The following is a 42,589-nucleotide window of genomic DNA, read 5'->3' on the forward strand; positions in this document are numbered from 1 at the left end:
AAGTCGGGAACCAGCGTGGACAAGCGCGCCTGCATCTCCAAAGCCGGCAACTGCCATATCCGCCGTGCCCTCTATCTGCCAGCTCTGTCCGCCAAGAAACATGATCCATACGTGAAGGGCTTCTTCGAGCATCTGATCTGCAACGGCAAGACTCCTTTGCAAGGAGTATGCGCTGTCATGCGTAAATTGCTGCATGCCATCCACGGCATGCTCACTCATGACCAGCCCTTCGATAATCAACGCTTCTATGCCCTTCCCGCATGAGCAAAAACATGAATTAGTGTTGACTCTGAACAGAGTATCTACGGATGCTTTTGGGGAGTGAAGTGAAATTGTAGGGTGGGTGAAGCGGAGCGCAACCCACCGAATTCATGGAACCGATGGGTCAAGGTGGTTCATCCCGATGATGGGTTGCTACGGGGACTTTTCATAGGTTTTGATGGGTTGCGCTGCGCTCCACCCATCCTACGGATGCTGAAGGTGGGGCGAACCACCTTGTGGCGGGCGGGAATCAGGTAGATTCTCCGCATGGCTTACCGCTGATCGAATCTTGCCTGTGTCAGGGAAGGTGATGGGTTGCGCTGCGCTCTACCCATCTCGGGGGCTACGGGGGTTGTAACGGCAGCACGCGTAAGCGTGTGCGATTGGGTTCAATAGTAAGCAGCGCGCCGTCCTCTAACTCGGTTGCCATTTGCCGCAAGGCAGCGATTACTTGCTTGGCGATCATGTCCGGACTGACATCCTCTGCGCGGATTTGCACGACACTGGGCTTCTCACCCTGGGTGGCGGCGAGGATGGCGCCGAAATCCAGATCATGAGTGAGCACCACGTAGTCATGGGAATTGGCGTAGGCCATGATTTCCGAGTCCGCCGCATCGTTCGCGCCTAGGGTTGACCAGTGTGCTACCTCAATGCCCGCATCGGCCAGCACACCGATCCAGCGCGGCGATAAATTCATATCGACGAGTAGCTTCACATCGTAGCCAGCGTGACCTCTCGCTCTTCGGCCCGCCACGCGGCGTAGCGAAGCGCCTGCATAATATCCTCACGTTCGAGATAAGGATAATCAGCAAGAATTTCCTCGATGCTGTGTCCCGCACCGATTTGCCCAACGATCATGCCGACCGTGACACGCATGCCACGGATGCAGGCCTTGCCGCCCATCACGCCGGGCAGCTGGGTAATTCGATTCAGTTGTCCCATGCTCTGTTCCTTATCAAAACTCATTGCAATGGTAAGAGGTCGAGAATAGCATTTCAAGAGCTGCTTCCGAGAATCGATGGGTCGGGGTGGGTCATCCCTATGATGGGTTGTTACAGGGGCTTTCCACAGATTTTGATGGGTTGCGCTGCGCTCCACCCATCTTACCCCTACTGCTATGCAAACAACCGTGCGACCTGCGTCATGAGCAGAAACAGCCTCAGTGGCGTTTGCTGGAACGGCACGAAGTCGAAATGTCGATAGAAACTTTCGGCCTGTTCATCCTTCGCTTCCACGATCACCGCCATGGCGGCGATTTGCTGCGCCCCCTCCAAGCTGCGGCGCAGGGCGTCAGCAAGAAGAAATTCCCCGACACCCTGTCCACCGGCCGAACGATCCACCGCCAGCCGTCCCAGCAGCGTCACCGGCGGTTGGCCGTAGCGAGGCAATCGTTTCATCAGGTCATGCGGGCCGAACCGCAAGCTTCTAGAGGTCGATGACGCTTGCGTAGACCAGCCGTTCCTCGATCACGCGGCGCGAGTAGGTGGCGGCGCCGGCGCGCTCGGGAACGATGTGGTCGCTGTAGAAGCGCTCGAATTCCCGCAGCATCAGCCGGCGCGGGCGGCCGTCGCCCGCCGCGATCGTCACCGTCGTCTCCCAGAAGGGCGGGTCGAGCTGAAAGGGAGGGCGATCCCGGGCATCGACGATCGGTCCGCGATCGACGGCCGGGTCGAGGGATACGTTCGGGCCGGCCCGCGTCTCGACGGTGCGCGCCACCGCCGAGGTGGTGCGCAGGTTCGGAAAAATCTCGAAACCCGGGGAGGTCGAGGCCGCGCCCCCCAGTACTTCGCTCCTGAGGATGGCCGTGTCCGACCAGCCGAGGTCGCTGTCGATGGACGGATCCCGGGTTTGCAGCACCAGTTCGATGCGGTTGCGTCCGGTCTCGTGCACGCCCTGGGTGAAGGCGGCGTTCTGGAATTCGCTGTCCACGGGGAATTTCATCGGGCCGAAGGCGGCGACCGGGCCGTGCAGCGCCGCCTTCACCACGTTGCCTTGCAGGGTGACGACCGAGCGCCGCCGCGGCAGCACCTGGGTGAATTCCGCCAGGACGACCTTGGAGATCCTGGCCGAGGGCAGCGCGTTCGGCTGGTAGCGGACGAGCGCGAGGCGCGCGAAGGGCATGTAGGCGGCGCCCGGATCGAGCTCGATGTCGCAGTACCACAGGCTGCGCGCGCCATCCCAATGGACGCGGTGGCCGACGATCTGCACGAAGGGATCCGCCTGTCCCGGCCGCTCCTGCAGGCGAAGCTGCTCGGAAGCCACCCGTGCGGGGAAGTCCGTGAGGCGCGTCAGCGTCTTGGGCAGCGGGCTGTCCCAGAAGGGGTCGGTGCCCCACTGCGTGACCAGCGGCTGGAAGGCGGGCGGGATGTCCGTGAAGCGGGCGCCGTCGCCGTAGAGGACGACCCCCAGGAGTTCGCCGTCGCCCGACGAGAACCAGGGGCGGTCGAGCCACACGCGCAGGCCATTGCCGTGGCGGGTGACGTCGTGTCCGGCCCGCGACTGCGACGGCTGCCAGCGGAAGGTGGGCACCACGTAGAGGACGCGCGGATCCCTGGGCGGCGCGCTCGCATGGACGAGGGACTGCTGCTCCGTCCCCGATGCGCTCTGGAGCACGGGGGCGCCCGGGTCGTCCTCCGCCGGCAGCTGCATCGCAGGTCCGGTCGCGACGGGCCCCAGGCGCGTGACGGCGTCGGGGTCGGCGTAGACGGAGGGGGGCAGGTATTCGCGGAAGCGCGTGGTGGCGCGGGCGCGATAGCGGATGAGGCGGAAGCGCGTATCGCCCAGCGCATGCACGTCGCCGCGCGTGGCCTGCGGGTCGATGGTCTGGTCGTCCACGGCCTGCGAGAGGATGAATTCGTTCTCGTGATTCTCCGCGAGCTTGATCTCGCCGAGCTGTCCCCTGAAGGACACGCGCTCGGGCGCGGGCTTCGCCAGATCGTCGACCCACTCCTTCCACTCCGCCTCGATCTCGAACTTGCCGGTCGAAGGGCCGTGGAGCCGGACGGTGCGGCACAGCAGCCGGGTATCGTGCGAGCCGATCTGGCGGTTAGGGGTGAGGAACAGGAGCTCGGGCTCGCACACCGGCGCCTGGGTGGCGTGGACCAGCGTCAGTTCCCGGAACGGGGTGATCGTCCAGTTGGCGCCGACGGCGGCGGACTTCCTGACGAAGTCCGCCTCGGCCGCGCTGCCGGTCCAGCGCGGGATGCCGAAGCTGGGCAGGAATTCGGGATGCACGAAGCTGGAATAGACCAGCCGCACGATCCGCCCCTTGGCCACGAACAGGGTGAGCGTGCGCGCCTGCTCGTTCCACTGGGGCGCGCCGCTGTCGGCGAAGGACTCGGCGCAGGGAAGCGATGCGATCTGGGCCGCGCGCTCTGCGAGCACCAGGCGGAAGCCGGCGCTGTCGGGCCAGCCGCCGCCGTGGCGGATGAGGATCGCCAGGCCCTGCCCCGGCAGCTGGCGGATGACGCAGGACGCTCCGAGATCGGCTTCGCCGGTGACGCCCGGGAGGGCGTGCCCGGGCACCGGCCGTATCGCCGTGCCGCCCGACGCGCCATCCGGCAGCCACGGAGTGGCGAGCGCCGCCTCGCGGTGGATGACGTACTGGCCGCCGGCCAGCCGGTCCCCCGTGGGGTTGCCCGCGTCGGGCAGCGCTGGGGGCAGCGTCTGCGTGGTTGCGATGCCGTCCAGCGCGCGCGGAGTCACCAGCTCTATCTCGGCTCCAGCGCCGCCCTCGTAGAGGGTGCCCGCCTCGCGCGCGCCGATCTCGTAGCCTTTCCTGATGTCTTCCCAGCTGCCGAAGAACGGGTCGAACAGGCCATGCGTCTCGCATTGCTGCTGCGACGCCTTTGGCGGGACGAAGTGGCGTTCGTTCACCGCGCCGTACTCGAAGTCCTGCGAGGCGGGCGCGGCGATGGCGCTCGCGATCGGTTCGGTCGCGAGGTAGCTCCCGGCGGAGGCGTCGAAATTGGAGCGGATCACCATGCGTTCCAGCGATTCGCCCTCCGAGACGCGCGCGCGATGCACCGCGACCGGCGGGTCGACCGGCTCGAAGCGCCAGTAGCCGACGGCGTCGCTCGCCTGCTCGAGCTTGCCGAGCGTGGGATCGTCGTGCGCCAGGCTGTTGCCGGCGACGTCGACGACGCGGGCGCGGAAGCGATAGAGCTGCCCGTAGCGCAGCCGGGGCAGGGTGCCCTTGCGGGCCTTGAAGCTGGCCTTCACCCCGTTGCCGGCGTCGGCGACCTCGTCCACCTGCGCCGGAACCTCCGACTGGAGCTGGCTGTCGGCGGCCTGCTCCGCCTTGAGCGCCAGGCCGGCGCGCGGCGTGCACAGGCTCCAGCCGGTCCAGCGGAACAGCGATTCGTGCAGGTAGTGATCGTCCGGGTTCGAGCCTGCGTCCGTGCCGGACGTGGCCGAGGCGCCGGACACGTGGCCCTCGTCGGGAGGAAGGTCGATCGGGGCGCCCGACCTGGCGAGACTGTAGTCGCCGACGCGGGCGCACAGCGAGCGCCAGTCGCCCGGCGCCGTCTCGTCCGGCACCGCGGCGACGTCCACGCGATAGCCACGATGGACGTCTTCCGCGAACAGCGTCACGTCGTTCCCGCCGCCGCCCTCGACGGCCTGGTTCTTGAGCGCGGCCGCGGCAGCCGCCTGCGCGACCTCGCCGGCGCGGCCATGGCGTGCGATGCCGAGCCCGCCGCTGCGCAGCGCCGCTACCGCCTGGCGGTCGCCGGTGGTGTAGGTGACCTCGCCGTGCTTCTGGCGCAGGCTGAGATGCTTGCTCACGAGATTCTGCGCGGTGAGGGTGAAGTTGACGGTCTTGAGTGCCGCGCCGTCGGGGTCGACCTGGTAGACGTCGAACAGGCCGCGGCTCTTGCCCCAGCTGTCGTTGCTGCGCTCCAGCCGCAGCAGGCCGCGCGCCTGGTCGTTGCCCCTTGGCCGGGCGACGAAGCGCTCCTTGTCCGCGTGCCAGGCGGTATGGGGCGTCACGTCGCTGGCCGGGTCGTGGCCGCCGGACCAGCCGATCGCCAGCCGCAGCCGCCCCTGCGCAGTGCCGTTGCCGCTGGCGATGCGCGCGTCGAGCGGCGCGTCGTCCTCGAGCGCGAAGTCGAGCACGAGGCCGAGCCGGCGCAGGAGTCCGGGGTAGCCGCCGAACGAGGCGACGATGCGATGGAAGTCGTACGCCGGGGCTTGCGGCGGCAGCGCGAGATTCTGGTAGTCCGGGCGGCGCAGGCGGCGCTCGGCGTCGGTCGGCGGCCGGCGCCGGTAGAAGCGGTCGGCCTGGTAGAAGGCGTACTCGTCCGGCCCGCTGAACAGCTCCATCAAGGCGGCGTCCGGCTCGGGCAGCAGCGGCGTGCCCGGCCCGCCCGGGCGGGGATTGTACCAGTCGGAACGCAGGGTGCGCCGGGTGCGCTGCCCCGTGGCCGGCGGGGGGCCTTCCTCCTTCGCGCCGGGGCCGGGGACGGGCATCGAATAGATTCCCCGGGGCTGGAACACCGAGCCGTTCAGGCGCTTCTCGACGTCTTCGCCGAAGAAGCGGGAGAAGCCGGGCAGGGCCACCTCGACCTGGCCGTGCCCGAAGTTGATCGCCTGCGTGCGCGTGCCGAGATCGGTCAGCATGCCCTTGAGATCTGGATGGGCCTCGCGCCAGGGCAGCAGCGTGGGATGGTTCGACGCCGACTGCACGGCGAGCCGGCCGTAGTGCCGGCGCAGGAAGCCCAGCACGCTGCGCACCGGGAAGGAGCGCAGGTTGACCTGGCTCATGTCCTTGAACTCGAAGCCCGCCACCGGCGTGGCGTCGTCGAAGAGCTGCCGCCACAGGTCGCCGTCGGGCTCGGTGAGTGCGACGAGGCCGACTTCGTCCGCGCCGATGCGGACGCTGAATCTGGCGCCGGCGAGCGTGCCCGGCCAGTCCAGGAATTCGGGAAACGCCGCGAGGCGCTGCTCGGCCGCCGTCTGCGGGGTGAGCCGCGGCGACACCACCGCGCTCAGGCGCCAGCGGCCCCGGCCGATGCCGTCCGCCGGCGCGCGCCCGTAGGGCAGGAGGGTCCAGAGGAGCTGCGTTTTGGCCATGGATTCTCCGGCGGTCAGGCAAAGGCTTCGATGTGATCGCGCCACGCGTATTCGGTGGCTGCGCCGATCTGGGCGAGCTCGTCGGCCAGCGGGAGCGTGGCGTCGAGACCGAGCATCTGGCGCAGCGTCGGATCGCCGTTCGCGCCGGAGAACTTGCGCTCGCAGGTGATGGTGACGCTGCCCGAAAAGATGAAGAGCGAGATCTCGATCGTGAGCTCGGCCTTGCCCACGCACTTGCCCGACTGGAATTCGTATCGGAGCTCCAGGTAGAGTTCGAGCGAGGCGGTGATGATGCCCAGCACGTTCACGTGGCCGCCGAGCCGGAAATAGCCGGTCAGCGAGGCGGCATCCTGCTCCATGCGGAAGTAGATGCCGGCCATCACGTGCACGCCGCCGGAGGCCACGCCGAAGTCGATCGAGATGCCGGCGCCGAACTCGAACGCGGCCTCGAGTATCTGCACGCCGTGCGGATCGATGGTGACGCCGAAGAAACCGCCGCCGCCGAAGATCCAGACGGTGAGGAGGAACGGCTGCTCGCGCCGGCAGAAGTTGAAGCGCACGCTGAGCGGCTGGCCGATGAAGGGCACGGTGAATCCCGCGCCGAGGCTGAGGTTCGAGAGATTGAGCACCCCCACCGTGATGGAGGGGAGCGCGATGTCGAAGCCGGCGTCGATGCCCTGCGGCGTGATGTCCAGGTAGGGCGGGTCGGAGAAGCCGTCGAGCGGGATCAGGTCGCGCAGCGTCTCGACGAAGCTCAGCGGCCCGACGAACTTAATGTCGGACAGCAGGACGTCGACGTTCATCTTGGCCGCGCTGTCGATCGAGAACTCGATCTTCTCGAAGTTGAGCTCGAGGAAGCTGGCCGGCGCGATCAGCACCAGGTCGAAGTGCTTGAGGCCGCACACGACGCCGATCTTCGGCCCTTCCGAGCCGTTCTTCTTCACCTTGGCCTCGACCGCGACGATCAGGCCCTTCTTGTCGTGGGCGCGGAAGATCGGATCCTCGCTGTGGGAGACGCCGGGCAGCCACCAGCTGTCGATCTTCGGATTCCAGTCGAAGCGGATGGTCAGCTCGTCGCCCGTCAGTCCTTCGATCAGCTGCAGGAGGTCGCCCACGCCGCCCAGCAGCTCCTCGACCAGGGTGAGCGCGTCGAGGATCGCCTTCCTGGGGGCGCCGTCGAGCAGATTGAATCCGCCCAGCGCCGTCCGGAAAGTGCCGATCTCGCCGGCGAGCACGGTCACCTTCGCCTCCAGCGCGCCGGGATCGCCGAGCAGGTTCGACAGCGTCTGCGGATTGCCGACGATGCCGTCCAGCGCATCCCACAACGCCTTGCCCGCGGTGATGAGCGCCTGGAGCTTCTCGAGATCGGCCAGGAACGCGTCGAGCCTGGCCGCGGCGTTCAGCACGCCCTGGCGCAGGCCGGCGGGCAGGGAGACGCCGCCGGGCGACGCGTTGGCCGCCGCCTTGACATCGGCGACGCGCGCGCGCGCCTGGGCGATGCTCGCGGGAAGCGAGGCCAGCTCCGGTGCGGCGACCGCACTGTCCAGCGTCAGGGTGGCCAGCTGGGCAACGCGGGATGCGAGGTCGTCCAGGGCCTGCACGAGCGCGTCGATCGCGGCGCGCACGGGTTGAACCTGCGCAGCGGCGCAGGCCTGGCTCTGGTCGACCAGATCCGCCAGCGTCGCCTTGAAGGCAGCCACGGCGGCGTCGGCGATGCTGCCCGGCTGGGAGGCGAGATCCGTGACGAAACCGTAGAGGCGCACCAGGTCGTTCACGAAGCTTTCCACCTTGGTGCTCGTCTCGCTGGCGAACTTCGGTACCTTTTCCGGCTCGGTGGTCAGGTTCGCGACCGCCTCGATGATGTCTCCCAGCGGAATGCAGCCGAAGAGCAGCGGCAGCGGCAGGTCGGAGATGGAGGTCGGGAATCCCGCGCCCTTCGGCATTTCCCCCTTGATGAACTTGGCGGGATCGCTCATGACGGGCCCGGCGAGGCGGGAAAGCGCGGCGGGCTTGAGATTGGGCTGCATGAAGCCGCCCGAGCGGTCGCCCTGTTCCGAGAAATCGAGGTTGGGGCCGGAGCCCGGCTTCACGTCGAGGAACACTTCTCCCCGGTTGCCGGTCGCGCCGGGATCGAAGCCGACGCGCAGGAACTCGGCGTTGTAGGTGAGCACGGTCGATTGCTGGCGTCCCGAGAGGTGCGCGATCGGGCCGATGCGCGCAGCCGTCTCGACCATCCTGGGCACCCAGAGCGGCCGGTTGAGCTGGTCGCTCACGTTGCGCAGGCTCTGGTTGCCGGGCTCCGCTACCCCGCCGAAGCGCATGGTCTCCACCTGGACCGTGGTGTCGCCCGACTTGAGGCTGGCCGCGAGCGCGACGCGCTGCATGTCGAGCGGGGCGGAATGATAGGCGGGGCCCTTGGCGTCGTAGGCCTGCACGGCGAGGACGGCGTTGCTCTCGGCCGTCGCGAAATCGGGCTTCAGCTTGCCGCTGGCGTTGTCGAAGTAGCGGGGGCAGGCGCGGGTATTGTCGATGAAGATCATCGGCAGGTCGAACACCACGCGCCGCCCGTCCAGATCGGTCGCCGCGCACTGGAACCGGAACGGCTGCCCGCCGACGTGCGGCCAGAACATGAGCTGGCCGAGAATCGAGGAGGGAGCGGTGGCCGGATCGTCCAGATCGGGCGTCGTCTCCGTCAGGATGCGCACACGCGAGAACGGGAACTGCCAGGCGAAGACGACCGCACCGTTCCCGGCGTCGAGAAAGGCCGCATCGTCGTAGGTGCGCTCCTTTTCCCGGATCACGATGAAGAGCCGCTGCCGCAGATAGGCCGCATTTCCCGGTTCCTGCTCGGCCGTCGCGCGGCCGTTGTGGAATTTGCGCTCGCTGACCTTCACCAGCGACACGCGATGCCCGAACGGGAAGAGGAAACCGCGATAGACGACGCGGACGTAGTGGTCGCGCCCCATCGTCGCGCGGTGCACCCATTCCTCGACGCTGAGGCCCGGTGGCTCCCAGGCCCCGCGCGAATCCAGCCAGCCGCCGAGCGCGCTCAGCATCATCAGGTTGGTGTCGAGCGGCGCCGGCTCGTAGCCGCTCACGCTGAAGTTCGACGAGAGGTGGGCGATCTGGTAGCGGTCGAAATTGTCGAGCGTGGTGCGGAAGGGATGGGTATCGGGATCGGGGAGATCGGCAGTCGAGGGCCAGTCGCTCTTCATGGCCGGCGTGGCGGCCTCGATCCCCTCTCCCGCGAGCGCCCAGATGGCGCGCGTCGTCCGGTCGTCATCCGGATAGGGCGGTTCGATCGCGGAGCCGTCGGCCTGGGGAGCGACCAGGCGGGAATGCCAGAGCTCGGTGCGGCCTGTCGCGGCGGAGGTGACGGGATTCGCCGCATGGCGCCAGCGCGTGTCCGCATGGGGCGACAGGATTAGCCGCCACGGCATCTCGATCGAGGTGACGGTGGCACCCGGGGGGCGCGGCCTGGCGGCGGCAATGACAGGGCCGGTGTCGATGACCGCGTCGGGCCGGATGGCGCTCGCCTTGACGCCGAGGCCACCGGCCGACTGCCGCAGCCGGAGCGTCGCGACGTCGCCCTGGGCGGCGCCGATCCGCAGCGTGTTGACCGCAAGGCTGGCGAGGGCGGCGCGCTGCTTGACGGTCGCGCCCCGCACGATGGCCGCCTGGAAGAGGTCGGCCACGCGTACGAGCCGCCTGCGCCCCCGGCGGGGCCGTGCATTCGTGGCCACGCTCGGCTGGAGCGTGCGGCATGCCTCGAGGATCGCCGGCAGCGTATAGTCGATCTCGAAGCCGTTGGGCACGACGAAGACAAGGCGGGATTCATCGGCGATGCGCGCGCGCACCGGCGGCTTGCGCAGCGGCTCCGAGCCGCCGCCACTGGGCTCGGGCTTGTCCTTGGCGTCGGGATGCGGGTGCGCGCCGCCGACGTCCTCCGGTTTCTGGAGAGCGGGCGGCCGCACCTCGAAAAAGGTCTCCTCGGCGAAGGATTGCGGCGGGAAGTGGAGGATCAGGTGGGCGGTGCCGGTTCCCTGCTTGCGAAGCCGCGGCGGGCTGCCCGGCACGATTTCCAGGTTGCGGATCTCGATGCGCAGCGCGACCAGATCCTCCGCCCGGACGACGGGCCGGCCGGGCCGGTTGCGCTCGAATAGGTTGCGCGTGAAATCGGGCCTGAGGGGAAAGGGGATGAAGTCATCGACCACCTGCACCAGTCCGATGCCGTCGGTTGCCAGGATCGGCCGGTCGAGGCTGATCGGCGTCGCCGGCGATGAACCCGTGTCGATGCGCCGTCCTGAGGATCGATCGTTTCCGGGATTGCTCGCCATCGGGATTGTCCAATCGGAGGAGGGAGAGGGGACATCCGCCCGTCGCCGGCGGATTCGCTTTCACGTTGAGGGAGGCGCGCAGGGGTCGCTCGGAAATCCTTCTGGATCGGGAAGGCCGCCCGTGCCGGAGACCCGGTGCGAAATACCACGATATGACAAAGGTAATTCCAATTTCCAGGGGTGTCAAGGGGTGGCGGATAATGTCAAGCCGGAGTGGAGATGCCCGGTTCATGCAGGATGGCGGGGCCGGCATCCCTCCTGGAACGGGCACCGGGAAAGCGGGTGCAGCCATGCGGGCAATCCGGCCCGGTAAAGATTGTCTTGACCATCGATCCGGCCGCCCGCTCGCGCGACAGGATGCGCCCGATGGTGCGCTGGATGCCCCTCGAATCGCTCCATCGCTGCAATTCGTCGCGGATCAGTCGCGTAACAGCCACGGCCATGCCGACGAAGCGAGTTTCGCAGCGCAGAACCGCATGGCGCGAAGAAGGGGGGGTTCGGCGGGCGTCGGCGCCGCCGCTGCCGTTTCCTCAATTTTCCATTGTGGTTTTGGGTTTCTGGTTCGTCCTGTACTCAGGTGCAGAAACTTCGCATCCGGGTTCGTCATGGGGTGCCGTATCGCACGGCTTGCCGGATGAAATCAACCATATTCCGCATCAATGCCACGGGTTTTCTCGCCGGTGTCCGGTCGCATCCCGCCCGCCAGCCCTTTCGGGCAGCCAGCCTGTTGCCTGACGCGTCGCAGCAATAAACCGTGAATTTCCTTAATATCACTGGAGAACCGATGATGAAAAAGCGATTTCTGAGCCGTACCTTCTGTGTTCTGGCCTTGCTGGCGCCCGGAATAGGCGGGGCGGCGGTTACTTATGACGAAGCGGTGAATGGCGATTTTGCCAATGCAAACCTGGCGTCGACCGGAATCAGTCCGGGAACGTTCGCGGGCGTGCTGGCGGACGGCATCAATACCATCAAGGGCGCTTTTGGAAACTCGACTGCGCCCGTCAGGGATACCGATGTGTTCAGTTTCACCATTCCCGCCGGGTATCAGCTCACGGCCATTGATTTGGCCTTCACGACCCTGAGCGGCGATTCGGGGGGCGGCGCCTATTTCGGCATCCAGGGCGGCCTGAACATTGGCACCGGAATTTCCACGGTCGGCTCCAATCTCAGCAACGCGTTGGTCAGCGACAGCGGCGATCTTCTCGCCAGTTTCGCCGCCGGCCCCGAGTTTGGGGGCACGGGCCTCGCCGCACCGCTGGGGGCGGGCGACTACACGATCTTCCTGTCGGAAACAGCGGCAGTCGTGGGATACAGCATGGACTTCGCAGTGAGTGCGGTCAACCCCGTGCCGGAGCCCGGCGAGTGGGCGATGCTGTTGGCTGGACTGGCGCTGATCGGTGGAATGGCCCGTTCCGGAAAAACCGGATTCCGCGCATAGAGTGGATTCAAACGGGGGCCTGTGGAAGCTTGTTTCGTGGCTGCGTTGCTGCGCAAAAAAGTAGCAGGGATAGGATGAGTGGAGCGCAACGCAAGCCATCGCTTGTCCAGGGCGGCGTTTGATGGGTTACGCGTTGCTCCACCCATCCTGCGGATGGGGCGGATAGCGGGTGGGATGGTTGGAGTGAAACGGAACCCATCGCTTGTCCGGGGCGGTGTTTGATGGGTTACGCGTCGCTCCACCCATCCTGCGGATGGGGCGGATAGCGGGTGGGATGGTTGGAGTGAAGCGCAAGCCATCGCTTGTCGGGGGCGGTGTTTGATGGGTTACGCGTTGCTCCACCCATCCTACGGATGCGGCGGGTAGTCGGTAGCCGGTAGGACGGGTGGAATGAAATGCAACCCATCCATCGCTTGTCCAGGCGGTGTTTGATGGGTTACGCGTTGCTCCACCCATCCTGCGGATGCGGCGGGTAGTCGGTAGTCGGTAGGATGGGTGGAGTGAAACGGAACCCATCGCTTGTCCGGGGCGGTGTTTGATGGGTTACGCGTCGCTCCACCCATCCTGCGGATAGGGCGGGTAGCGGGTGATGCGTTTTCTCCCTGGGACGCCGATCGGGAAAATACCGGCTGCCGGCAGCGGGAAGGGCATCCCCGCCGGATTGCACGAACATAGGTGGTATGGCCAGCCATTATGACGGAAAATCCGGCGGCGCGAGAGCCGAAGGAGGCCCGGCACCGCCCCCTTTCCTCGTCGGCTACGGAGAAGGGAAGCGGTGCCGGGGATTGCCGCGGAATCAGATCCGGTTCAGGATGGCCCTGCTCTGGCGATTCCAGACCACGTCGGTCAGGTTGGAGAAGCGGGTGATCATCTGCGCCGCGATGCCGCCCGCGAACAGGCCCGACCAGCTGAGGATCACGAAGCCCCAGTGCAGCGGTGCGCTGAACAGTTCCTCCATGAACCAGAAGGCGTGGCCCCACTCGTTGAAGCCGACGTTGGGCAGGATCATCAGCGGGCCTGCGATCGCCATCACCAGCGGGAACGAGGTGCCCCGCGCGTACAGCGGCAAGCGGGTCTTGGCGTACAGGAAGGTGGCCACGCCGCAGGTGATGTACATCGGGAAGGAGCCGTAGAACACGACGATATGGCTGGGGGTGAAGCTGGTGTCGCGGATGATGACCTGGTGCCACGAGGCATCCTGCTCGGTGAAGAAGCTGCCGCCCCAGTAGACGCCGAAGAGGTAGATGCCCGCCCACATGAGCAGATAGAAGTTGCGCTTGATCTCCAGCTTGGGGTCGAGATTGTCCAGCTGCTCCATGGTATCGCGCGTTTTCCAGATCCAGCCCCAGGTGACCAGGGCGAAGATCGGCATGACGATCATGTGCACCCGCCACAGGCCCATCCAGACCTTCTCGAACTCGGGTTCCATGGAATCCATGCCATGGGAATAGGCGAAGGTGCGCTGGTACCAGACCCAGAATATTGCCACTGCCAGCATCGCCAGCAGTCCCATCTTGTAATACCTCGAATCGTACCACAGCGACATGCCGTGGTCGCGATCCGCTTCGACAGTTGCCGCCCTGGCGGCTTTTAATGTCGTTGACATTTTCATACCTCCATTTCGTCTCGTTGAGAGAATTGCTGCTGGACGGATGTTCAGAGTCCGAATAACCGGCATTGCGCCGCTGGACAGGTACTCAGAGTCCTATACACTGGACGAGTGGTCAGAGTCCTCGCTTGCGGGGGACGAATCGTCGAAGCCCCGGAAGGTGATTCCATGCTAATCCCCTCATTGCCAAAAGGGTATGGGGGGAACCCTGATTCTCTACTAAGGAGAACCCTTATATCCATGCGGCGGAACCGGCAACGGCCACGCCCTCCGATCCGGGCGCCTTCCGCCTCGTTGCCGGCAGCTTCGGCCTCAAGGGTTTCGAGGGATGCGCCGTCGCTCATCACGCCGACGGCATTGCCTGATTTCGGGTCCGCAACCGCGGATGCCGGCCGTCCGCGGCCCAGTATCGTTGTCTTTCCTCTTGCGGTCTTGCGGTTCAGCGGCCAAGATCGGACTGGACCGATCGGTCTACATATGCAGGATGTCGGTGCCGTCGTGATATTTTGAGCCGGAGTGCCTGTTCATCAACCGGAGGGGAATCGCGCAGATCCGCCGGCTTTCATGGAACGTCCGGTTGCTTCATTCGAGATCGACCCCATCAAGGAGCCGCTCGCCCGCTCCGGATTCAGGCGGATCGACATTTCGGTTCAGGGTCAGGAGCACGACATCCTGGATGTGACGGCTTTCGCGCGGGGACTCGTGTTCAGTCCCCTCGTAGAGAAAATCAGGGAGCGCGGCACGGTCGATGCGGAGGAGATCGTGGAGGCATTGGCGGCGATACCGGCGAGGGATCAAGGTTCGAATCCCGCGCGCCTTCCGATGCAGGCCATCGTGTTCGAGGCGGAAAAACCCTGAGAGCCGGGTCGTGAGGACGTCGAATCCGGCTCGAGTCCCGATCCGATCATGACGATGACATGGCGTCGGCTGGAATCCGGTCCCCCTCCACTCAGGGAACACGGAAATTCATCATGTTGATCCTGTGCTTCTTCAGCTTGGAGTAAACGGCCCGTGGCGTGATACCCATGCCCTCGGCGACTTTCCTCACGCTGCCGGCGTGCTGTTTCAGGGCTGTCTCGAGGAATGCTTTTTCCATCTTGCTGACAGTCTGCTCCCTTTCGTTCCTCCAGTCCTCCCCATGCCGGCTCCTGACCGGCAGCTCCAAGTCCAGCTCGGTCATTTCCCTGCCATCGACGAACAGGATGCTGCGTTCCAGAGCGTTCTCCAGTTCACGGACATTGCCCGGCCAGTGATAGGCCCGGATTTTCTTCATGACTTCGCGGCTGACCGATTCCACCTGTTTGTTGTACCGCTTGTTCAGGCGCTGAACGATCAGCTGCACGAGATAGGGCAGATCCTCCGGCCGTTCCACCAGCGGGGGGATGCCCAGGCGCACCACATTGATGCGGTAGTAGAGGTCGTTACGGAACAGGTTCCGCTTCACGAGCTCTTCCAGGTTCTGATTGGTCGCCGAGATGATTCTTACATCAACCGCGCGTGTCTGCCTGCCTCCGACCCGCTCCAGCTCCCCTTCCTGAATCACGCGCAGCAGCCTGGTTTGCGCTGCCGGAGACAGGGAATCGATCTCGTCCAGGAACAGGGTGCCGCCTTCGGCCCGCTCGAAATAGCCCTGGTGCACCTCAATGGCCCCCGTGAAGGCTCCTTTTTCATGCCCGAACAGAGTACTCTCGATCAGGCTCTCGGGAATTGCCCCGCAATTGATCGCGATGAATTCCTTGTGGAAGCGGTCGCTCATCGCGTGTATGGCGCGCGCCACCAGTTCCTTGCCGACGCCGGTCTGGCCCTGGATCAGGACCGTCGCCAGGGTAGGCGCCACAACCTCGACCGAATGCAGTATTTTCTGCATCGCCGGCGATTTCGCGACGATGGCGGGAGGATGATGCTTCTCCGAGACCGCCTTGTTCTTCTTGTGCCAGAGCTTCTGCATGCTGCTCTCTATGCGGCTCTGCAACGCCTTGGCATCGCTGATCTGCTTCACCGGCGTGGTGTCGGTGTATTCCATTCCATGGTGTTCTTTCGCCGTCTGCGGATTGGTATGGATGGATACATCGCACCTGCCGTGCCGGCATGCGATGCTTTTCTTGATGTCCACCTTGGCATAGCCGTAATTCCTGGCGGCGATGCCGCCGAACACGCTGGACGTCATCCTGCACAGTTCGGGGAAGCGGGTGACCCGCTCGCCGAAGGGACAGCAGGTGTTGGTGACGGTGATGCAGTCCTGGTTGCTGGAGACCAGCAAAAAATTCCCGCCGATGTTGTTCTTGATGCCGAGTATCAACTCGACATAGCTCTCGGTGTCGAGCCGCTCGCTCTTGCCGGTGTTTTCCCGATAGGTTTCTTCGAAGAAGCAGCCTGCGGTTTGAGCGATGTGCTCGATGAGCTGCTCGCAATGCTCCTGCCCCTGCTGTTCGCTGGCGTGCATGAGTTCGAGGATGAAGGTCTGCAGGAAGAAATCCGGCGTCAATTCGGAAAGAGGATCGTTGCTCATGGAATGCGGGAAACATGTGAAATCGGATTTCATTCATTGAAGCACGGCTTCTCGGATATCGCAAGAATTGAAATGCAAGACATTGAAAAAAAGAAGGAATGTTTTTGGCACAAGGTGGCATGATCCTTGCATCGGATTACTTCACCGCAGGACGTTCGCGGTGGAACGGGCTGCCGGGCCGACCGGCGGCCGAGCCTGGCAAGAATCAGATCACTTCGAGCAAGTGATGGACCGAAACCTTATTAGCGAGGAGACTCAAAATTGAAAACTCTCCAGGAAGATCTGAGCGCCCGCGTGGCGGCCTATGACCATTGGTCGCAGCGGCGCCGCCACGGGCCGGATGGCGCCAACAACCGCAGGCTGTGGGTGCTCGCCTGCATGGACGAGCGCCTGCCCGTGGATGAAGCGCTGGGCATTCGCGTGGATACCCCTGCAGGAGGTGGGGATGCGCATTGCTTCCGCAATGCCGGGGGCATCGTCACCGATGATGCGATTCGATCGGCGATGCTGACGTGCCATTTCTTCGGTACCAGGGAAATCGTCATCGTGCAGCACACGCAGTGCGGCATGCTGTCGGCGAACGCATTCGACCTGGAGAAGTCGCTGCGGGCGAAGGGGATCGATCCCGACAGCGTCCAGATGGATCCCACGCTGCCGGAATTGAAGCTGGAGAAGGGTGCGTTCGCCAAATGGATAGGGATGATGGATGACGTGGACGAGGCCTGCATGAAAACGATAGAGACGTTCAGAACCCATCCCCTCATCCCGAAGGATGTGGTCATCAGCGGCTGGATCTGGGAGGTCGAGACACGCCGGCTCAGGGCGCCGACGAAGGACGCCGCGAAGCGCGCCAGGACCGACGCCACTTCGGCCCAGTTCGGCATCGGGGAAAGGCAGCCACGCCGCTGGAACTAGATTCGTGGGGCGGGATTGCCGCGGCTGCCCCACGGGGCCGCCGCATCCAGCGGGTTGCCGCATGTTCCGCCGATCAGCGATGAAAATGAGATTGCTCTAGATGCCGACCTATGACTATCTGTGCAGCAGATGCGATGCCCGGTTCGAAGCGCGCCGTCCGATCCCCGCGCCCAATCCCGCCTGCCTGGCCTGCGGAAATCCGACGGAAAAGATCATTCTTTCCGCTCCCGCGATACACGGTGAAATGACACGCGGGCGTGAGGAGGCCATACGTTCGCTTCATCCGGGGACTGGATCGGGGGGGCACGGGCATCCTCCGGGATGTGGATGCGGAGATTCCCACGATCACGCTTGAAGGCCGGCGCCGCCCCGTTCCGCATCCGGGGCCGGAGGATGTCTTCTCCATCCCCGGGCGCACGGGACGGCCAGAAACATGACAGGAGGGAAGCGGGTGACGACACCCCATATCAAGGCATTCTTCGATCCCGCCACATCGACGCTGAGCTACGTCGTCCATGACGGGCCGGGGGGCGGCTGCGCCATCATCGATCCGGTCCTGGACTACGAGCCAGGCTCGGGAAGGAGCAGTACGGCTTCCGCGGACGTCATGGCCGCCTTCATCGAGGAAAACCGCCTGAAGACGGAGTGGATCCTGGAGACGCACGCGCACGCCGATCACCTGACCGCCGCGGATTACCTCAAGGGCCGATTGGGCGGCGCGACGGCCATCGGCGAGAGAATCCCCCGAGTCCAGGAAACGTTCAGGAAGATTTTCAACCTGGGGGATGAATTCACGCCGGACGGCCGACATTTCGATCATCTGCTCGCCGATGGGGAAACATTCAAGATCGGCAGGCTGACGGCGACCGCGCTCCTGACGTCGGGACATACCCCCGCCGATCTCTCATACCGGATCGACGACGCGATTTTCGTGGGCGATACGATCTTCATGCCGGATCTCGGAACCGCACGCACCGATTTTCCGGGCGGGGATGCCCGCCAGCTGTTCCGGTCGATCCGCCGCCTTCTCGCCCATCCAGCCGGAACGCGTCTGTTCATGTGCCACGACTATGCGCCGGCGGGCCGTCCCGTGCGCTGGGAGACGACCGTGGCCGAACAGCGTGCCCACAACATTCACGTGCGGGACGGCATAGGGGAGGATCGGTTCGTGGCCATGCGCGAGGCGCGGGACGCCACGCTCGCAATGCCCACCCTGCTGCTGCCGTCGCTCCAGATAAACATCCGCGCCGGCAGATTCCCGCCGCCCGAGGGCAACGGGGTTTCCTACCTGAAGATACCGATGAATGCCGTCTGATGCCCAGGGAGAGACGGCGGTGGAAGGGCGATCCACGGCTCTTCCCCCCGGACGCGGATCGGGGAAACGCGGTCGGGCCGGCCCGGCGCATGCATGCGGGCAGGCTGGAGGCGGTTCAGGAACTCAAAGGCGGAGGACGTTGCGATGACCCGGAAAGCCAGGAACGGTGCATTATCCCAGAGTGGCGCGGGCCCCGAGGCCGCCGCGTGCGACCGGAATTTCGACGTGGTCGTGGTGGGCGGGGGCACGGCGGGGATAGGCGTTACCGCCAGCCTGCTGCGACGACGGCCTTCGCTGCGCATCGCGATCGTGGAGCCTGGCGACAGGCACTACTACCAGCCCGCCTGGACGCTCGTGGGGGGCGGCGCATATGACATCGGGAAAACCGTGCGGCCGATGGCGAGCGTCATTCCGGAAGGCGCCGCCTGGATACAGGCGAGGGCGGACGGCTTCTCGCCGGAATCCAATCTTGTTCATCTGGCGGACGGCGGCTCGGTGGGCTACGCGCACCTCGTGGTGTGCCCCGGCCTGCGGCTTGCCTGGGAGCGGATCGAAGGGCTGGAGGATACGCTGGGCAAGAACGGCGTCACGTCCAACTACAGTTTCGATCTGGCTCCCTACACCTGGTCCCTCGTCAAGGCGCTCAAGGACGGCAAGGCGATCTTTACCCAGCCCCCCATGCCCATCAAGTGCGCAGGCGCCCCCCAGAAGGCAATGTATCTGTCCTGCGACCATTGGCGGCGGCAGGGGGTCCTCGGCAGGGTCGGGGTGGAATTCAACAGCGCCGCCCCGGTGCTGTTCGGTGTGGCGGCCTTCGTCCCGCCCTTGATGGAATACGTCGCGCGGTATCACGCGAATCTCGTGTTCCATTCCAATCTCGTCAAGGTGGACGGGCCGGGAAGGATCGCCTATTTCGATATTCGCCGGGAGGATGGAAGCACGGAAAGAACGGCGAAGTCCTTCGACATGCTGCATGTGACACCGCCCCAGATGCCCGTTGATTTCGTGCGCAACAGTCCACTGGCGGATGCCGGCGGCTGGTGCGAGGTCGACCATGAAACGTTGCGGCACTCCCGCTATGGAAACATTTTTTCCCTCGGGGATATCTGCTCCGCACCCAACGCCAAGACTGCCGCCGCCGTCAGGAAGCAGATCGTCGTGGTTGCCGAGAACTTGCTGGCCCTCCGGGACGGCAGGGAAATGCCCACGTTCTACGATGGATACGGTTCCTGTCCGCTGACGGTCGAGAAGGGCAAGGTGGTGCTTGCGGAATTCGGATTCGGCGGCAAGCTGCTGCCCACTTTCCCTCTCGATCCTGCGGTTCCACGCTACCTGGCCTGGCTGCTCAAGGCAAAATTCCTGCCGTGGTTCTACTGGCACGGATTTCTCAGGGGCCGCGAGTGGTTCGCGCGTCCCACCGATACCCGCTGAACGTTGTGCCGGTCACTGCGATGGCGGTACTGTTCGGGATCCTGGTCGGGGGCATACTCGGACTGACTGGCGCGGGGGGGACGATCGTCGCCGTTCCGCTGCTGGTGTTCGGCCTGCAGCTGCTGGTGAAGGAGGCCGCTCCCGTCGCCCTGCTGGCGGTCAGCGTATCGGCCGCCATCGGTGCGCTGATGGCGCTGAAGCAAGGGAAGGTACGATACCGGGCAGCGGCATTCATCGCCTTTACCGGCGCGCTGGCGTCGCCGGTGGGCGTCCATGTTGCCCAGATGTTGCCGGATGTGGTGCTGAATTTTCTGTTTGCGGCGGTGCTCGGCTATGTTGCGTTCAGGATGTTCAGACAGTCCGGCCATTACCCCGTCCATTCCGCGGAGATTTCCGCTGGACGTCCACCGCTCACGCCATGCCAGATCGACGATTCCAGCGGGCGTTTCGTCTGGGACGCGCGTTGCGCGCGATCGCTGGCGCTCTCGGGCCTGGGGGCGGGCTTTCTCTCCGGCCTGCTGGGAGTGGGGGGCGGATTCATGATCGTACCCGCGCTTCAGAAGGCCACGCTGCTCTCGATGCAATCCATCGTCTCTACTTCCCTGGCCGTCATCGCACTGGTATCCGCCGCGGGTACCGCACCTGCGATCCTGAACGGGAGCATGAACTGGCAGATCGCCTTGCCTTTTACGGCAGGCACGGTAGCGGCGATGCTGGCGACCGGCAGGTTCGCGCGCCGCTTCTCGGCCCAGCGGCTGCAGAAGGGTTTCGCCACGCTTGCGGTAGCCGCTGCGATCGGCATGATGGGCAAGGTCTTGGCGGCGCTGATCGGGCTCACGGCTGAGTGAGAAAAGTCCGCTCCCCCTTGTCATCTCTTTTCCCAGCGTATACGATTACAGGTAGACTGATCGATCTACCAAGGTGGCGGAGGAGGTCGGGTGATGATGGTGCGCATGCGGCAATCGGTCCCGCCGGCGCCGGGTCGCGCGACGGTGCCTGGACGAGGGGGCGAGATCCTCGAGGGGGCCAGCAGGTTTTTATCAATGCCAAGCAGGAGGAAAACCAGTATGAATGACAATTTGTCTGTTGCCCGATTCTGTTCCGTGTCGCTGCTCGCCATGCTGGCGTGCGGCATCTCCCACGCGATGCCGGGCATGCATGGCGGCGGGGATGCGAACGCCGCCGAGCCTCCCAAGGCATCGAGGAGCATGGGTGAACCGATCAATTCGCCCGGCTCGGAAATCGAGATCACCTACAGCGCCGACGGCAAGACCGCCATTTTCGTCTCCACCCGCGAAGGCAGCATCGCATCTCCCGGAAGCCCCTACAGCTTCGACATATGGATGTCCCACAACGTGGACGGGCACTGGCAGCCACCCATTCATCTGGGGCCGGGCATCGACCCGGCTGTGGGGCCGGACATCAACACCGGCGCGTGGGAACTGGAGCCGAGCTTCTCCGATGACGGGAATGTCATCTACTTCACGAGGTATGAACCCGGCAACCTGCTGTCGGGGGATCTCTATGCCGTGCAGAAGATCGATGGCGTATGGCAGTCCGCCCGGAACTGGAACGACGTGCCGGAGCTTCCGAGCATCAACACGCCCACCGGCGAGGAACACTGCCCCATCATCGTTTCCGACAGCCTGATCTATTTCAACTACAGCCAGCCGGGCGTCACGCAGGAGAGCGACATCTGGAAAGTCGAGAAGAGGGATGGGGCATGGCAGAAACCGGTGAGCCTGGGGCCGAAGATCAATTCGCCGCAGCGCGACCACATGCACTGGACCGGCGTGTCGAAAGATGGCAAAAGCATGCTCGTCACCAGTACGCGGGTCGATCCGGATTCCCGGGGCGGGCACGATATGTGGATTTCGCACCAGGATGCCGAGGGAGAATGGCAGAAACCCGTGAACCTTGGCGACGCCATCAACACGCCCGGGGAGGAAATGTGCTGGACCTTCACGCCGGATGGAAAGACGCTGACCGGCAGCTGGGGGCCGCACAATACCTTCGATACGGATATCCGCTGGATCAGCAAGGAGGATATCCCCCTGCTGCAGGATTTCGAGCCCATCGGACCGCCTCCCAATCTGCTCGCCAATAGCGGCGGCTGAATTTTCCGGGGTGGGCGGCCATGCGGTTCCCGCTCCGGCGTGGCTTCGCAGCACGAGGCTGCTTCCCCCGGGGATTTCCCGCTACGGGGACTCCCGGAAACGCAGCGTGTTCCAGCCGGATCGACTGCGTACCCCTCCCGATCGGCCCGGGCGTGATCCATGATGTCCGTACCCGCGCCGCCCCTGCGCGGACGAGTTCGGCATGCTATGCGGCCTATCGTACGGAATGATTCCAGACCCGGGCGTACCGTTTCGCTGCAGCAATGTTGCTGATGCGAAACATGGGGGCTGTCATGAAAAATGTTTTTCTGTTGAGGAAAATGTCTCGATCGATCCTGCTCGCAAGCCTGGTGTTCGGAGCGGGCAGCGTTGTTCAGGCCGCGGGCGGCGCAGGATCCGCGGGCACCGGGCCGGATGGCGCGGAGGGCGGCAGGGATGCGTCCGTGACGAGCCCGGCACGGGCCGGCGCGGGAAAGACGAAGGATGCGCAAGGCCGGGAAGAGCCGCTCAAGAACGGCTCGGCCGGGCCGGAGAGGACCAGCGGGCAGGGCGACAAATCCCCTTCGGGCCAGAGCAGGCCGATCGAGAAGGAGGGCACGGCCGGCGTTGCGCCGAACAAATAGAAGCACGCGGGGATATCCGACAGGGTGCCGCAGCTTCTTCGGTGCGCCCGGCGCCCTCTCCGGATTGCGATGCCGGATGCCCTGTCCGATATATTCGGGCGTCATCTCCGGACGGGGTTCGCGCCGGGCATCCCCGCATTCCTCGTCATGGTGATCGCGTTCCGCCTGATGGTGTCGATATGGCAAAGATGTAATGACAAAGTCATGATCGCGATCCGGTTGGCCTGGGTGCTACGCCTGCCTTTCGACCACGCCATTTCGGAACCCTGCCAAACCTGCGTTTATCCTCGTCGGCTTGCATTTGATCTTCACGAACGGGAATAAGTGCGTCTGATGTGTCTCTCATTCTAGAGTGTATATTTCTATACCTATAGCCTGCTGTAGCCATTCAGTTGCACTATAGGTACAAAAAGTTGATAATGGTTATTGATTGGTGTATGTTATCAACCTGTAGTATCAACCGTTACGTCTCTTTATGTCGGTGCCGTTGACGCATGAGTTCCATAGCCTCTGAACAGCAGAAGCAGATCGATTCAACCCCCCCGCTCGCCAAAGATTTGGCCGGCGGGGCTGGTATTAGCCCTGACATAGCAAAATTCTATATTCAGGTCAATAAAGCCGCCGTATTGCTCAGCACCGCTTTCGTCGAGGATGCAGTAACAGATTTCATATGGAAAAAGCAGCGGCGAACCGCTCGGAAACATCATGGCTCGACTGATTGGTATCTCGACTTGATGGATCATGGTGTTGAATGTGCACACGAGGTGGGAAAAGCCCTCGTCCATCCCTGGAGGCCCAGTGCTCGTGCCGAGCGGCATGCGATGGATGCGTTCATGCATCTGACCGAACTCACACCCTTGGGTGGAGAGCTCCTGCGTATCTGCCAGTATGACAGACCTAAAGCCTTTTACGAGATGTCCAAGGCACTCGATATCATCACTCAGCAGTTCAAGCACTCCGCCAGGCTCGTCGTCGAAGCTGAAGCCGGCAGGGAGCCTCAGCTCACGGAGGAAAAGCGGTTCGTCGAACTGAGGGTGGATCTGCTGGAAAAGGCGGGCGGCGGCTTGTCACTCACAGAAACGGCCGGGCTGCTCGGGGTAACGCGGCAAGCTGTCCACAAGAGGGTTACGGCCGGGACCATTCTTGGCATGATGAATGGCGACAAGTTGGTGCTGCCAAAGGCACAGTTCGTCGACATCGACGGCCGAGTCAAAGTCCTTCCCGGCATTGCAAAAGTGCTTAGGCATTTCAGGGTGGCGGGAAACTGGTCTGCGCTGCAGTTTCTGGTTGAGCCTGACCCTAATCTCGCTGATACTCCGTTTCATGCCTTGAAAAAAGGCAGAATCGAGGAGGTCTCTCACGCCGCCATGGCTTACCTCGGTATCGACGAGAACTAGATGTGGCGCAGACCGCAGCCACAACAGGAGCGGGCGACGCGCCACTGACGATCACGCTGAAAGAGAAAATGCTGATCGTCCGTATCCATTCTGCAACCGAAAATGCAGTCTTTTTCGGTCCGAAGCCCGGTTCAAAGCCAGGTAACAGATTCGATGCACCGAACGGCGAGTATCGGGTTCTCTATGCATCGAAACGGCTTGAGGGTGCTTTCGTTGAGACGGTGCTGCGGAGGCCCAAGGGACGCCTGCTGCGTTGGGAGTTTGTCAACCAGAAAGCCTGGTCACTCCTGAGACTGGAGCGTCCCATACGCCTGGCCAAACTCTACGATGAGGGCCTCCAGGCTTACGCGGTGGATGCAGGCGAACTGAGCACGGACGACTATGCGACATCGCGGGCGCTCGCCCGCGACATTCATCTCAAATTTCCAATGATAGAAGGCCTGGCCTATCGATCCCGCTATAATAACGGTGAGATCTGCTATGCTCTGTTTAATCGCGTCGTTACGTCCGATCTCACCCCGACAAGGTGTGAGCGATTCGATCGCAATGGTGATACTGTCGATTGATTGATGAATCTTTATCGCGCCTCCTACGACACCAGCCAATCCATTCCCCGAGATCCAGACTCTTGTCCTTAGCGATTTCCAGCGTTGAATACCGGCATTCTTCAATAACCGTCATGAACGTCGAGCTATCCTCCGGCCGGGTCTTGTGAGGGTCGTAAATCCGCATAGTGGCAATACCGTAACGACCCGCTGAAAAACTGCCCGGGTATCATTCCAGGGAGAGATGCGCGCGGGCATGGCGAAGAGCGCCCGGCGCGGACAGTGGCAGCTAGGCGTGCGCATGCTCCGGCGAGCGCGCGCATGCAGGAGGAGACGTCATGCATGCGATGGTGCTGAAAGCCCTGCGCGGCCCGCTGCAATGGACAGAACTGCCCGACCAGGCGCCGGGGCCGGGCCAGATACGGGTGCGCGTGGGCGCCTGCGGCGTCTGCCGCACCGACCTGCACGTGGTCGATGGCGAGCTGCCCGCGCCCCGCGTACCCATCGTGCCGGGCCACGAGATCATCGGCCGTGTCGATGCCTTCGGGCCCGGCGTGCAGGGCCTCGTTCCCGGCCAGCGCGTGGGCATCCCGTGGCTGGGGCACACCTGCGGCAGCTGCGCCTATTGCAGGATGCAGAGCGAGAACCTGTGCGACCGTCCGGGCTTCACCGGCTACACGCAGGATGGCGGCTACGCGACGGCGGCGGTGGCCGACGCCCGCTTCGCGTTCCCGCTCGGCGAGCAGGGCAGCGACGAGTCGCTTGCCCCTCTGCTGTGCGCGGGCCTGATCGGGTGGCGGGCATTGAGGATCGCGGGCGACGGGAAGCGCCTGGGCCTCTATGGCTTCGGCGCCGCCGCCCACATCCTCGCGCAGGTCGCGCAGCGGCAGGGCCGCTCGGTGTTCGCGTTCACGCGGCCGGGGGACCAGGGCACGCAGGATTTTGCCCGCAGCCTCGGTGCCGCCTGGGCAGGCGGCTCGGATGAGATGCCGCCCGGGCTGCTCGATGCCGCGATCATCTTCGCCCCCGTCGGCGGCCTGGTCCCGGTGGCGCTGAAAGCGGTGCGGAAGGGGGGGCGGGTGGTTTGCGCCGGCATCCACATGAGCGACATACCGGGCTTTCCCTACAGCATGCTCTGGGAAGAGCGCGCGCTGCTCTCGGTGGCGAACCTGACGCGCCAGGACGGCCTGGAGTTTCTCGCGCTGGCGCCGCGCATCGGCATCGTCACGAAAACCGTGCGCTACCCGCTGCGCCAGGCCAATGAGGCCCTGGCCGATCTGCGCGCGGGCCGCTTCGAAGGCGCCGCGGTGCTGGTACCGTGAACCCGGACCGGGCCGAGAGGCTTGCAGCCCGGGGCCACTGGCGGCCCGATACGCATCCAACCTCACGCCACATCGTGCGACGCTTCTTCAGGGCGTCATGGATTTTCCTGCGGGAGATTCAGCATCCAGGAAAAGCCGTACCTGTCCACCAGCATGCCGAATTTCCTGGCCCAGAACGTTTCAGCCAGCGGCATGATGACATTGCCGTTCTTGCCAAGCGCATCAAACAGCGCATCGATCTGTTCCACGCTTTCGCAATTCACGCTGAGCTGCACCTGATTGCCTGCCTCCGGGCCGCCCGTCGGATCGTCCGAGGCCATGAGAACCAGGTCATCGGAGGTCAGGCAGGCGTGCATGACCAGATGGGTATCCTGCAGCCCGGGCGGGCGCATGTCTTCCGGGAGATCCGCGAAAGTTCTGATCTCCAGCGTCCCGCCGAAACAGGATTGGTAGAACGCCATCGCCTCCTGCGCGTTGTTCTTGAACATCAGATAGGGAGTGAGGGGTTTCATGCTCTTTTCCTTGTATGGGTTGTATGGGTTGTCATGCCGGCTTCTGCTGCAGCAGCTCTTCCAGTTGCGTGATGGTCGTTCCCCAGCCTTCGTGAAAGCCCATCGCCTCATGCGCCTGCCGCTGCTCGGGAGCGTTGTGCATCACGTGCGCCCGGTATCGGGTTCCCGCGGGGATCTGCTCCAGTTCCACGATGACGGTCATCGCGATGTGGGCGCATTCCTTTTCGTCGGCCGTTGCGGGCGCGGCAGGGCGGTAGTCGGCGACGAGCACGCTGGTCCAGACCAGCCGCTTCTCCACGACGACCTCCAGAAAACATGCCGTATCGGGATATTCCCTGCCGTCCGGATCGCGCATCACCGTATGGAACTCCCCGCCGGGGCGAAGATCGATGCGGCACTCCGACACGCCCCAGGGTTTGGGGCAGAACCACTGCCTGAGAAGGTCGGGCTCCGTCAGGCCGCGCCACACCAGGCCGACAGGCACGGCCAGCTCGCGTTCGATTGCAAGATCCAGCCGGGTATCGATAGAGATTGTCATCGTTTCCTTCCTTTTGGTTTGTCATGTTCCTTCAGGAGCAGCGCATCCAGTGCATCGAATCGCGCATTCCAGTGAGCGCGCATCTGATTCAGCCATTCCCAGGTCTCTTCGATGCCGCGGGCGTCGAGGGAATAGATGCGTTGCTGCGCCCGTTTCTCCACCAGGACCAGCCCCGTTTCCCGCAGTACCTTCAAGTGCTGGGAGACCGCGGGCGCACTGATGTCGAACTCGCTGCTGATGTCGGTGGAAGCCATTTTCCCGTTGGCCGCGATCAGCTCGATGATGCGGCGGCGGTTCGGTTCCGCAAGGGCCATGAACTTGTCCATGATCTCATTGTAAGCAATTCATTAATTAAGTCAATATTTAATCATCTGGCCATGCCAGGCGGGATGGACGTTTTCTCCGCCGCATACAGGGGATGATGCCATCCTTTCGCCCACGCGCACCATGCTCATCCCGGCGCGCTCGCGGACATCGCCGCGCGGCGCATCCTTCGCTCTTCCTTTCCCTGCTCGTTTCGCGGACGCGTTCGCCTCACGCGAGGAACTCGTGTAGTCTCGACACGTCCTGCATGTGAGTTCCTGATGGAATCTCCCGGGCAAGGCACGCTCCCTGGCTTCGCCTTGGGCGTCTCTTCCGAATATTCCGTGTCCGGCTGATATGAGACTGGTGGCTTTGACGTACGGAACCGAGGGCGATACGCGGCCGATTGCCGTGCTGTGCCGCGCCTTGATGGACGCCGGGCACGCCGTGGAATTGTTCGCCGATGTGGGCACGCTGAAGAGCGCCCAGCGCCTGGGGGTTCCGCATGCCGCGCTGAGCGGGAACGTGAAGGAGGATCTCAAGGTCCTGGTTTCCGAAGGGAAGGGGGTGAATGCCACGGTCGCCGGCCTGGCGCGCATCGCCAATGCCCAGGCGCAAAGCTGGATGCAGCAGACTGCCGAAGCGGCGTCGGATTGCGATGGCATCGTCGTGTCCGGCCTGGCGGCATTCGTGGGCCTGTCGGTCGCCGAACGCTTCCGGATTCCCCTGATCGGCGCGGGCATGATTCCGATTTCACCGACGCGGGCATTTGCGTCGCCTTTCCTGCCTCCCGGCAAACTGCCGGCGATATTGAATCGGCCGAGCCATCACCTGGTCAACTGGATGCTGTGGCTTTCATTCAGAAAGGCAACCAACCACGCCCGAAAGCGTGTGCTGAACCTGGGGCCGCGCCACGGTTTATGGACGGGGCACCCGATGCTGTACGGGGTTTCCCCTGAACTGCTGCCCGCGCCGCGCGATTGGCCCGCGAACGCGGCATTGTGCGGCCAATGGCTGGAGCCTGCCGATTCCTGGCATCCTCCCCCCGAACTCCAGGCGTTCCTGGAGGCGGGTGAGCCGCCCGTCTACCTGGGGTTCGGCAGCATGGTCGGATTTGATCGGGAGACCCTCTGGTGCGACCTCGCCCGCGCCCTGGCAGGGCGGCGCGTCCTGGTCAATCCCGGCTGGGCCGGGCTGCCTGTCGGGCCGCTGCCCGACGGCTTTCTTGTTATCGGGGACACGCCCCATGCCTGGCTGTTCCCGCGCACGTCGCTGGCCATACACCATGGCGGGAGCGGAACGGCCCACTCGGCATGCCGTGCGGGAGTCCCCTCCATCGTTCTGCCCTTCGCGGGGGATCAGTTCTTCTGGAGCCATCAGCTCCATCGCCTGGGGGTCGCCGGCCCGGCACTTTCGGCCGGGAACCTGAGCCTGGAGGAAATGCAGCGCGCGCTCCGGTTCGCCGGCTCCAGGGAAGCCAGGCACAGGGCCGCGATGCTGGGAAGGAGGATGTCGCGCGAAAACGGGACGGCAGTGGCGGTCGCGAAGATGGAAGCGATGCTGGCCGGACGGGGAGGCGAACAGGAGGGCTAGACGGCACCGCATGCCGGCACGGCATTCGATCCGGGCCCGGTCGGCCCGGCCGGATTTACAAGGGCATGCGGGAAACGGTGCCACTTGCGCAGCGGCGCAGCCGCAGATCCTCAGCCGCGCCGCGCCGCCACGATCGCGGCGACATCGATCTTCTTCATCTTCAGCATGGCCTCGAACGCCCGCTTTGCCTCAGCGCCGCCGCTGGCCATCGCCTCGGTCAGCACGCGCGGCGTGATCTGCCAGGACACCCCCCACTTGTCCTTGCACCAGCCGCACTCGCTTTCCCGGCCGCCATTGCCGACGATGGCGTTCCAGTAACGGTCGGTCTCTTCCTGATCCTCTGTGGCGATCTGGAACGAAAAGGCCTCGCTGTGCCTGAACGCGGGCCCGCCGTTTAGGCCGAGGCAGGGGATGCCCAGTACCGTGAATTCGACCGTCAGTACGTCGCCTTCCTTGCCGGATGGATAGTCGCTAGGGGCCCGGTATACGGCCTTCACGCTGCTGTCGGGAAAAGTCTCGGCATAGAAGCGGGCGGCGTCCTCGGCATCCTTGTCGTACCATAGACAGATCGTGTTCCTGGGAATGGCCATTGCGGGTCCTCGCGTTCTCGTTGTTCGTTGCCGAAGCGATCGGGGTTCGGCTTCCCTCGCCCGCGGGGCGGCTCGCGGCCGAGCCCCGACGATGCATGGCGGCCCGGATACGTTCATGCCATACTCGGCGCGTGGCGCCGGCTGGCGGCATCCGTTCCCATTGTACGCAAAGCCGGAAGAAGAAGTACGCTCTATGCTTGAATTCCTGCCGGAATTTCATGCATGGACCATCCGGCCGGCACGCCGCGTTCACGCCCCGCATTGAAGAAAGGAGGCCCCATGAAGATGCATCCGGTTTTCATCATGATCGCAGTGGCAGCGCTGGCCGCCGGCGGCTGCGCGGCGCCCTTCAGTAACCCTGGCACCCGGGACGCCGCCCATCCCGATCCGGAGCACAATGCGCGCAGTTCGCTCGACTGGGCCGGCGCCTATCGCGGCGTGCTGCCTTGCGCCGATTGCGCCGGCATCGAGACCGCGCTCCTTCTGACCCCTGAGGGCACCTACAGCGCGTGGTCAAGATATCGCGGCAAGAGCGACGAGGTGTTCCTGGAGCAGGGCAGTTTCACCTGGAATGAGGCGGGCAGCACCATCACGCTCGCAGGCCGGCAGCCCGTGCGCTATTTCGTGGGCGAGAATCGGCTGACCCGGCTTGCGCTCGATGGCTCCCGCATCACCGGGGCGCTTGCGGAGCACCATATACTGGCCAGGCTTCCCGACGGCATCACCGGGAAACACTGGAGGCTGGTTGAACTGAACGGCCGGCCCGTGCCGGCGCTGCGGCGCGAGCCGTACCTGATCCTCCAGGTCACGGACGGGCGTGTAAACGGCTTCGGCGGCTGCAACACCTTTACCGGCGCGTACAAGCTCGACGAGGCCGCCTCGCGCGTCGGCTTCGACCGGCTTGCCTCCACCCTGATGGCATGCCCGTCGGGCATGGACGTGGAACGGGCTTTCCACGACGTTCTGCGCACCGTGGACAACTATTCGCTCAGTGACGGCCACCTCACGCTGAATCGTGCCCGCATGGCGCCGCTGGGGCGTTTCGAGGCGGTATATCTGCCCTGATGGCGTGCATTACGCTGCACGCGAACAAGGGTGAGGCTCGCTGCATTTTCCACGACCCTGGCGTCGGGCATGGACTCAAGATCAGACAATCCTGGATTGCCAGCCATGAACCTAATTCATGGCCTGATATTGAGAATTGTCCCATAATCAACGCATGGATCAATCCATGCATGGGTCTGGATGGAGGGCGATATGGAGGTTTCACGCAAGCAGGCAATCATGGATGCGGTATCGCACGGATCGAGCGTGCGCGGGCATGTCAGCGAAACCGGACGTCTGAGTCTGCCAGCCGAGTTGCGACGCGCGGTTGGCCTCGAGCGGGGCGGTCCGGTTCGCATCGAGGTCGTCGATGGCGCGATCAGGATCAGGACGATGAAAGAGGTCAGGGAGCGCATCCGGGCATTGGCGCGGGAGAGCGGCCTTGCCGACAAGGCGAGTGTCGCCGACTTCCTCGGCTGGCGCGCGGCCGAGCGCATCGATGAGACGGAAAAGGCGCGCAGACGTTGAGCACGATTGTCATCGACGCATCGGCGATTCTTGCCGCCATTCTGGGTGAAGCGGGGGGTGACGCCGTGTTCGACCTGCTCGATGAAGCGATTGTCGACACCGTCAATGTCGCAGAGGTCTATACCTATGCGGTACTCAACGAATTGCCGACTGAAGCGATCGATGCCTTCTTTGCCGACACCGGGATCGCGGTCGTTTCGTTTGACCCGGTCCAGGCGGTCACTGCTGGCCAGCTTGCGAGCATCACGCGCAAGGCGGGGCTCTCTCTTGGCGATCGTTCCTGCCTCGCGCTGGCAAAGCTGCGGCATGCCGGTGTGCTGTCCGCCAATCGACTTTGGCAGCGGGTGGCAGGCACGACAGGGTTGACCATCACGTTGCTGCGCTGACCCACGCCGCCGGGAGAAGCACGGCGGGGCCGATTGGGGCCTATTCCATCAACCGCTTTTTTGTTGTACGATCGTTCAATTGCGAACGTGAGTACAGCCCATGCTGCCTCCCTACGTCGTCCTCGACCTGGAAACCACGGGCGGGAGCCCCACCACCGACCGCATCATCGAGATCGCCCTCATCCGCTTCGAGGAGGGTGTCGAAACCGGCCGCTGGCAGACCCTGGTCAATCCGGGCGTCAGCATCTCCCCCTTCATCTCGCGCCTGACCGGCATCACCGATGCGATGGTGCGGGATGCGCCCATGTTCGAGGAGATCGCCGCCACGCTCTATTCCTTTCTGGAGGGCGCCGTGCTGGCCGCCCACAATGCCCGGTTCGACCACGGCTTCCTGAAGTGCGAGTATCGCCGCCTCGGCGCCACCCTGCGCCAGCGCGTGATGTGCACGGTGAAGCTCTCGCGCCGGCTCTACCCCGAGCACCGCAGCCACAGCCTTGATGCCATCATGGCCCGCCACGGGCTGAGCGCGATGGCGCGCCATCGCGCCATGGGCGACGTGGAGCTGGTGGTGGATTACCTGGCGCATGCCCGGCGCGAGCTGGGCGAGGCCCGCGTCCTCGCGGCCGTGAATGATCTGTTGCGCGGCCCGGCCCTTCCTGCCGGCCTCGACGCCGGCTTCCTGGACGAGATTCCGGAGGGCCCCGGCGTCTACCTGTTCTACGGCGACAACGATCTGCCGCTCTACATCGGCAAGAGCGTGGCGCTGCGCTCGCGGGTACTGTCCCATTTCAGCGGCGATCACGCTTGCAGCAAGGACATGCGCATCGGGCAGGAAATCCGGCGGGTGGAGTGGATCGAGACCGCCGGCGAGCTGGGCGCCCTGCTGCTGGAATCCCGGCTGATCAAGGAACTGCAGCCGATCCACAACCGGCGCCTGCGCCGCACCCGCTCCCTGTTCTCGCTGCGCCTGGCGGATCGGCCCGGGCGCAGCCCGCTGATCGCCCTTGTGGCGGAGGAGGACATCCAGCCCGATGTGTTCGATCATCTGCATGGCCTTTTCCACACCAAGGCCAAGGCCGTCGAAACCCTGCGCGAGATCGTCCGGGCGCACCGGCTATGCCCCAGGATCGTCGGCCTGGAATCGGGCAGGGGGCCCTGCTTCGCGTACCAGATCAAGCGCTGCGCCGGCGCGTGCGCGGGAAAGGAGCCGCTCGAGCGGCACTACCTGCGCCTCGAGATGGCGCTCGTGCCCTACCGCCTGCAAGGCTGGCCCTACCCCGGCCGCATCGGCATACGCGAGCACGACGAGACATCCGGCCGCACGCAGGTCCACCTGATCGATCACTGGTGCCACGTGGGCACGGCCGGGAGCGAGCGCGAGCTCCATGACGAACTGGAGACGCATACGCTGAAATTCGACCTGGACACCTACAAGCTCCTGCAGAAGCACCTGAAGAAACATCCTGACGTCATCCCATGTCATGTCCAGAGACCTCCACTACCTGAAGCAGCTGCAGGACTATTACGCTCGGCATAAGGCGCTGCCCTCCTTCAGCGCCATCGCGGCAATGCTGGGATTCGGCTCCAAGAATTCCGTGGCCGCGCTGGCGTCGCGCCTGCAGTCTCTGGGATACCTGGAGCGAACCCCGGATCATCGGCTCAAGCCCGGCCGGCGCTTCTTCGAGCGCACGCTGGCGGACAGCAGCGTGCAGGCGGGCGCCCCCACGGCCGCGCTGGAGGAGAAGACGGACGTATTGACCATCGACGATTTCCTGATAGACCGGCCCTCGCAGACGGTGCTGGTAAGGGTCAAGGGGGATTCGATGAAGGATGCGGGCATCCTGGCGGGGGACATCGTGGTGGTCGAAAAAAGATCCACGGCAAATCCGGGCGAAATCGTCGTGGCGATGGTGGGGGCGGAATTCACCCTGAAGACCCTGGGACGGGAGGATGGCCGCTACACCCTGATCCCGGCCAATGCGGCCTATCCCGTCCTCAGGCCCACGGAAAATTTCGAGATATTCGGCGTGGTGGTCGGCCAGTTCAGGAAATATGGTTAATCCTGGCGCAGATGGACGTCACTGCGGAAAAAAAGGTTCGTCGAAGATAACCGGGGCAAGCGGCATGGATTTTCAGGAAGCTTTCCGGTGATGGGTCGCTGCGGGGGCTGAAGTGAAATTGTAGGGTGGGTGGAGCGCAGCGCAACCCACCGGAATCATGGAATCGATGGGTCAATATGGTTCATCCGATGATGGGTAGCTACGGGGACTTTTCACAGGTTTTGATGGGTTGCGCGTTGCTCCACCCATCCTACCCCTGGTTCGCTCCACGCTATTCCGCGATGAACCGAAAGAATCCTTCGGATTCAAGGAGATGATGGGTTACGCTGCGCTCCACCCATCCCACCCCTACTCCACGCTATTCCGCAATGAACCAAAAAAAAGCCTCCCGATTCAGGAGGCTCAGACCGAGGACCGGTGGTGGACTTGTTTTGGCTGGAATTTCGACGAGTTCAGAAATTGGCGATGAAGCTGACCCGGAAAGAGCGGCTTTCGATGGGATGGAAATGCCTGTCGTCAACACCGCCTGTGGGTTCGCCCGGCAGCCTGGAGGTATAGAAGTAGTCGATCGCATGAGCATGCGTGTTGAGTAAATTGAATCCTTGCAGGATGACCCGGGCTTTCTTACCTATTTTTACGCCTATCTGGCCATTGAAGGTCATGGTGGGATTCGACTGGACACTGTTGTCTTCCGTCAAAGGACGCTTTCCAAAATAGCGGAACTGCAGGCTGCCGAAGAAGGGGCCGATGTTGTCGAGCGCAACCGTCGCCTTGCCCACGCCCTGGATTGCACCCGGAATGTGATTGCCTGCGGGATCCTGGCCCGTGAAACGTGCCTTTGCCAGAGCATAATCCAGATCCACCATCAGCCAATCGTTCGGCATGTAGAAGGCCGAGACCTCGACTCCCTCGCGTTTGCTGGGACGACTGGGCTCGGTGGTGCCGGCATCGCCAACGAACAGCAACTCCGAGGCCATGTCCAGCCGGAAAAAAGCCAGAGAGGCCTGCAGTCCCGGCAGGATCGCGGTGCGCAGTCCGAATTCATATCCGGTGGAGCGGACGAGCGGATTGACCGGAGTGACCGCCGTCCCTGATTTCGGGTCTATCGTCGTGGTGGTGCCGCGCGCATCGTTGCTATGGAAGCCGCTCCCATAGTTGAAGTAATACTCCGTCTTGGCCCATGGGCCGAAGATCAGGCTGAGCTTGGGGTTGGTGATGCTGTCGTACTGCTGCCCAGAATTGGCGCCGATGTTGCTTTTGACATCGAACCAGTAGTAGTCGCTGCGCACGCCCGCCACGCTGCGGAATTTTTCCAGCCACTGCACGCTGTTCTGATAATAGATGCCTATGCTGTTTTCAACCACATGATCCCTGCGGGTGACCGACAGCGCCTGCCGCTGTCGGGTATTCAGCAGGCCGTTGTCGATGACATCGTTCTGAAACTGGACGCCTACGGTATTCTCGAGCGCGAAACCGGCAAAATTGTTCACCCAGGCATGACTCAGGTTCAGGGCGGACTGGAAGCGCTTGTCGATCTGGGAAAACTGGTCGCCATTGACAGGGTCGTCGAGGAAATAGGTGAAATTCGAAAACAATGCCATGTTGTTGTGAACCGTATAAAGATTCACCTTGGTAATGCCGTAATCCCCGTGGTGCTGCAAGGCCCCCGACAGGCTGAAACGGTGGGATTCGCCGCCATCGCTGGGATCGATGGCCCCCAGCCGTGAGATGAGGCCATTCAGGACGGCACGCTCGGGAATCTGGTCGGTGGAGTTCCAGTTCGCGCCGTATCCCATGGCGGTTATATTGAACCGGGGACTGCCGGTATCTTGGCTGTAGCGCAGCACGGCATTGAATTTCTTGTAGTTTTCCTTGGTGACCCATGGACCGTCCTTCTTGTTCAGTTCGACGGCATAAAGCACCGTTCCGGCGCCCACATCATGGGAATTCGCGACCAGGCCGCGCATGAATCCCTGGTTGCCTACCCCATAGCTGGCAATTCCTGTCGGCAATTTGTTGACATAGCCGATATTGAGGGCGCCCGCCGAGGAGAAGTCGCCCTGGTCCGCGTAGTAGGGACCCTTCTGGTACTGGAGGCCGGCGGCAAGTTCCGGGATCATGAAATTGAGATCGGCGTAACCTTGCCCATGCCCATGGCTGCGCTGATTGACCAGCATGCCATCCACCGATATCCGCAGATCGGTGCCGTGATCGAGATTGAAGCCGCGAGCGAAATACTGGTTCGCCTTCCCTTCCCCGCTGTGTTGAGTGACGATCAGTCCCGGTACCGTCTCCAATAGCTCTCCCGGCCGGTAGACGGTGCGCTGGTCGAGCTGTTTCTTCAGTACCGTGCCTTCATTGGCGGAATTCGCGGTCCCGATGAGGTCGTTGCTCTTGGCCGTCACCACTACTTCCTGCAGGGTGGGCACCCCCGCGGCGCGGGGGTGGGATGGCCAGCCGGTGGCCAACGCAGCCAGCAGGGCCGCCGTGAAGGCTGGGGTGCCCGGAGATCGATGCCTGCGGTGCAGAAGCCCATGGGCAGGACGACAGTGCGAATGAGGGCCGTCCCATGGGGGTGAATCCGCCAGGAATCGTTTTAGGAGATGGATCATCGTTCCGTGTGGCCCGTGTGGCCTCTTCTGCAGAATTTCAGAACTTGAATGAGATGCCCCCCAGTACCGTCAGTGGGGCGGCGGGGTTGTAGGTGCGGACTCCGCTGGTGATCCCCGCCGACGAGGCGTAGCGGTGGTCGGTGAGGTTGAGTATCTGCACGAAGTAGCGTTGCCGGATGCTCCAGGGCTGGGCCTTGGGTTCGTAGCTCGCGATCAGGTCCACCGTCTCGTAGCCGTCGTAGAATGCCTGGGGCTGGGTGGCGGTGGGCAGGTTGATCGCGTAGCGGCCGAAGATGCGCCCGATGGCGGTGACCGTCAGGCCTTCCATGGGACGCACTGTGCCGGTGAAGGTCGCCATCAGCTTCGGCACGCCGGTGACGTCCGCCCCGATCAGGTGGGGCTGCAGCGATTCGGTGATGCGCGAGTTGAAGTGGGCGATTGCCGCGGTGGCCTCGAACCAGTCCGCCGGCATGAAGCGGACTTCCGCCTCGGTGCCGATGCGCTTGGTCCTGCCGACGTTGACGTAGTTCAGCAGGGCGGGATTGGGCAGCGCTACCTCGTCTTTGCTCTCGATCTGGTAGTGGGCCACGTCGAACATCCACATCTTTCCGGGGGTCAGCGTGAATCCCAGTTCCATCTGCCTGAAGGTGGTGGGCTTGACGTTGACGCCGGGCGTGTACTTCGCCGCGTCGCTCGGCAGGGCGAACCCCTCCGACAGGCTGAGGCGCGCCTCCAGCAGCTTGGGCCAGAGCGTGGAGCGGAAGCCGAATTTCGGGGTGGTGATGTCGAAGTTCTGCATCTCGCCGCATTCGGCGCTGGCGCCGGTGCGGGTCTCGAGCCCGCGCCGCTTGCACCAGCCATCGATGAGATCCTTGCGGATGCCGAAGGAGGGCCGGAAGTAGGGGCTGAGCGCCCATTCCGTCTGCGCGAACATGGAGACGTAGTTGGTCTTGAGCAGGCGGTTGAGGGTGCCGCTGCCGCCGTTGACGCCGCCGGTGACGGTGTTGGCGGTCCACTGGCCGTTGTTGAGGGCGTCGGCGTACTTGTACAGCGTGCTCTCCTCGTAGCGCTCCGCGCCCAGCGTCCAGGTGAGGGGCCGCTTCAGGATGTCGTGCCGGCCGTTGATGCTGGCCCCGAAGCCGATCACGTCGCGGTCGTACTCCTCCTGGCGCTGCTGCCAGGTGGTGGCGTTGGTCAGCCGGGTGAAGGAACGGCGGAACGTCTGCGTGGTGGCGTAGCCGAACAGCACGGCCTTGATGTTCGGCGTGATCTCGTGGGACAGGTCGCCGCGCAGGGTGTAGAGATCCTTGTCGGTGCTGTCGTTCATGACGTTGGGATCCCTGGCGTAGAAGGCCTTCTGGCTGTGGCGGTTGTCATATTGCGCCTGCGTCACCACCGACGCCGTCTTCGCCTCGCCCGCGTGCGCCCGGCCGGCGATGGTGAAGCGCGTCTTGTCGGTGATGTTGTAGCCGAGGCTGAGCGATCCGGTGTGGCGCTGGTTGTCGGTGCCGGGGCGGAAGCCGTCGCTGCGGAAGCTCTGTACCGCTGCGTTGATGTCCACGCCGTAGAGGTTGCCGCCCGCAGCGGCCTGTACGTCGACGGTGCCGAACGAGCCGCCGCGCACGTCCAGCTCGGCGTACTTGCCGGATCGGCGTGTCTCCAGCATGACCACGCCGGCGCGGTTGAAATTTCCGTAGAGGGCGGAGACCGGCCCCTTGAAGATGCGCATGGCGTTGATCTCGAGCGGTATGATGACGCCCATGTCGGCGTAGCCGTCGGCGTGGCTGGAGGCCTCGTTCAGCGGAATGCCGTCGACCACGAAGCCGATGTCGCCCCCATGGCCTCCCCCGGAGAAGCCGCGCAGGTTGGTGGAACTGGCGACGCTGCCGTAGCCGAGATGGCGCACCTCCATGCCGGCGGTCTCGCGGAACAGGTTCTCCAGGTTGGAGACCTGCCGCTCGGCGATGAAGTCCTTGTCGAACACGTGCACCGTGAAGGGCTGGTCCTTGCTGACCGTGAGCGATTGTCCCTTGATGACGAGAGGCTCGAGCCGGACGACGTTCTCGCGGGTGAAGGCGTCGTTGACTGCGACCTGGACGGGAGCGGAGCCTGCCGAGGCTGCCTCGGGCGCCTGCGATGCCTGTGTTTCCCCTGTTTTCCGTACGGCTTTCTTCTTGCCGTCTGCAGTGGCGGCTTCGGCCGGCGGGGATTCCTGCGCCTGCACCGGCAGGGCGGGCAGGAGCAGGGACGCCAGCGCGCATACCTGCAGGGGTAGCCTCATCATCATGGATCCTCCTTGTTGTGATCCGGCCTCGGAGGGCCGGTTTTTATTCGGTATTATTTTTTATTCATACTTATGAACTCTAGCAGGTATGGAGGACGTGTCTGTCAAGGAATGGACACGGATGATGTAGGAAGGATGCGAAACGAATGTAGGGTAATGCCTACAGCGGGGTGGCGCGGGCGGGCGCGCAAGGGGCGGGGTTTGGAAACCGGGCGGCTGCGCGCCGGTTCGCCGGGCGGAGAATCAGGACAGCAGCGCCGACTCCACCAGGATGTCCACGCCGTTCTCCGGCATGATGGCGCGGGCGGGGATCGCATCGCCGGCACGCCAGCGCTGGACGGCGTTGCGCTTGGATTCGCCGCTGACCAGGAATATCGTCTGCAGAGAGCGGCTGAGCCTGATTGCACTGAGCGACACGCGCTGCGCAGGGGGCTTGGGGGCGTTCAGCACGGCGAGCGCGTCGGGAGAATCGGCCTCGGTTCCCCATTCCTGCCCGGGAAACAGGCTGGCGGTATGGCCGTCCTCACCGAGCCCGAGGAGCGTCAGGTCGAACATCCCGATCGATTTCAGCGTCTGGGCGTACTCGCAGGCTGCCAGGTCCGCGCCGAGCTCTCCCGGGATGGTGTAGAGATGGTCGGCGGGAATGTCGACGTAGTCGAGCCAGGCTTCTCCGGCCATGACCGAGTTGCGCCTGGGATCGGTGGAAGACAGGCAGCGCTCGTCGCTGAAGTAGACATGCCAGGCCGGCCAGTCGGTGTGCGCGCTGCGCAGCTGCCTGTAGATGGCGCGGGGCGTGTCGCCCCCGGCGAGCACCAGGTGGAATTTCCCGCGGGCGCGGATCGCCGACTCGGCTGCTTCCAGTATCATGCGCAGGGCGGTTTCCTGGAGTTGCGCCAGATTCGGCATGATATGCCATCTGGATTCATGGGAATCGAGGGGATCGGATGAGGGCGGTGGCTTTGCGCGCATGGAGCTGTCCTGCGTTGCTGGATGAAAATCGCCCTGCAGACGGGGCGGGCGCCGGAATCAATCCGGCCTGACCGCTATTCTACCGCTACCGAGGAACAATAGGGCGAGGCCGCCGAACAGATAGAAGGCCTGCAGTTCGAGGGACCAGCCGCCGTGATCGGTCAGGGATGTCAGTTGGGCGCGGTGCGCGAGCACCACCGCGAACAGCATGTTGCCCACGACCAGCAAGCCGCCCAGGCGCGAGTAGATGCCGAGAATGATCATGAGCGGGGCGAGCACTTCACCCGCGTACACGCCATAGGCCAGGGCCGCGGGCAGGTCGATTCCGGCAAGCTGCTTGCCGATGTACTCGAGCGATCCCGGATGGCGTACCTTGGACACGCCGTGGAGCAGCAGCAGGATGCCCACGGTCAGGCGCAGGATCAGCTTGCCCAGGGCGTCGCTGCGAATCGGGCTGCGCATCGGTTGCCTCCATGTCGGGTCGGGGGTGGACGGCCAGGCGGTTCCGGGCCGGGCGGGAGAAGTCATTCGGCCCGGCCGTCGCGGGGCCCGGCCGGAAGCTCATTCCGTTTTCTTGATCGCGTGTCCCCCGAACTGGTTGCGCAGCGCCGACAACAGCTTGTTCGAGAAGGCGTCGGCGTCGCGTGACTGCAGGCGCTGCAGCAGCGCCAGCGTGATGACCGGCGCGGCGACGTCGAGATCGATCGCCTCGGCGACGGTCCAGCGTCCTTCGCCGGAGTCCGCCACGTAGGGCGCGATGCCTTCGAGATGGGGATTCTCCGCCAGGGCCGCCGCGGCCAGGTCGAGCAGCCAGGACTGCACCACGCTGCCGTAGCGCCAGATCTCCGCGATCTGGTGCAGATCCAGTGCGAACGCCTGCTTGCCGCGCAGGATCGCGAATCCCTCCCCGTATGCCTGCATCATCCCGTATTCGATGCCGTTGTGGATCATCTTGGTGAAGTGCCCGGCTCCGCTCGGGCCGACCCGGCCCCAGCCCCTGTCCGGGGCGGGCGCCAGCGTCTCGAGGATGGGGCGCAGTTTCTCGATCGTGCGTTCGTCTCCTCCCGCCATCAGGCTGTAGCCGTTCTGCAGGCCCCATACGCCGCCGCTGGTGCCGACGTCGACAAAGCCGATGCCGTCCGCCGCCAGCCGCTCCCCGCGCCGCTGCGTGTCCTGGTAGTTCGAATTGCCGCCTTCGACCAGGATGTCGCCCGGGGCGAGCAGGGGTTGCAGCGCGGCGATCGTCTCGTCCACCGGCGCGCCTGCCGGCACCATCAGCCATATCGCGCGGGGCGCGGGCAGTGCGGAGACCAGCGCGTCGAACGTCGTTACCGGCACGATCCCCCTCTGCTCGATGTCCCCGAGCGCATCCGGATTGCGGACGTGGCCCACCACCCGGTGGCCGCCGCGCACCAGCCGCTGGGCCATGTTGCCGCCCATGCGGCCCAGGCCGATCATTCCAAGTTCCATCATTTCTCCTTTTGCTGTACAGGGATGGGCATGCGGCCGGTCATGGCGCCGCGTGTTCGGCGGCGAGCTCCTGCCGCCGGGATTCCAGCGCGGTGAGCAGCTTGTCGTAGGCGGTGACAAAGGCCTGCACGCCGTCCTTCTGCAGGGTGTCGGTGACGGCATCGAGGTCGATGCCCAGTTCCGCCAGCCGCGCGATGTCCGCTTCCGCCTGTTCGACATCCTCCGTCAGCGTCACCCGCGCCTGCCCGTGGTCGCGGAAGGCATCGATGGTGGCGGGGGGCAGGGTGTTCACCGTGTCGGGGCCGATCAGCTGCTCCACGTACAGTACATCGGAATAAGCCGGATTCTTGGTGCCGGTGCTCCCCCACAGCGGGCGCTGCACGCGCGCGCCCTTGTCGCGGAAGGCGGCGAACGGCCCGCCGTGGAAGATTTCGCGAAAGCTGCGGTAGGCGAGCTTGGCGTTGGCGATGGCGATTTTTCCGCGCAGGGCGAGGGCCGCGGGCGAGCCGTTCCTTTCCAGGAGCGGATCGACGGCGCTGTCCACGCGGCTGACGAAGAACGACGCGACGGAGACCGGCCAGGCCGGCTGCCCTTCCGCCGATACCGTGGCCCAGCCGGTGAGGCCGCGGATATAGGCCTGGGCTACGTCGCGGTAGTGCCGTTGCGAGAACATGAGCGTCACGTTCACGTTGATACCCGCGGCGGTCGCCAGCGCGATGGCGGGGATGCCCGCCGGCGTGGCCGGAATCTTGATCATCAGGTTCGGGCGCTGCACCGCCTGCCACAGCCGCTTTGCCTCCGTCACGGTGGCGTCGGTGTCGGCGGCGAGATGGGGCGAGACCTCGAGGCTGATGTAGCCGTCGCCGCCCCGGGTTTCATCGTAGGTGGGACGGAGGATATCGGCAGCCCGGCGAATGTCGGCGATCGCCAGCTCCTCGAACAGGTCCTGGCTGGTGTACGGCTTGTCGGCCCGCAGCAGTTCCGCCAGCGCGTTGTCGTAGCTGCGGCCATGATTGATGGCCTGTTCGAAGATGGCGGGATTGCTGGTCACGCCGCGCAGGCCGTCTTCGGTGACCAGGCGTTGCAGTGTTCCGCTGCCGATGAGATCGCGACTGATCGCGTCGAGCCAGATGGACTGGCCATGCCGCAGTATTTGCAGTAGAGGATTCATGTGTGCCGGACTCCTTTGATTGTACTCAGTTGTACTCAGCGTGACCGGCGGTTGCCGCCGGAATGGATCTCATTCCGCCATCCTATCACGACGGATGGCCGAACGGACGGTGGCGGCCGTGAACGGGAGCGGGCCGCCAGAACGACATAATTTTTAAGACAATGAAACAGCCCGATCATTCCCGAGAAATTTGGTTCATCGCGGAATCGCGTGGAGCAGCGGTAGCGGTAGGATGGGTGGAGCGCAGCGCAACCCATCATCTCTTTGTCTTTCGCCGTCGATCAAACGTAGTCGATCAAATATACGATGGATGGAGCAACGCGCAACCCATCATCTTTTTTCGTTTCGTCCTTGGCCCGTTGATTTCATGAATCCGGTGGGTTGCGCTGCGCTCCACCCACCCTACAAATTCATGGTTTGAATGCTCTGCTTTTCCCGTAGGATGGGTGGAGCGCAGCGTAACCCATCATTCCCCGCGGAAGGCGACGGCGGGTTGCATCCCGTTTCCTCCGTCCTGCGTGTCCGAAAATCGGCGCCGCTTTTCCCCGAAGCAGCGGTAGGATGGGTGGAGCGGAGCGCAACCCATCATCTCTTTGTCTCTCGCCGTCGATCAAATATACGATGGATGGAGCAATGCG

37 protein-coding genes are annotated in these 42,589 nt (G+C 64.1%); 19 read left to right on the top strand and 18 right to left on the bottom strand.

Annotated features, from left to right (window positions below):
- Positions 1-264, top strand: a 264-nt coding sequence (locus tag BT108_RS06700) for a transposase (protein ID WP_143142424.1), incomplete at its 5' end; no start/stop codon positions are given.
- A 340-nt stretch (positions 265-604) separates the two neighbouring features.
- Here BT108_RS06700 and BT108_RS06705 read toward each other — a convergent pair.
- From BT108_RS06705 to BT108_RS06730, 6 genes are all read right to left on the bottom strand, one after another.
- A complete protein-coding gene (locus tag BT108_RS06705) occupies positions 605-976 on the bottom strand; it encodes a DUF5615 family PIN-like protein (protein ID WP_072293772.1) in 372 nt (123 codons plus the stop codon).
- The gene (locus tag BT108_RS06710; RefSeq protein ID WP_072293773.1) at positions 973-1,203 is read right to left on the bottom strand and encodes a DUF433 domain-containing protein; all 231 of its coding nucleotides are present in this window, start codon (positions 1,201-1,203) and stop codon (positions 973-975) included. Before BT108_RS06710 ends, BT108_RS06705 begins: the two co-directional genes overlap by 4 nt.
- A gap of 173 nt (positions 1,204-1,376) precedes the next feature.
- Complete coding sequence (locus BT108_RS06715; RefSeq protein ID WP_083566271.1) at positions 1,377-1,658, bottom strand: GNAT family N-acetyltransferase; 282 nt, start codon at positions 1,656-1,658, stop codon at positions 1,377-1,379.
- Between the two features lie 28 nt (positions 1,659-1,686).
- A complete protein-coding gene (locus BT108_RS06720) occupies positions 1,687-6,333 on the bottom strand; it encodes a hypothetical protein (RefSeq protein ID WP_072293774.1) in 4,647 nt (1,548 codons plus the stop codon).
- 14 nt (positions 6,334-6,347) lie between these two features.
- Complete coding sequence (locus BT108_RS06725; RefSeq protein WP_218184834.1) at positions 6,348-10,670, bottom strand: hypothetical protein; 4,323 nt, start codon at positions 10,668-10,670, stop codon at positions 6,348-6,350.
- A 203-nt stretch (positions 10,671-10,873) separates the two neighbouring features.
- Entirely contained in the window at positions 10,874-11,107 is a 234-nt protein-coding gene (locus BT108_RS06730; RefSeq protein ID WP_143142425.1) for a hypothetical protein, read from the bottom strand.
- Positions 11,108-11,457: 350 nt separating this feature from the next.
- Here BT108_RS06730 and BT108_RS06735 point away from each other — a divergent pair, with 350 nt between their 5' ends.
- Positions 11,458-12,108, top strand: a complete 651-nt coding sequence (locus BT108_RS06735; protein ID WP_143142426.1) for a PEP-CTERM sorting domain-containing protein — start codon at positions 11,458-11,460, stop codon at positions 12,106-12,108.
- Between the two features lie 796 nt (positions 12,109-12,904).
- Here the strand turns inward: BT108_RS06735 and BT108_RS06740 are convergent.
- Positions 12,905-13,714, bottom strand: coding sequence for a methane monooxygenase/ammonia monooxygenase subunit C (locus tag BT108_RS06740; protein WP_072293777.1), 810 nt, complete (start codon positions 13,712-13,714; stop codon positions 12,905-12,907).
- Between the two features lie 567 nt (positions 13,715-14,281).
- Here BT108_RS06740 and BT108_RS06745 point away from each other — a divergent pair.
- On the top strand, positions 14,282-14,575 hold the full coding sequence (locus BT108_RS06745) for a hypothetical protein (protein ID WP_072293778.1): 294 nt from the start codon (positions 14,282-14,284) through the stop codon (positions 14,573-14,575).
- Positions 14,576-14,666: 91 nt separating this feature from the next.
- On the opposite strand, the gene BT108_RS06750 is transcribed toward BT108_RS06745, so the two are convergent.
- Entirely contained in the window at positions 14,667-16,226 is a 1,560-nt protein-coding gene (locus tag BT108_RS06750; RefSeq protein ID WP_072293779.1) for a sigma 54-interacting transcriptional regulator, read from the bottom strand.
- Between the two features lie 261 nt (positions 16,227-16,487).
- Between BT108_RS06750 and BT108_RS06755 the strand changes: the two genes are divergently transcribed.
- The 10 genes from BT108_RS06755 to BT108_RS06810 all read left to right on the top strand — a co-directional run bounded on the left by BT108_RS06755 (position 16,488) and on the right by BT108_RS06810 (position 25,891).
- Positions 16,488-17,141: a beta-class carbonic anhydrase gene (locus tag BT108_RS06755; protein ID WP_072293780.1), complete on the top strand. Its 654-nt coding sequence runs from the start codon at positions 16,488-16,490 to the stop codon at positions 17,139-17,141.
- 100 nt (positions 17,142-17,241) lie between these two features.
- The gene (locus BT108_RS06760; protein WP_072293781.1) at positions 17,242-17,496 is read left to right on the top strand and encodes an FmdB family zinc ribbon protein; all 255 of its coding nucleotides are present in this window, start codon (positions 17,242-17,244) and stop codon (positions 17,494-17,496) included.
- A 96-nt stretch (positions 17,497-17,592) separates the two neighbouring features.
- Positions 17,593-18,456 (top strand): MBL fold metallo-hydrolase, encoded by an 864-nt coding sequence (locus tag BT108_RS06765; protein WP_255369647.1) that lies wholly within the window; start codon positions 17,593-17,595, stop codon positions 18,454-18,456.
- Positions 18,457-18,600: 144 nt separating this feature from the next.
- Positions 18,601-19,887: an NAD(P)/FAD-dependent oxidoreductase gene (locus BT108_RS06770; protein ID WP_072293783.1), complete on the top strand. Its 1,287-nt coding sequence runs from the start codon at positions 18,601-18,603 to the stop codon at positions 19,885-19,887.
- A gap of 20 nt (positions 19,888-19,907) precedes the next feature.
- Complete coding sequence (locus tag BT108_RS06775; protein WP_072293784.1) at positions 19,908-20,735, top strand: sulfite exporter TauE/SafE family protein; 828 nt, start codon at positions 19,908-19,910, stop codon at positions 20,733-20,735.
- A 219-nt stretch (positions 20,736-20,954) separates the two neighbouring features.
- Positions 20,955-22,004 carry a PD40 domain-containing protein gene (locus BT108_RS06780; RefSeq protein ID WP_072293785.1) on the top strand — a complete coding sequence of 350 codons (1,050 nt, stop codon included), beginning with the start codon at positions 20,955-20,957 and terminating at the stop codon, positions 22,002-22,004.
- Positions 22,005-22,324: 320 nt separating this feature from the next.
- On the top strand, positions 22,325-22,627 hold the full coding sequence (locus tag BT108_RS06785; RefSeq protein WP_143142427.1) for a hypothetical protein: 303 nt from the start codon (positions 22,325-22,327) through the stop codon (positions 22,625-22,627).
- Positions 22,628-23,121: 494 nt separating this feature from the next.
- Entirely contained in the window at positions 23,122-24,024 is a 903-nt protein-coding gene (locus tag BT108_RS13970; RefSeq protein WP_218184835.1) for a hypothetical protein, read from the top strand.
- 2 nt (positions 24,025-24,026) lie between these two features.
- On the top strand, positions 24,027-24,590 hold the full coding sequence (locus BT108_RS06805; protein ID WP_218184836.1) for an RES family NAD+ phosphorylase: 564 nt from the start codon (positions 24,027-24,029) through the stop codon (positions 24,588-24,590).
- A 317-nt stretch (positions 24,591-24,907) separates the two neighbouring features.
- Complete coding sequence (locus BT108_RS06810; RefSeq protein WP_072293789.1) at positions 24,908-25,891, top strand: zinc-dependent alcohol dehydrogenase family protein; 984 nt, start codon at positions 24,908-24,910, stop codon at positions 25,889-25,891.
- Between the two features lie 95 nt (positions 25,892-25,986).
- Here the strand turns inward: BT108_RS06810 and BT108_RS06815 are convergent, their stop codons facing one another.
- The 3 genes from BT108_RS06815 to BT108_RS06825 are packed head-to-tail and all read right to left on the bottom strand — an operon-like array spanning position 25,987 to position 27,267.
- A complete protein-coding gene (locus BT108_RS06815; RefSeq protein ID WP_072293790.1) occupies positions 25,987-26,403 on the bottom strand; it encodes a VOC family protein in 417 nt (138 codons plus the stop codon).
- 31 nt (positions 26,404-26,434) lie between these two features.
- A complete protein-coding gene (locus tag BT108_RS06820; RefSeq protein WP_072293791.1) occupies positions 26,435-26,941 on the bottom strand; it encodes an SRPBCC family protein in 507 nt (168 codons plus the stop codon).
- Positions 26,938-27,267 carry an ArsR/SmtB family transcription factor gene (locus BT108_RS06825; protein WP_072293792.1) on the bottom strand — a complete coding sequence of 110 codons (330 nt, stop codon included), beginning with the start codon at positions 27,265-27,267 and terminating at the stop codon, positions 26,938-26,940. The genes BT108_RS06820 and BT108_RS06825 overlap by 4 nt, the downstream gene beginning before the upstream one ends.
- A 343-nt stretch (positions 27,268-27,610) precedes the next feature.
- Here BT108_RS06825 and BT108_RS06830 point away from each other — a divergent pair, with 343 nt between their 5' ends.
- Positions 27,611-28,837, top strand: coding sequence for a glycosyltransferase (locus tag BT108_RS06830; RefSeq protein WP_218184837.1), 1,227 nt, complete (start codon positions 27,611-27,613; stop codon positions 28,835-28,837).
- Between the two features lie 110 nt (positions 28,838-28,947).
- On the opposite strand, the gene BT108_RS06835 is transcribed toward BT108_RS06830, so the two are convergent.
- Positions 28,948-29,427 (bottom strand): VOC family protein, encoded by a 480-nt coding sequence (locus tag BT108_RS06835; protein ID WP_072293794.1) that lies wholly within the window; start codon positions 29,425-29,427, stop codon positions 28,948-28,950.
- Between the two features lie 279 nt (positions 29,428-29,706).
- On the opposite strand from BT108_RS06835, the gene BT108_RS06840 reads away from it, so the two are divergent.
- The 5 genes from BT108_RS06840 (at position 29,707) to BT108_RS06860 (ending at position 33,445) form a co-directional block, all read left to right on the top strand.
- Complete coding sequence (locus BT108_RS06840; RefSeq protein WP_072293861.1) at positions 29,707-30,492, top strand: META domain-containing protein; 786 nt, start codon at positions 29,707-29,709, stop codon at positions 30,490-30,492.
- Between the two features lie 192 nt (positions 30,493-30,684).
- Positions 30,685-30,999, top strand: a complete 315-nt coding sequence (locus BT108_RS06845) for an AbrB/MazE/SpoVT family DNA-binding domain-containing protein (RefSeq protein ID WP_177257267.1) — start codon at positions 30,685-30,687, stop codon at positions 30,997-30,999.
- Entirely contained in the window at positions 30,996-31,385 is a 390-nt protein-coding gene (locus tag BT108_RS06850; protein WP_072293795.1) for a type II toxin-antitoxin system VapC family toxin, read from the top strand. The genes BT108_RS06845 and BT108_RS06850 overlap by 4 nt, the downstream gene beginning before the upstream one ends.
- A 100-nt stretch (positions 31,386-31,485) precedes the next feature.
- Positions 31,486-32,922, top strand: coding sequence for an exonuclease domain-containing protein (locus tag BT108_RS06855; protein WP_072293796.1), 1,437 nt, complete (start codon positions 31,486-31,488; stop codon positions 32,920-32,922).
- Positions 32,867-33,445, top strand: coding sequence for a LexA family protein (locus BT108_RS06860; protein ID WP_072293797.1), 579 nt, complete (start codon positions 32,867-32,869; stop codon positions 33,443-33,445). The genes BT108_RS06855 and BT108_RS06860 overlap by 56 nt, the downstream gene beginning before the upstream one ends.
- A 452-nt stretch (positions 33,446-33,897) precedes the next feature.
- On the opposite strand, the gene BT108_RS06865 is transcribed toward BT108_RS06860, so the two are convergent.
- The 6 genes from BT108_RS06865 to tal form a co-directional block, all read right to left on the bottom strand.
- Positions 33,898-36,057: a TonB-dependent receptor gene (locus BT108_RS06865; RefSeq protein WP_083566275.1), complete on the bottom strand. Its 2,160-nt coding sequence runs from the start codon at positions 36,055-36,057 to the stop codon at positions 33,898-33,900.
- A gap of 37 nt (positions 36,058-36,094) precedes the next feature.
- The gene (locus BT108_RS06870) at positions 36,095-38,344 is read right to left on the bottom strand and encodes a TonB-dependent receptor (RefSeq protein WP_072293798.1); all 2,250 of its coding nucleotides are present in this window, start codon (positions 38,342-38,344) and stop codon (positions 36,095-36,097) included.
- 240 nt (positions 38,345-38,584) lie between these two features.
- Positions 38,585-39,247, bottom strand: a complete 663-nt coding sequence (gene pgl, locus BT108_RS06875; protein WP_177257268.1) for a 6-phosphogluconolactonase — start codon at positions 39,245-39,247, stop codon at positions 38,585-38,587.
- 120 nt (positions 39,248-39,367) lie between these two features.
- On the bottom strand, positions 39,368-39,772 hold the full coding sequence (locus tag BT108_RS06880; RefSeq protein ID WP_072293800.1) for a DoxX family protein: 405 nt from the start codon (positions 39,770-39,772) through the stop codon (positions 39,368-39,370).
- Positions 39,773-39,871: 99 nt separating this feature from the next.
- A complete protein-coding gene (gnd, locus tag BT108_RS06885) occupies positions 39,872-40,780 on the bottom strand; it encodes a phosphogluconate dehydrogenase (NAD(+)-dependent, decarboxylating) (RefSeq protein WP_072293801.1) in 909 nt (302 codons plus the stop codon).
- A 40-nt stretch (positions 40,781-40,820) separates the two neighbouring features.
- A complete protein-coding gene (gene tal / locus BT108_RS06890) occupies positions 40,821-41,951 on the bottom strand; it encodes a transaldolase (RefSeq protein WP_072293802.1) in 1,131 nt (376 codons plus the stop codon).
- Positions 41,952-42,589 lie beyond the last annotated feature (638 nt).

It is taken from the genome of Nitrosovibrio sp. Nv17 (assembly GCF_900119085.1).
Classification (GTDB): Bacteria; Pseudomonadota; Gammaproteobacteria; order Burkholderiales; family Nitrosomonadaceae; genus Nitrosospira.

What these genes read in the sequence shown, in the direction of transcription:
- BT108_RS06710 (WP_072293773.1), bottom strand. Translation starts at nt 1,203, where the DNA reads ATGGGACAACTGAATCGAATTACCCAGCTGCCCGGCGTGATGGGCGGC.
- BT108_RS06865 (WP_083566275.1), bottom strand. Translation starts at nt 36,057, where the DNA reads ATGATCCATCTCCTAAAACGATTCCTGGCGGATTCACCCCCATGGGAC.
- pgl (WP_177257268.1), bottom strand. Translation starts at nt 39,247, where the DNA reads ATGCCGAATCTGGCGCAACTCCAGGAAACCGCCCTGCGCATGATACTG.
- BT108_RS06735 (WP_143142426.1), top strand. Translation starts at nt 11,458, where the DNA reads ATGAAAAAGCGATTTCTGAGCCGTACCTTCTGTGTTCTGGCCTTGCTG.
- BT108_RS06835 (WP_072293794.1), bottom strand. Translation starts at nt 29,427, where the DNA reads ATGGCCATTCCCAGGAACACGATCTGTCTATGGTACGACAAGGATGCC.
- BT108_RS06715 (WP_083566271.1), bottom strand. Translation starts at nt 1,658, where the DNA reads ATGAAACGATTGCCTCGCTACGGCCAACCGCCGGTGACGCTGCTGGGA.
- BT108_RS06870 (WP_072293798.1), bottom strand. Translation starts at nt 38,344, where the DNA reads ATGATGATGAGGCTACCCCTGCAGGTATGCGCGCTGGCGTCCCTGCTC.
- BT108_RS06720 (WP_072293774.1), bottom strand. Translation starts at nt 6,333, where the DNA reads ATGGCCAAAACGCAGCTCCTCTGGACCCTCCTGCCCTACGGGCGCGCG.
- BT108_RS06740 (WP_072293777.1), bottom strand. Translation starts at nt 13,714, where the DNA reads ATGTCAACGACATTAAAAGCCGCCAGGGCGGCAACTGTCGAAGCGGAT.
- BT108_RS06760 (WP_072293781.1), top strand. Translation starts at nt 17,242, where the DNA reads ATGCCGACCTATGACTATCTGTGCAGCAGATGCGATGCCCGGTTCGAA.
- BT108_RS06880 (WP_072293800.1), bottom strand. Translation starts at nt 39,772, where the DNA reads ATGCGCAGCCCGATTCGCAGCGACGCCCTGGGCAAGCTGATCCTGCGC.
- BT108_RS06750 (WP_072293779.1), bottom strand. Translation starts at nt 16,226, where the DNA reads ATGAGCAACGATCCTCTTTCCGAATTGACGCCGGATTTCTTCCTGCAG.
- BT108_RS06810 (WP_072293789.1), top strand. Translation starts at nt 24,908, where the DNA reads ATGCATGCGATGGTGCTGAAAGCCCTGCGCGGCCCGCTGCAATGGACA.
- BT108_RS06815 (WP_072293790.1), bottom strand. Translation starts at nt 26,403, where the DNA reads ATGAAACCCCTCACTCCCTATCTGATGTTCAAGAACAACGCGCAGGAG.
- BT108_RS06840 (WP_072293861.1), top strand. Translation starts at nt 29,707, where the DNA reads ATGAAGATGCATCCGGTTTTCATCATGATCGCAGTGGCAGCGCTGGCC.
- BT108_RS06860 (WP_072293797.1), top strand. Translation starts at nt 32,867, where the DNA reads ATGTCCAGAGACCTCCACTACCTGAAGCAGCTGCAGGACTATTACGCT.
- BT108_RS06825 (WP_072293792.1), bottom strand. Translation starts at nt 27,267, where the DNA reads ATGGACAAGTTCATGGCCCTTGCGGAACCGAACCGCCGCCGCATCATC.
- tal (WP_072293802.1), bottom strand. Translation starts at nt 41,951, where the DNA reads ATGAATCCTCTACTGCAAATACTGCGGCATGGCCAGTCCATCTGGCTC.
- BT108_RS06780 (WP_072293785.1), top strand. Translation starts at nt 20,955, where the DNA reads ATGAATGACAATTTGTCTGTTGCCCGATTCTGTTCCGTGTCGCTGCTC.
- BT108_RS06770 (WP_072293783.1), top strand. Translation starts at nt 18,601, where the DNA reads ATGACCCGGAAAGCCAGGAACGGTGCATTATCCCAGAGTGGCGCGGGC.
- BT108_RS06785 (WP_143142427.1), top strand. Translation starts at nt 22,325, where the DNA reads ATGTCTCGATCGATCCTGCTCGCAAGCCTGGTGTTCGGAGCGGGCAGC.
- BT108_RS06855 (WP_072293796.1), top strand. Translation starts at nt 31,486, where the DNA reads ATGCTGCCTCCCTACGTCGTCCTCGACCTGGAAACCACGGGCGGGAGC.
- BT108_RS06775 (WP_072293784.1), top strand. Translation starts at nt 19,908, where the DNA reads ATGGCGGTACTGTTCGGGATCCTGGTCGGGGGCATACTCGGACTGACT.
- BT108_RS06725 (WP_218184834.1), bottom strand. Translation starts at nt 10,670, where the DNA reads ATGGCGAGCAATCCCGGAAACGATCGATCCTCAGGACGGCGCATCGAC.
- gnd (WP_072293801.1), bottom strand. Translation starts at nt 40,780, where the DNA reads ATGGAACTTGGAATGATCGGCCTGGGCCGCATGGGCGGCAACATGGCC.
- BT108_RS06845 (WP_177257267.1), top strand. Translation starts at nt 30,685, where the DNA reads ATGGAGGTTTCACGCAAGCAGGCAATCATGGATGCGGTATCGCACGGA.
- BT108_RS06820 (WP_072293791.1), bottom strand. Translation starts at nt 26,941, where the DNA reads ATGACAATCTCTATCGATACCCGGCTGGATCTTGCAATCGAACGCGAG.
- BT108_RS06745 (WP_072293778.1), top strand. Translation starts at nt 14,282, where the DNA reads ATGGAACGTCCGGTTGCTTCATTCGAGATCGACCCCATCAAGGAGCCG.
- BT108_RS13970 (WP_218184835.1), top strand. Translation starts at nt 23,122, where the DNA reads ATGAGTTCCATAGCCTCTGAACAGCAGAAGCAGATCGATTCAACCCCC.